The sequence below is a fragment of the Enterobacter sp. ZOR0014 genome (genome assembly GCF_000798855.1).
Lineage (GTDB): Bacteria > Pseudomonadota > Gammaproteobacteria > Enterobacterales > Enterobacteriaceae > Enterobacter > Enterobacter kobei.
On sequence record NZ_JTLF01000364.1, the window covers coordinates 1 to 43,621 of the forward strand.

A 43,621-nucleotide genomic window follows, 5' to 3' on the forward strand; every position below is an offset into this window, starting at 1 on the left:
GAACATTGGCCATAATACGAGGGAATGCAAATGATCTCACGCTGGCAATGGATTCTGAAGCAGGTATTTAAAAAGTTATGGTTCAGGGCTGCATTATTCGCAATTGTAGCGATAATGACGGCTCTTTTATCAATTCTGTTTAAATCAATGATCCCTGAGTCGGTATCGGTGAAGGTTGGCGCAGAAGCCGTGGATAACATACTAAATATACTGGCATCGAGTATGCTAGCAGTTACCACATTTTCGCTGAGTATCATGGTCACAGCGTACGGATCAGCTACCACTAATGTGACACCAAGAGCTACACGTTTAGTTGTTGAAGACGTAACCACACAAAATGTACTGGCCACATTCATCGGTTCTTTTCTCTTCAGTCTGGTAGGGATCATTGCTCTTAATATGGGAGCCTACGGAGAAAGGGGGAGAGTCATTTTATTCGTTGTCACACTGGTGGTCATTGGTTTAATTCTCATCACATTGCTTCGTTGGATACAGCATTTGACCTCTCTGGGAAGGGTTGGAGAGACGACTGCAAAGGTTGAGCAGGCGGCGATCGAAGCATTTGTTGAAAGAGCAAAACGCCCATATCTGGGCGGATATCCATGGCTTGAGAACAATGAACAACCAAACGGAACGGTTGCAGTTTATCCGGAGATGATTGGCTATGTTGAATATATTGATATGGTGAAACTCGGCAAGCTGTTGTCTGAGGATCCTCGACATGTTTATCTTGTGGCGCAACCGGGCAGTTTCATTCATCCGTCGATGCCAGTTTTGTATCTGAGTCAGGGGCAGGGGCCATCAATCAGAACCGATTTGCTCGAGACGATCATTGTCTCGGATGTACGTTCCTTTTCTCAGGATCCCCGATTCTGTCTTAGCGTCATGGCTGAAATAGCCTGCAGAGCCCTTTCACCGGCAGTGAACGATCCTGGCACCGCAATTGATGTCATTGGCAGAGGTGTACGGATTCTATCGGCGTATGCGCAGAATAAATCTGACGAAATTGATGTGACATATCCTTCAATACATGTTGCGCCACTTCAGAACAGCGATCTACTTGAAGACTTTTTTTTACCTATTGCCCGTGATGGTGCCAGTATGAGGGAGATTCAGATAAGAGTCCTCAAAGGACTCTCTATGCTGAGCACTGGTTGGCCTGGGATATTTGCTGAGGCCGCGCATACTTTAGCATTTGAAACATTAGAGCATGCAACTCGTGCTGATCATATAGTTTCTGACAGATATCTAATAAAATCAATTTATTATAATTTATTTTATGGCGAAGATTCCAATAAAAAACCATAGCTACGGGGCAAGCGATTCGGTCGTTGGCTAGGTAAGGGCAAAGCATTCGCGTGAGAATGGGCGTCTGCTTTGTGCCAGGAGCGGAAGTTGGAGTGCCAGAGACTCCGTAAAAGTTGATGGTCCGTTTTGAAGGGATACTTATATAGACATGCCTGTCCCTTATATATCATTAATCAGTGCTATTAGATGAATGGCAAGTGATTTTCACTCGCCATTTTATTTTTATTTTTTTAATACCTTTCCGACATTTAATGATTTTGCCAAACCATAAAATATCTGATATTTCATTCCTGTTTTTATTTTTGGTGAAATATTTGCATAACTTCTTTCTCTAAAGCACCAACGTATAAATCTATTATTATCTTCGGTTGTTTCTATATAACATATTACGTTAAGATCAAACAGAAATTGTAGGAAGTCGTTTGCGGTTGTCATGAATTTTGGCTTTGTAGTGGAAATGGAGCCAATGTGAGTTTCAAGTTGTTTATATGCTAAGAGATATTCAGCATAATCGAAAGTGTCTTTTCCTGAGAGGAACTCAAAGAACTTTAAAAAAATCTCATAATGATCACTTCCATAATAAAATGACAAATGATCTTTTATTTCCCCGAGTAAATAGTTAGAGTAATCTCTTTGCATACTAGGATTTTCAAAGTCATCTAAAGTAAATTGATTTTTCCCGCCATCACCGTTGGTGTGTGATTTAATAATCTCGAGCATTCGTAATATATCTCTTGGTCGATAATAGGACCAACGAAGAAAATTAATAAACGATGTGGGGTGGTTATAATCATCACGAACATTGGGTGAGTCCCAAGGGAAATAATGGTCCCAGGCTTGCCCTTTTTCAAGTGCCATTTTTTGCTGAGTCCCAAGCAGATGATCTAGAACCTCAAATAATTGAGAATTACGGTGGTTTACATATTCTGTCCGCCAGTCCAGAAATACTGAATTATCTCTAATTTTTGCATTTTGATTTTGTAATCCTATAGATTCAAAAATATCTGGTCTGATCAAAAGAACTGCTTTCATTCTCCCTTTTCCTCCTTTTATACTTGGGAAGAAATCGTTATTAATCTCCCAGACGGCGTGAGCTAATCCTTTGATACATTCTAGATAGTCATCGTATGGAATTGAGGAAGGTCGAATATCTATACCATCGATAAATAAAATATGGTTTTGAGATAAACGGATTTGGCTAAAGGCCTCTTCAAATTTTTTTTGTATATAAAATAAATTTATCTGAAATCTGCTCTCGGAAAAAGACAAAGATTCTTTTTCTTCACCTTTTAAAGCTGCATGCTTATGAAGTAATTCTGCTGCAATTTTTGATTCCTGAACAAAACTGAGAGCTTGAATTATTTCTGGTGAAAATGCCTTGAGATAATATTCATCTATTGCATCAGTTAGTGATGAGAATTTTGTATAGTTTAGTAACTTTGAAATTGTCCCTTCTTTATCTAATACTTGTTTGGATATTAATAAATACAGAATAACTTTCCATATACCAGAGAAATCAGACAAACTTAAATGCTTTTCGGATTTAAGAGTGATAAATTTTTGGTATTCTGTCTCTCTTATATATTTGGTCGTGGCTAGTGTGTTATTAATGTTATTATTTGAAAGATAAATAGAGTATGCAGTTTTACCAGTACCTTTCTCTCCTACAAGAAACGATATATTCGGCTCGCATAATTCAGATAAGTGATTATCACGTATGAATACTTTATTAAGTAAGTCTTTATTTTCCCTTCTCTTATAATTTTCAGCATCAGCATAACCAAGAGTTAGTTCTTTGATTGGTATCATCGTCACCTCAACTAAAGTAATTGGAAAAAATATGGTTATAAGACATTGGCACTGCCCTGTTACATAACGTTGAGGATATCAACATATGAAATGTAAAGGAACCATTTGTAGATGAATGGACTGAATCGCCGTAGATTAGGTAGTCATCTTTCAGGCTGGCATGTAATGACCAACTTCCGTTCCTCGCTCAAAGCAGACTGTCAGATTTGATTGTGTGTCGCCAGTCATAGCCGTGAGATCAACCCAGGGCTATCACTCATAAACTGCAGCGTTGAATCTTTGTCCGGTAGAGCAATGGCCACAGGCATGTCGACTAATCGAGAACGGCCTTGACAGGATACAGGGAGAGATGATTTATGGCGTGGCAATAATACGGCGTATAAAAAATTTCCAGTGGTAGCAAAAAATGGATGCGGAATGAGAAGGGGGCTGGTGAAAATTTGGGGGCAAATTTGGGGGCAAATTTGCGCTGGGGGCGTGTTTTGGGGCACTAAATCGGCCTTTATTGTCCGATAATGTCCGTATAGGGATTTGGTTAAGTCTTTGAATTATAACTAAGTTATTGTTATTTGGACGGTTGTGATTTTGGCTGTGCAGTCTAACGCTGATTATGTTGCCGTGGGGATAAACATTCAGTAAACCGGGGAAAAGCAACCCCCTTTCCGGGCGGAAAGGGGGGAAGGGGTGTTACTTCAGCTCGTCGACCATGGTAATGGCGCGGCCAATGTAGTTCGCCGGCGTCATGGCTTTCAGGCGCGTTTTCTCTTCTTCTGGCAGTGCCAGACCGTCAATAAACTGTTTCATGCCTTCAGCATCTACACGCTTGCCGCGAGTCAGCTCTTTCAGTTTTTCATACGGCTTTTCAATGCCGTAGCGACGCATTACGGTCTGAATCGGCTCCGCCAGCACTTCCCAGTTGTGATCCAGTTCGTCCAGCAGACGATCGCGATTCACTTCCAGTTTGCTCACGCCTTTCAGGGTGGACTGGTACGCGATCAGCGCGTAGCCAATGCCCACGCCCAGGTTACGCAGTACGGTGGAATCGGTCAGGTCACGCTGCCAGCGGGATACCGGCAGTTTGCTCGCCATATGCTGCAGCACGGCATTCGCCAGGCCCAGGTTGCCTTCGGAGTTTTCGAAGTCAATTGGGTTCACTTTATGCGGCATGGTGGAAGAACCAATTTCACCGGCGATGGTTTTCTGCTTGAAGTGGTTCAGCGCAATGTAGCCCCACACGTCACGATCGAAGTCGATCAGAATGGTGTTGAAGCGCGCGATGCAGTCAAACAGCTCAGCGATATAGTCGTGCGGTTCAATCTGCGTGGTATACGGGTTCCACTGAATACCCAGGGAGGTGACAAACTCTTCGCTGAACTGGTGCCAGTCCACTTCCGGGTAAGCGGCGATGTGGGCATTATAGTTACCGACTGCACCGTTGATTTTGCCAAGAATTTCAACCTGTTCCAGTTGGCGGTACTGGCGCTCCATGCGGTACGCCACGTTCGCCATCTCTTTACCCATGGTGGAAGGGGTGGCTGGCTGGCCGTGAGTACGGGAAAGCAGCGGAATGTCGCGGTATTCCACGGAGAGCGCTTTCACCGCGTCAATGATCTTACGCCAGTAAGGCAGCACAACCTCTTTACGCGCGGTAGAGAGCATCAGCGCGTGAGACAGGTTGTTGATATCTTCAGAGGTACAGGCGAAGTGAATGAACTCTGACACCGCGTGCAGGGCAGGGACGCTTTCCACTTTCTCTTTCAGGAAGTACTCAACCGCTTTCACGTCGTGGTTGGTGGTGCGTTCAATGGTCTTAATGCGCGCGGCATCTTCTTCGCTAAACTCAGCAACGATTTTATCAAGGTAATCGTTTGCCTTTTCGTCAAAAGCAGGAACTTCCTTGATTGCTGCCTGGGCGGCCAGCTTCTGCAGCCAGCGTACTTCAACCTGAACACGGAACTTCAGCAAACCATATTCGCTGAAGATCCCGCGCAGCGCGCTGACTTTATCGCCGTAGCGTCCATCGACAGGGGATACGGCGGTCAGTGAGGATAATTCCATAATTCGCAACTCCGGGAGGTTAACAATGAGCAAGAATTTGTTTTGCCTGAGTGGTCAGGCGATTACGAGAAAACATTAACTGCAGACGGCCACCGCCAACCTGATGCCACAGCACGGCGGCGCGGATCCCTGCCAGCAGGGACGCACGTACTTTTGCCTGCACCTGTGGGCTTTGCAGCACGGCAGGGGATCCGGTGACCTGAATACGTGGGCCCAGCGGGCTGATGACATCAACGTAAATACCGGCCATCGCGCTCAGCAGCGTTTCGGATTGCAGATCAAAATGGTCGAGTTGACGCTGGAGCCCGCCGATACGATCGCCCAGGGTATTGAGCGCGCCTTTCGCCGCGCTCAACTTACGCTCAAGTACCATCAGGCTTAAGGTGTAGCGGGTCAGTTCTGCGTTTAACCCTTGACGACTACTGGCGTTAAGCACGCCAAGCAGGGTTTCAAGACCGAGACGAAGATTGGTTTCACTCCCACCAAATACACCCAGAGTTGAACCGGGGTTAAGGTCGATAACGCTGTTGAGTGAAACGTGCAGGGCATCGGCATCGCAATGACCCTGATGCGCCAGCTGTTGCACCAGACGGGCAGACTGGCAAATTCCTGCCAGCGCCAGGGTGATGTCGTAGTAGTTCTTCGCCACATGGTCTCCTTTATGTGTGCGCTCTGTTAAACAGCGGGCAGCGGCAGGCGCTGTTCAATGATCCCGCCGCCCAGGCAGATTTCGCCGCTGTAGAAGACAGCAGACTGACCCGGGGTGACGGCGGCAACCGGCTCGTCAAAACGCACGTCAATGCGATCGTCATCGAGCGCGGTAACGGTGCAAGGAATATCGGTCTGACGGTAGCGCGTTTTCACCGTGCAGCGCAGCGTGCCTTTCAGCGGCTCGCGATCGACCCAGTGCAGCTGTTGCGCGATAAGGCCAACGGACATCAGACGCGGATGGTCGTGCCCCTGGGCGACAACCAGAATATTGTTTTCGACATCTTTGTCGACCACATACCACGGATCTTCGCTGCCATCTTTGGTTCCACCGATACCCAGACCTTTGCGCTGGCCTAAAGTATGGTACATCAGCCCCTGGTGCTGGCCGATCTCATCGCCATCAACGGTGACAATTTTACCCGGCTGTGCAGGCAGGTAGCGGCCAAGGAAATCACGGAATTTGCGCTCACCGATGAAGCAGATGCCGGTAGAGTCCTTTTTCTTTGCGGTGATCAGGTCCAGCTCTTCCGCGATTTTACGTACCTGCGGCTTTTCCAGCTCGCCAACCGGGAACAGGCTCTGGGCGATCTGTTCGTGGCTCAGGGTATAAAGGAAGTAGCTCTGATCTTTGTTGCCGTCCAGACCGCGCAGCAGTTGGCTTTTGCCATTCACATCTGCACGACGCACGTAGTGGCCGGTCGCAATGTAGTCTGCGCCCAGATCTTCCGCAGCGAATTCCAGGAAGGCTTTAAATTTGATCTCTTTGTTGCACAGAATATCCGGGTTCGGGGTGCGTCCTGCTTTGTACTCTTCCAGGAACAGTTCAAAGACGTTATCCCAGTATTCTGCAGCAAAGTTAACGGTGTGCAGTTCAATGCCGAGCTTATCGCAGACGGCCTGCGCATCGGCGAGATCCGCAGCGGCAGTGCAGTATTCCTCGCCATCATCTTCCTCCCAGTTCTTCATGAACAGGCCCTCCACCTTATAGCCCTGTTGCTGTAACAGGTAGGCGGAAACGGAGGAATCGACACCGCCGGACATGCCGACGATCACTTTTTTCTGGCTGTTATCTGACATGGAATACTCACGACATTGAACTTCAAGGCGGCGTATTCTATCACGCCCCCCCACCATTGGCACCCTCTGTAAACGGCCAGTTAAATGCGCCGATGACTTCCAGCGGTAAGCGGCCAGCAGACTGCCAGCAGCGAATGCTTTCCGCAACCAGCGGCGAGCGCAGGTTTGGCGCGTTAAGGATCTCCTCGGCAGTCACCCACAGGCAGCGGTCGATATCGTCATCCTGCGGCTCTGTGGCGCACATTTCGCTAAGCTCGACGGCAAACAAGAAGCGCAGGAACGGGGTGCTATCGGGCGCAATCCACTGATGCAGTCGGATAAAGTGCTGGGGTTCAGCGTGTATGCCGGTCTCTTCCCACAGCTCGCGTTTTGCTGCCTGCAGTAAGGTCTCATTGGCTTCAAGGTGCCCGGCTGGCTGGTTCCACAGCGCTTTACCGTTAATGCTCTCTTCGACTACAAGGAATTTACCCTGGGCGTGGACCACGCAGGCGACCGTAACATGAGGTTTAAACATAGTGACTCCTTAAGCGGTAACGTCTCGCCATTCACCGTTTGCCAGCGTTTCCAGGGTGTAGCTGCCCATGGCGTAGCGAATCAGACGCAGAGTAGGGAAGCCGACGTGAGCGGTCATGCGCCGAACCTGACGGTTGCGGCCTTCATAAAGGGTGATTTTGAGCCAGCTTGTCGGAATGGATTTGCGTTCGCGGATGGGCGGATTGCGCGGCCATAGCCACTCCGGTTCATTCACGCGTTCAATACCTGCAGGCAGGGTTGGGCCATCGTTCAGCGTTACCCCACGGCGTAATTTCTCCAGCGTTTCTTCGTCCGGTTCGCCTTCGACCTGCACGAAGTAAATTTTGCCCGTGCGTTTTCCCGGCTGTGTGAGCTTTGCCTGCAGAGCGCCGTCGTTGGTTAAAACTAAAAGTCCTTCGCTGTCCCGGTCCAGACGCCCGGCGGCGTAAACGCCCTGAACGGGAATGTAATCCTTCAGCGTGCTGCGTCCGGCCTCATCGGTGAACTGCGGCAAAACATCGTAGGGTTTATTGAACAAAATAACCCGCTTCGGCTGGGTTTCTTGCGGTCTTCTGGCGGCTTGTCGCGAGCTGAATCGCTCAACCCGGTGTTTTGTAAAAGAAGTTTTCTTCATGGTATTTTCAGGCGTTATCAATTGCCGCATTATAGCCTAATAACGAAGACCTTTCATGGCGCAGGACATTCAGGTACTATCGAAGGGCTCATTACAATTTATTAACATAAGATCAGTAACAACCAGAAGCGCTCGAAGGAGAGGTTAATGGAAAGCAAAGTAGTTGTTCCGGCGGAAGGTAAAAAGATCACCCTGCAAAACGGCAAGATTAACGTTCCTCACAATCCGATTATCCCGTTCATTGAAGGTGACGGTATCGGTGTAGACGTTACCCCGGCAATGCTGAAAGTGGTTGATGCCGCTGTTGAGAAAGCCTACAAAGGCGAGCGTAAAATTTCCTGGATGGAAATTTACACCGGTGAGAAATCGACTCAAGTTTATGGCCAGGATGTCTGGCTGCCAGCAGAAACGCTGGACCTGATCCGCGACTACCGCGTTGCTATCAAAGGCCCATTGACCACCCCAGTCGGCGGCGGTATCCGCTCCCTGAACGTGGCACTGCGTCAGGAGCTGGACCTGTACGTCTGTCTGCGTCCGGTGCGTTACTATCAGGGCACCCCAAGCCCGGTTAAGCACCCTGAACTGACCGATATGGTTATCTTCCGCGAAAACTCAGAAGACATCTACGCGGGCATCGAGTGGAAAGCAGACTCTGCAGACGCAGAAAAAGTGATTAAATTCCTGCGCGAAGAGATGGGCGTGAAGAAAATTCGCTTCCCTGAACATTGCGGTATCGGCATCAAGCCGTGCTCCGAAGAAGGGACTAAACGTCTGGTGCGCGCGGCTATCGAATACGCGATCACCAACGACCGTGACTCTGTGACTCTGGTTCACAAAGGCAACATCATGAAGTTCACCGAAGGTGCCTTCAAAGACTGGGGTTACCAGTTGGCGAAAGAAGAGTTCGGCGGTGAGCTGATCGACGGTGGCCCGTGGCAGAAGATCAAGAACCCGAACACCGGCAAAGAGATCATCGTTAAAGATGTGATCGCCGATGCGTTCCTGCAGCAGATCCTGCTGCGTCCTGCTGAATACGACGTGATTGCCTGTATGAACCTGAACGGTGACTACATCTCTGACGCCCTGGCAGCACAGGTTGGCGGTATCGGAATCGCCCCTGGTGCAAACATCGGTGACGAGTGCGCTCTGTTCGAGGCGACCCACGGTACTGCTCCTAAATATGCAGGTCAGGACAAAGTGAACCCAGGCTCTATCATCCTGTCCGCAGAGATGATGCTCCGTCATATGGAATGGTTCGAAGCGGCAGACCTGATCGTGAAAGGTATGGAAGGCGCGATCAACGCCAAAACCGTTACCTATGACTTCGAACGTCTGATGGAAGGCGCTAAACTGCTGAAATGTTCAGAGTTTGGCGACGCGATCATCGCGAACATGTAATCCAGACTCTGGGTTAAACAAGAGCGGGGGCCTGAGGGTTCCCGTTTTTTTTGCCTCTGCCTGCAGGAAATAACACGATGCTAGCCACTGTTCTTATCGCTGTCGTTGCATTTATCCATCTTTACATCCTTGTGCTGGAAATGTTCCTGTGGGACACCAGAACCGGGCATAAGGCGTTTAATCTCAGCCCGGAATTTGCGCGTGAAACCCGCGTGCTGGCCGCGAATCAGGGGCTATACAACGGTTTTCTTGCGGCGGGTTTGCTCTGGAGCCTCTGGCTCGGTGAAGAGGGTGTTCATGTGGCCATCTTCTTCCTGGCCTGCGTGCTGATTGCCGGTCTCTTTGGCGCAGTGACCGCCAGCCGGAAGATTCTGTATGTTCAGGCTTTACCTGCGCTTGCCGCCCTGCTTGCGCTGCTTATCTGAAGCAACGCGTTGGTCAACCGTGCGTCGTCCGATATACTTGTGGCTTCATCCTGAGAGGTTTAGACAGTTATGAATAACGACATCCCATTGAAGTATTATGACATCGTCGAAGAATACGCGACGGAAGCCGCAAAGCCTGTCAGTGAGTCAGAGCAGGACCCACTGGCGCATTATTTCCAGCTGCTGCTCACGCGGTTATCAAATAATGAGGAGATTGATGAGGAAGCTCAGCAAGAGATGGCGCGTGAAGCCGGGGTTCATGCTGAACGTATTGATGATATTGCGAACTTCCTTAATCAGTGGGGAAATGAATAGCCTACCGCGCCAGACCCAGGAGCCGCTTCGCAAGCTCACGGCGGGAAACAGATTTTGAAAAATACCATCCCTGAACCAGAGCCTCAGGATATCGTTCAGCAATAAAGCGGAATTGTATTTCGTTCTCAACGCCTTCGAAAACCAGCGTTTTATTCAGTTTTGCGAGGGCGTCGCTAAAGATCACAAAAATGTTCTGCTTATAATGCTCACTGATGCCATCGACCAGCGACTTGTCGATTTTGATCTCATCATATTCAAGAAGCGAAAGCCTGGCCAGGTTGGAGTTTTGCACACCGAAGTCATCAATGGATATTCTGACACCAAAGGATTTTAACTTCTGACAGAAGCCCTCCAGAATATTCGCGGTGGAAACGGCTTTTTCAGAGAGCTCGACTTTTACCAGAGACAGCGGAATGTTGTTGGCTAAACATCCACGGCGCAAAATGCTGATAAATTGTCCATCTTCAATTTCCGTTCGACCAACATTGAGCGAAACGACCAGCTGATGCTTAAGCACCAGCGGTGCTATGTCCTTAAGGGATTTCTCAAGAATATGGGTATAATATTTTTTATACAAACCAATTTTCTGGATTAATGGAATAAACAATTCCGGCGAGACGTCACCGTGTTTTGCGTCGCGCCATCTCGATAAAACCTCCACGCCCACTATTTTGCTATCCTGAATGCGAATTATGGGCTGGTAGTGAACGCCAATAGTGTTGGTTAAGACGGCTTTAACCAACGTCCGTTCCAGTGAAAAGCGGTCTTCATTGAGTCGAAAGAAAAATAACGTTATCGCAATCCAGATAAAACATAAAATAGCCACGAGAAAGGCAAACACCGCGGGAGATAACGAGGCCAGTCCTGCATGGTGATGCTTCACAATGACGCACAAATCCCAGGAAGTGCTGCACTGTGTGAGGGTGAGGGTAAATAACGTGGAATGTACCCCATCCTGTTCTTTTACCTCATGGGTTGCTGAAAAAAATATTCTGGCAAAGTCTTTGGTGGTTGCGCTGAGTGAGTAATTGTTGGTAACCGGGGTGAATTTATCGTAAGCGTAGCGGGAGGAGAAGATAATAAGATTATTGTAGATGGCCGCATTGCCCGTGAAAAAATCTTTTCTGGAAAATTGCGCGAGCAGGAATCCCCTGGGTGTTTTATGGAGCTCTTCTGGCAGGGGGACAGGGTTAGCGAGTTTTCCCCAAAAAGCGGTACAGATTATTTTTCCCTGCTCTATAAAACCGATGTCTGCAAAATAAAGGCTGTCGAGCTTAATCTGTCTGTAGCGATCAAGGCTGGCTTTGTCGCATCCCTGAGTGGTCAGGCCTTTAAGTGTCTGCGCCACGCTCTGAGACAGGCCTTCTGAATACTGTAAAAGGGTCTGGGAAATCTCACGCAGTTTGCTTTTCTGCTGGCCCATGATAACCGCATTGACCGTATAGAGAGACAGAAAGACCAGAAACGCTGAAACGATAGTAACGGCAACGATCTTTTTCATTTTCCAGATACCTTGTCCGCTCCCTGATTTTTCAAATCTTATCACAGGCTGGGCTTGCTACAACCCCGATAATATGGGTAGTCAGCCTAATCCAGGCGGATGAACTATGCTTAAGTGCAATTCATTTTCCTCTTAACCTGAGCTTTGTTACAGTGACAAGAGTTGTCAGCAAGGGATGTCAGGCGTGATAAGGTGGAAAAGCTCGTGCATGTCAAAAATACTTTTTACACAACAACCATAACCGTCATCATTGTCTCGTTGATCATTTCATTGTCGCTTGCCGTGCAGATTGCAACGTCCCGACAGCAGTCAATCCAGCAGATCAATACCAGCGTTGCCAACCTGAGCCATACCCTGAATGTCTATACAGAAGGCATCATACGCCAAAGTGAAATGTTGATTACCACCGTTTCCGACACCCTTGAAATTTATGGCATGACCCCGCAACAGGCGATCAATATTCAGCGAATGATAAGCAATCAGGATAACCTTCTTACCCAGATTAATAATGTGGTTGTCTATGATGCGCAGGGGGATATCTTCACCGCCTTGCACGAAACTTTAGCAGGTCCCCGTAAAGGCGCGGACCGGTCATTCTTTGTCTATCACAAGGAAAATAAAAGCCAGCAGATATTTATTGGCGAGCCAGTGATAAGCAGAACCAATGGTAAATGGGTTATTACCATAAGCCGACGCCTTGAGACTCACACGGGGGCATTTAACGGCGTCGTGGTGGTGACGCTGGGTATCGAAAACTTTCTGACCCTTTATGGACAGATCAATATCGGACACGCGGCCGTTATTGGCTTAACGACACAAACAGGCGTTTTACTGATTCGCTACCCCTTTAAGAATACCTATATCGGTACGATTTTTTCAGATTCTCCTCTCTTCAGGAAATACCTAAAAGTACAAAATACAGGGATAGCCAGCTCCGTTTCCCGGTTTGATAAAATCGAACGCATTTATGCCTATGAGAAAAACAGCCGCTACGGACTGGTCACGACGGTGGCGGTCAGCGCGGATGAAGCCCTTTCCCCCTGGCGCAAGCAGGCGATTCAGCTTGCCTTACTTATTTTCGTTTTTACCGCGATACTCATCGTGGCGTCTTATTTCCTGTATTCCGACTTATCCAGAAAAACACGGGATAACAAAGCGCTAAAGATTATTGCCTCGGAGGATGCCCTGACCGGGCTTTATAACCGACGTATTTTCGATGAAAAAATTCTCTCCGACATCGCGACGTGTGCGGCAGAGGACGCGCCGATTTCGCTCCTCCTCGTGGATGTGGACTACTTCAAAAAGTACAACGATAACTATGGTCACCCGGAAGGGGACAGGTGTCTGGCATTACTGGGAAACTGCCTCAGGGAAAGCCTCACTCGCGACAACCAGCTTGTGGCGCGATATGGCGGGGAGGAGTTTGCATTGATATTGCCTGAATCGGATATCCAGGAGGCGCTCCGCCTTGCACAGACGATTATTCGCAATGTCTTCTCTCTCCACATTGAACACGCGTTCAGTCCTTTCGGGCGGGTCACGGTGAGTGTAGGCATATCTACTGCGCGTGCTGTCGACATCGCGGGCAGTCAGCAGAATATTATTATTGCCGCGGACCAGGCGCTCTATCAGGCAAAACGCGGAGGCCGTAACCGGCACGCTTTTGTTGGGGTATAACCCAAAAAAAAGCCCACGAAAGCGTGGGCAAGAAATACTGGAAGCAATGTGAGCAATGTCGTACTGAATACCTGAGTATTTCTCTCAACTATTCAGTGTTGAGAAAGATAATCTTTCTCAACAAAAGATGCAACCCCACATTTCCTGGGGAAGGGCATTTTGATGGCAAAATGCGCATCCGGTCAGTGTGAGGCTTATCACAAATTTCCTTTCTCAAATCCTGTGCTATCCTTTTTTGTGTCGTTGATTTAATGACAAAAACCATACAGAGAGGAAAGTTATGGGAATTTTATCCTGGATTATCTTTGGGCTTATTGCGGGTATTCTGGCGAAGTGGATCATGCCGGGCAAAGATGGCGGTGGGTTTATCGTCACCGTAATACTGGGTATTGTCGGCGCGGTAGTCGGCGGCTGGATCAGTACGCTGTTCGGCTTCGGGAAAGTAGATGGCTTTAACTTCGGCAGCTTTGCGGTTGCGGTGATCGGCGCGCTGGTTGTGCTGTTTATCTACAGAAAGATCAAAAGCTAAAACTGAAGCGTTAAAAAAGGCTGCCGGATGGCGGCCTTTTTACATCACGGGTTCACCACCAGCCAAGCTGCGTGCCAGCAAAGGCCACAATGGCGATGATTAACATAATGAGCGTGGTTTTTCTCATTTATGCCCCCGGTGCAGCGTAACCACCGACAAAAAACCACGCCAGAAACACGACCGCCGTTATAAAAATAACGACAGGGAAGAGGATCCCTATTCTCATATCATCACCTTTTTCTTTTTATAACGCCGTAGAGTGTACGGGGTTAATCCATCGCGAGAAAGCGTGTTTTGCTTTTTCCTTTCTTATCCTGATACATCGCCACATCAGCAGCACGTAATGCGCTGTCTGGATCGGTTACGTCTGGGTCCACTTCGATGACGCCGAGGCTGGCTCCCGGATAAATAAGGTTAATGTTACCCAGCCAGTATTCCCCTGCAATGCGGGCGCTGAAGCGCGCTTTAAGCTGATTCATGTGCTCCTCATTGTCGACATGACTCAGAGAGGCCACCAGAAATTCATCGCCGCCCAGCCGACCAATGATATCGTCCTGCTGTTTTTCTGCGGTCAAACGCTTGCCCACTTCAATCAGGAACTGGTCGCCTGCTTCATGCCCATACCGATCGTTAATCAATTTAAAATCGTCCAGGTCGATAAACGCAATGATGGCGTTACGTTTCAGGTGTCGAGCCAGGGAAAACAGAGTAGTCAGATCCTCAAAGATGGCGCGACGGTTGGGCAGGCCGGTAAGGGCATCGGTATAAGAGTGTGCGATGAGCGCCGCGTTGGCTTCCCGAAGCTGGTTCACCAGAGATTCTTTCTGAATGTACTGACCAATCAACCCGGCGAATAATTTTAACATCTGTTCACCGCGCTCGCTGAGCGGCTTTTTAGCCGTGCTGGTGGCGCAAAGCGTACCGTAAAGCGAGCCATCGGCGAGATGAACCGGAATGCTCATGTAAGTGGTAATACCGAGAGCTTTCGCCGCTTCGCACTCCGGCCAGCGCTCGGGGACATCGTTACTGAAGATGGTGTCGCTATCCAGCGCGCGCTTACACAGCGTTTCATCCCAGGGCACGCTCAGCCCCTCCGGGATCGTCATCTGCTTACTGTTTCGGGCATAAAGGATATGCTGCAGCCGCGCCTGGATATCCACCTTCGTCAGGTAAGTCGACTCCATATCGGTGACGATTTCCAGCATCTCCAGCAGCTGACGAACGAGACTTTCAAGGGATTGCTCAGTAACGAGGGTTTCTGAAACACGGGCAAGGATAATATCCGACATGACGTAGAAAGACTCCCAGGCAGAAGACGTCTGCATCTGCATGTTATGCTGAATTATTAGGCTTCAGGCATAGTAAAACATGAATGCAGAAAATTTTATATATGGAGAAAGCGGCGCTGAGCCGTTACCCTTAGGCAAAGATGATGTCACAAGGATCGATGCGATGAGATTTCTGCTTCTGGCGCTGACGCTTCCCCTGGCCGCCTGTACCGCAAAAACAACCCCACCCGATGCGCCCAAACCGCCACAGGCCGTAGGTATGGCGAACCCGGCTTCCGTTTACTGTCTGGAAAAGGGCGGGGAACAGATCCCGATTCAAAGCCCGCAGGGTGTTCGTACCGAGTGCAAGCTGCCGGGTGGTGAAGTGATCGACGAATGGACGCTCTATCGTCGCGATCATCCGCAACCCACCAGGTGACAGAAGGGCAGGTCCTGCGATACACTTCTCTTTAGGATTATTCTTAGCCAGTATCTGGCTACTGTTACCGCGAGAGAAGTATGTTTCAGCTTAAACCGGGCAGCATGGCGATGATCATCGGTGCCCGCACGGCGTCTGGCCGTCGCAATATTGGTAAATCTGTTGAGTTGTTTGGTCTTTGCCAGCCTGGCCTGCGTTTTGTAAACCCGGTTAACGGCGTGATGACGCAATTACCCGCAAGTGCGGATCGTGCGCTTTGGCTGGTCACCGGAGACGTCTACGCCTTTGACAATCAGCACGGCTTTGCGTTTGTTCGCGCCGAACATCTGATGCCGCTCACCCCTGATCAAGCCCCGCAAATGCTGGATGAGCTGACAATCAGCTGATCACAAATGGCGTAGCCAGTCGGCTAAAACCAGGGCGTGATTCTGTTCCGTGTTTTTCGCGCCATAGAGGAGGGTGAGAGTCTGCTTGTGTGCCAGCGCCGCAAGACGCCTTCCCTCGTCCTTATGCTGCGCCAGTTCTTCCTGATAGGCTTTACTGAAAGTCGCAAAATCAATAGCTTCGCTATGATACTCCTGACGTAATGCGTTCGATGGCGCGAGTGTTTTACACCATTCGTCATGGGCGAGGTCCGTTTTTTTAACCCCGCGCGGCCAGAGTCTGTCCACCAGCACCCGATAGCCATCGTCCGGGCTTGCCTGCTCATAGACGCGTTTGCACTGAATCATAATTCCACCCTCCCAATTTAAGGTATTGTGATAATTGCAGAAGATCGGTAGTCTGAGGTTCCTTATGTTATCTGATAATACTCTGGCATAAGGAACCTTTCATGGAACACCTCCCGGTTAAAACGACGCTCCGCATTGCGCTGGTTGGCGATTACAATCCTGATGTTATTGCACACAAGGCGATCCCGCTGGCCATTGACGATGCTGCGGCCGTTCTTGACCTCACCGCCGATTACGACTGGCTTGCTACCCCGGAATTAACCAGTTCTGAGGATCTGGTGGGCTACGATGCCATCTGGCTGGTTCCTGCGAGCCCCTATAAAAACACAGAGGCCGCCTTTATCGCCGCACGCTACGCCCGTGAAAACAGTATTCCGTTCCTGGGGACCTGCGGTGGGTTCCAGCATGCGCTGATTGAGTATGCCCGTAACGTGCTGGGCTGGCACGATGCGGCACATGCTGAGACGGATACCGAAGGCACTATGGTGATTGCGCCGCTGACCTGCTCGCTGGTGGAAATATCCGATGCCATTGAACTGCGCAGCAATACGCTGATCGCCAAAGCCTACGGCAAACCCGAAATTGAAGAGGGATATCACTGCAACTATGGTGTGTCGCCGGAATTTGCTCAGGCGCTGGAGAGCGGTGATATGCGCGTGACGGGCTGGGACGAACAGGGGGAAATCCGTGCGGCGGAGCTGATAACCCACCCGTTCTTTGTGATCACTTTGTTCCAGCACGAGCGTGCTGCGCTGGAAGGACGTCCGGTGGTTCTCGTAAAGGCAATGCTTCGCGCGGCGCGGGGCTAAAACAGGGCAGACCCGATGGTCTGCCTTCGTGTTTAGCGGGGCGCGATTTCCCGGTCGCGCCCGGCAAGTATCCCGCAGACGGCCATGACGATCGCGGCCAGCGCACAGGCGAGAAGGGGGATGCGCCAGTCTCCTACCGAATCGTGTATTTTACCCATCAGCGGCGGTCCGCAGGCAGCGAGCAGGTAGCCGATAGACTGTGCCATACCGGACAATGCCGCCGCCTGATGCGCAGAGCTCGCGCGCAGACCGATAAACGTCAGGCCGAGGATCATCGTTGCCCCGGAGCCAAAGCCAAACACCAGCGTCCACATCACCGCCATATCCGGCATAAACCACAATCCCGCTGCGCTTACCGCGCACATCAGCGCCACTGCACCGGCGATCGTCCGCTGATCTTTCAGCCGATGGAGGATCAGCGGAACGGCAAGTCCCGGCACGGCTGTCGCCAGCTGTAAAAGACCATGCACCGAACCTGCCTGCGCCTCGCTGTAGCCGTGGCTAAGCAGTATCGCCGGCAGCCAGCCGATGATGACGTAATAGATAAGAGAGTTAATCCCCAGAAAGAGCGTCACCTGCCAGGCGAGAGCAGAACGCCAGATTGCGCGGTTATGTAACGCGCCTGCGCCTGTTACCGTCGCAACATGTTTCTGACGCCACTGCGGCAGCCAGAGCAGCAAGGCGAGCAGCGGAAACACCATCAGCATCAGCAGCGCGCCCTGCCAGCCCGCATGACCCTGGGCCAGCGGCACGATTAGCGCCGAGCCTAATGCGGCGGCTGCCCCCATCGTCAGGGAATAGGCACCGGTGAGTTTCGCCACCTGGCCCGGAAAGTCACGTTTAATTAAACCCGGTAACAGCACGTTCCCAAGCGCGATCCCGCAGCCAATCACTGCCGTGCCGATGAAAAGCAGGGCAGCGGAAGGCAGGGAGCGAATGGCTATCCCGGCGCAAATCAGCAACAGGGCGATAAACAGGCTACGCTCCATGCCAATACGTCGGGCCAGACCTGCGGCGAGCGGGGAGATCAGGGCAAAAGCCAACAGGGGCAGGGTGGTCAGCAGACCGGTTTGCGCCGTGCTTAAGCCATAATCAAGGCGAAGGGTATCCAGCAGCGGGGCTGCGCCGGTAAAGGTGACGCGAAGCGTGGTGGCGATCATCAGGATGCCTGCAATCAACAGCGCGCCGTGTTTTCCTGAGGTGCGAATAGCAGTAGTCATTATGTTCTCATACGTTCAAGCGAGCGCACACAATACCGATTTTCCCGGCGGTTGAAATCAGGCTAAAATGACAGTTTATCGCTAAAATCGGACAACATGATGATTGGACTGGGACTGGACGGCTACGATCCTGATAGCCAGCATGATGCGGCCGTCGCCTTTCGCATCCGTGTGGTGGCGGAGGAACAATATATTCCCCTGCATCATCACCGCAAGGGACAGCTGATTCTGGCGCTTGGCGGCGCGATTACCTGTGAAGTGGAAAATGCCATGTTGATGGTACCGCCCCAGTACGCGGTCTGGATCCCCGGGCAGATGCCGCACAGTAACAGGGCCACGCCGGGGGCGCAGCTCTGCTTTTTGTTCATTGAGCCCGGTGCCGCCAGTCTGCCCGACCGCTGTTGTACGCTGAAAATGTCCCCTCTGGTGCGGGAGCTCATTTTATCTCTGGCAGAAAAATCGCAGGCACAGCTTCAGCTTGCGGCCACATGCCGACTGGTCGATGTCCTGTTTGATGAACTGCCGCTCCAGCGTCAGGAGCATTTACAGTTACCCGTCTCGCCCCATCCAAAAATCCGGCTGATGAGCGAGAAGATGGCGGAAGAGCCCGCGGCCTGGCAGACGCTGGCACAATGGGCAAGCCACTTCGCCATGAGCGAACGCAACCTGGCGCGACTGGTGGTAAAAGAGACCGGATTAAGCTTTCGTCGCTGGCGTCACCAGCTGCAACTTATTGTGGCGTTACAGCATTTGATCGGCGGGAAATCGGTACAGCAGGTGGCGCAGTCACTGGGTTATGACTCGACCACCGCGTTTATTACCATGTTTAAGAAGGGGCTGGGTCAGACGCCAGCGCGTTACATGGCCAGCCTGACTACGACTTCCCGATAAACAGGGAGACCAGCCCGGCTGCAATCAGCGGGCCCACCGGCACGCCGCGAAAGAGCGCTACGCCCAGCACCGTGCCCACCAGCAGACCCGCAACCAGCGAAGGCTGGCTGCTCATCAGCGTAACGCCGCGCCCCCCGAGCCATGAGACAAAAACACCTACCGCGATAGCCACCAGCGATTTCCAGTTGACAAACGAGTGCAGCAGCGTTGAGGCGGGAAGCGTACCGCTGGCGATGGGCGCCATCACCCCGATGGTTAAAATGATTATCCCGATGGTGAGGCCTTGCTTTTCTATCCACGGGAAAAAGGTATTTAACGGCGTGACGCGAACGATAATCAGCACCAGAATCGAGATGGCGACGGTGGTGTTATGACTGATAAAACCCAGCGCGGCGAGTGCCAGGAGAATGAGCAGAGTAGGGTCAAACATAGGGAATCCTTGCCAAAATAATCGTCCTGCTTACTGTACGCGGAAAAAGGGCGGAGAACAGTTTTAAAAAGATTTTACCGCTGTCATAACCTTGTCATTTACGCGGTTTAAAACGAAGGCAGATATCGCAAAGGGGTCGCTATCATGAACGATCACATGTTTGTTGAAACGCTGATTATCTCCTCATCGTTTTTCGCCATTGCCGCGATTCTCGTCGCCTCCGTGCTGTTGCTGGAGAGAAAAGGCTGACAGTCAGCCTTCACGATTAGACTTTATGGAAAGTCACCAGCTCAGGACGGGCGATGCGCAGGTAATCCTGGGTATCCATGATCACGGATTTTTTCAGCAGGCCGGCGTTAAACGCGATTTCGTCGAAACGCTCGAACAGCAGCGGGTCGGCGACCAGCGTCAGATCGGGGTGGAAACTAAAAGGCGGAATAGCGCCGAATACGCAGGCGGTAAGGGTACTTACCTCGGCCGGGCTGGCGAGGGAGGCTTTAAGCCCGCCGAAATGGCTGGCAAGCCGGCTCAGGTCGGCCTGCAGATCGGCGGCCAGGATCGCCAGAACATGCTTTTTAACACCGTTTCCCTTCACTTTGCAGACCAGGGCTTTTGCGCCCTGACGCAGATCGGTCCCGCGTATTTCACTTACCGCTTCACATTTCCCGACCGCCTCGTGCTCCATAACCCGAAAACGTGCGCCTTGCCCGGTGAGTAAGGTTATCAGTTGCTGGTGGGTTCCTGTCCCCATAACGTCGTCAGTCATCGCGATTTTCCCGGTGATAATCCAGTATGCAGATGGCTACATTAGCACGAGAAGAACGGCGTCGAAAGAAAACAGCCAGCGCGTTCGCTGGCTGTGAGATTATGCGTTGCTGTTAGCAGACTGCTTGTGGAAGAGCTCCCTGAACACCGGATAAATATCATCCTGGTCACGGATATGTTGCATGGCAAAATTATCAAACATCGATTGCAGATGTTCATATTCCCGCCACAGGGTCTGATGCGCGCGACGGGTAATTTCGATATAGCTGTAGTAACGCACCACCGGCAGAATTTTCTTCGCCAAGATGTCGTGACACAGCGGTGAGTCGTCGGCCCAGTTATCACCATCGGACGCCTGCGCGGCATAGATATTCCATTGCGCCGGGTCGTAACGCTCTTTCACGACTTCATCCATCAGCTTCAGCGCGCTGGAGACGATGGTGCCGCCGGTCTCCTGCGAGTAGAAGAACTCATGCTCGTCGACCTCTTTAGCCTGCGTATGGTGGCGAATATAGACCACTTCCACGTTCTTATAGGTTCTGCTCAGGAACAGGTAGAGCAGGATATAAAAACGCTTCGCCATATCCTTTGTGGCCTGGTCCATGGAGCCGGAGACGTCCATCAGACAGAACATCACTGCCTGGCTGGAGGGCTCTGGGCGTTTTTCATAATTCTTGTAACGCAGGTCGAACGTGTCGATAAACGGAACGCGATCGATCTTCGCTCTTAGCTCGGCAATTTCTTTGCGCAGGCGCTCCTCTTCCAGCAGTTGCGCCGGCTCCGTGTTTTCCACGACCTTCAGGCTACTCTCAAGTTCGCGCAGTTCACGACGTTTGCCTGCCGTCATGGCCGTGCGCCGCGCCAGCGAATTCTGCAACGAACGCACAACGCTGATGTTGGCGGGAACGCCGTTGGCGGTATAGCCCGCGCGATGGGTTTTGTACTCGTTAAGCTGACGATGCTGATTCTTTTTCAGATTCGGCAGCGCCAGGTCCTCAAACAGCAGGTCGAGGTATTCATCTTTTGAAATCTGGAAAACGAACTCATCCTGACCTTCACCGTCCTGGCTGGCCTGTCCCTGACCGCTTCCTGAACCACCGCCGCCGCCCTGAGGACGCTCAATTCTGTCGTTCTGAACGAAGTGGTCATTACCTGGGTGTACGCGATGGCGCAGACCGCCTCGCCCCTGATGAAACATCGGTTCGCTGATGTCATCGGTGGGGATGGAAACAGACTCGCCGCTGTCGACGTCGGTCACCGAGCGTTTGTTGATGGCCTCGGAGATCGACTGTTTAATTTGCGCTTTGTAACGGCGCAAGAAGCGCTGGCGGTTCACCGTGCTCTTGTTTTTGCCGTTAAGACGCCGGTCAATAAACCAGGTCATATACCCCCCGTACTGCATTTGCCAACTTGCGTTTTTGTTGGCCCGGCAGGCGCTAGCGCTGCCGGGCACTTGTTTTAGGACGATTTACGCACGCGCAGATACCATTCGCAGAGCAGGCGAACCTGTTTGCGGGTGTAGCCTTTTTCCATCATACGGTCGACAAAATCGTCGTGTTTTTTCTGCTCATCGGTTGAGGTTTTGGTGTTGAACGAGATAACCGGCAGCAGCTCTTCGGTATTCGAGAACATTTTCTTCTCAATCACGGTGCGCAGTTTCTCGTAGCTGGTCCAGTTCGGATTGCGTCCGTTGTTATGCGCTCTGGCGCGCAGGACGAAGTTCACAATCTCATTACGGAAGTCTTTCGGGTTGCTGATCCCGGCAGGCTTCTCGATTTTTTCCAGTTCCGCGTTCAGGGATTCACGGTCAAACAGCTGGCCGGTATCCGGGTCGCGGTACTCCTGATCCTGGATCCAGAAGTCAGCGTAGGTGACATAACGGTCGAAAATATTCTGTCCGTACTCCGAATAGGATTCCAGGTAGGCTGTCTGGATCTCTTTGCCAATGAACTCGGCGTATTTCGGAATCAGGTAGCCTTTCAGGAACTCAAGATAGCGTTCAGCCTGCTCCTGCGGGAACTGCTCGCGTTCAATCTGCTGCTCCAGCACGTAGAACAAGTGAACCGGGTTGGCCGCCACTTCCGCATGGTCGAAGTTAAAGACGCGGGAGAGGATCTTAAACGCGAAACGGGTGGACAGGCCGTTCATCCCTTCATCGACCCCGGCGTAATCACGATACTCCTGATAGGATTTCGCTTTCGGGTCGGTGTCTTTCAGGCTTTCGCCATCATAGACGCGCATTTTTGAGTAGATGCTGGAGTTTTCCGGCTCTTTCAAACGCGAAAGGATAGAGAAGCGCGACAACGTTTCAAGCGTGCCTGGCGCGCAGGGAGCGTGCACCAGCTCACTGTGGTTGAGCAGTTTCTCGTAAATCTTGATCTCTTCGGAGATCCGCAGGCAATAAGGCACCTTGACGATGTACACGCGGTCAAGGAAAGCCTCATTGTTTTTATTATTACGGAAGGTCACCCATTCGGATTCGTTCGAGTGGGCGAGGATTATCCCGTTAAACGGCAGGGCGGAGATACCTTCCGTCCCGTTATAGTTCCCTTCCTGGGTCGCCGTCAGCAGAGGATGCAGCACTTTAATTGGTGCTTTAAACATCTCCACGAATTCCATAATCCCCTGGTTGGCGCGGCACAGCGCACCGGAATAGCCGTAGGCATCCGGGTCATTTTGTGCGAAGTTTTCCAGCTTACGGATATCAACTTTACCCACCAGCGCCGAGATATCCTGGTTGTTCTCATCACCCGGTTCCGTTTTGGCGATGGCGATCTGCTCAAGGATAGACGGCCACACTTTCACCACGCGGAATTTGGTGATATCGCCCCCAAACTCATGCAGGCGTTTTGCCGCCCACGGCGACATGATGGTGCCGAGGTAGCGGCGCGGAATGCCAAACTCTTTATCCAGAATTTGCGCATCTTCCTGTGGATTAAACAGGCACAGCGGATGGTCGTTCACCGGGCTGCGTTCGCCATTAGCGCTCAACACATAAATCGGCACGCGCTGCATCAGCGACTTCAGGCGTTCAGCCAGCGAGGATTTACCGCCACCGACCGGGCCGAGTAAATAGAGGATCTGTTTCTTCTCTTCCAGACCCTGAGCGGCATGCTTCAGATAGGAGACAATCTGTTCAATGGCATCTTCCATGCCGTAGAACTCTTCGAACGCCGGATATCGGGCGACCACCCGATTCGAAAATAGACGGGAAAGCCGTGGCTCCAGGGCAGTATCAACCATGTTTGGCTCACCAATAGCCATCAATAGCCGTTCTGCCGCATTGGCATAGGCACTGCGATCTTGCCGACAAATGGTAAGAAACTCCTGCAGTGTGAACTCTTCGTCCTTGGCAGCTTCATAGCGCTGGCGATAGTGATCGAATATATTCATGGCATGCCGTCCTTTCGTTTTTTAGCACAGGATAAGAGCCGTTCGTATGAGTAGTGGAGGCTCCCGGAAGAGAATCTCTCGCACCTCACTGCCAGAGCAGCAACCTGTGTGCCAGGTCAGAGGCTAAGAACCGCAGGGCGTTCAGGAAAACTCTTCTTAAAATTAAGCGTAGATGGCATTTGCCAAACTTGCATGCTGAGAAAATCTAATTTCAATGACATATCAATAACTCATCCAAAAATTTCCACCTGGGTTATAAGGCTTAAGCACGTTTTTCATTCAGTGGTCATATAAATGAAAGCGTGCTGTCATCTGAAAAGTGAAAAATAACGGGTTAATCAGACTGATTAGCAGGCAAAAAATTTTGGGTTGTACGGGAATGGCGGTTACACTTCTCCCGCTGATTATTTGACTACAGGAAAGAATGGATTGTGACCAAACTCAAACTTCTGGCATTGGGCATCCTTGCCGCGACCGCAGTTAGCACCGCTCAGGCGGAAAGTCAGTGGACGGTTGGCGCGGGTGTTGGCGTCATTAACAGCCCATACAAACAGTATGATCGTGACGTATATCCTGTTCCCGTTATCACCTATGAAGGCGAGAACGTCTGGTTCCGCGGTCTCGGCGGCGGCTACTATCTCTGGAACGACACGGCCGACAAGCTCTCGATCATGGCCTACTACGATCCAACGCACTTCAAGCCGGGAGACAGCGACAGCCACGCGCTTCGCCAGCTCGATAAGCGCAAAAGTAGCATGATGGCCGGGCTTTCATACGTGCATAACACCGAGTATGGCTTCCTGCGTACTGCTCTGGCAGGTGATACGCTGGACAACAGCAACGGCTTTATCTGGGATCTGGCATGGCTGTACCGTTATACCAACGGCGGGCTCACCCTGACGCCGGGCATCGGTGTGCAGTACAACAGTGAAAACTACAACGACTACTATTACGGCGTCTCTAAAAACGAGTCTCGCCGCAGTGGTCTGAAAAGCTACAGCGCAGATGATGGCTGGGATCCCTACCTGGAGCTGACCGCGAGCTATAACTTCCTTGGCGACTGGAGCGTCTACGGTACTGGCCGTTATGAGCGTCTAAGCGATGAAGTGAAAGATAGCCCGATGGTCGATAAGTCCTGGGCGGGTATCTTCTCTGTGGGTGTGACCTACAAGTTCTGATTGTGCATTAATTCAGTGCAATCATTGCATCAAAACGGGGCGCTTGCGCCCCGTTTGCTTTTTTGTGGTGCAGGGCGATTATCGCTTAACAATACGGATCGTCTGCCCTAAACGAGACGGTTTTTCTTCGCTCGCTTTCTGCGGCGTGGTGACGCAGGCTGTTTCTACACAAACGAATGTTTTGTAACCGTCATCAGGAATATCGGCCATGCTGACAGACAATGCCGGACCTGGGTTCCAGCCCACCACATTGCTGTGATGATGATGAACGACCTCAATGCCGCGATTCAGGGCACCATCGTGGATCACGCTGCAGGCTTCCGGGTGGAGATAGACGCGGTCGGTACGATCGGGGAAAGCCTGAACGCCGTCGCTCAGCTTGCCCTCTTTCGCATTATCAACTTTGTCGATAAAGGTATCGCCGAGGCCGCTCACCTTCACTGCGTTGATGTCACCCACGTTGAAGTAGGTGTGCAGGGCAGACGTGGTTTCGAACTCGCCGTGGGCTTCCAGCTCAATTTCGCAGGTTTTACCCAGCTTGAAACGGGCGTACAGGGTGAAATCATGCGGCCACAGGGCGCGGGTTTCATCATTCGCCTGCAGCTCAAAGGTCAGCACGGCACCGTTGTCATCTTCATTGTGCGCTTTCAGCGTCCACTGCTGGTTACGGGCAAAACCGTGAGACGGCAAACCCTGCTGTGTGGACGGGCCGAACCATGGCCAGCAGATGGGGACGCCGCCACGGATAGCAGCCCCTTTTTTGAACGAGGTGGCGTCGCTCAGCCACAGTCCTTCCTCTTCGCCCTCAGGCTTCCAGGAGAGCAGGTGGGCGCCATTCAGCGCCACGGAGGCTTTCACGCGCGGGTGGTCAACGACGATAACATCAGCGCCGTCAATCTGGCGGCGGGAGAGCACAGGGGTAAGTTGTTCGACTACCGGAAGTGCAAATATTTTATTAATCATTAAGCAATCCTCTGTCTAAAAAACAATAAAAAAGGCGACCGAAGTCGCCTTTTTGGATCAAACACTCATCTCAACTTATTTGGAGATGTGAGCGATCAGGTCCAGTACTTTGTTAGAGTAGCCAGTTTCGTTGTCGTACCAGGAAACCAGTTTCACGAAGTTGTCGTTCAGTGCGATACCAGCTTTAGCATCGAACACGGAAGTGCACACTTCGCCGTTGAAATCAGTAGATACAACGTCGTCTTCGGTGTAACCCAGAACGCCTTTCATTGCGCCTTCGGAAGCAGCTTTGATTGCTTTCTTAATTTCTTCATAAGAAGCAGCTTTTTCCAGACGAACGGTCAGGTCAACAACGGATACGTTAGGCGTTGGAACGCGGAACGCCATACCAGTCAGTTTGCCATTCAGTTCTGGCAGTACTTTACCTACAGCTTTAGCAGCACCGGTAGAGGATGGGATGATGTTCTGAGCCGCGCCACGGCCGCCGCGCCAGTCTTTGTGAGACGGGCCGTCAACGGTTTTCTGAGTAGCGGTGGTAGCGTGAACGGTAGTCATCAGACCTTCGATGATGCCGAAGTTGTCGTTGATAACTTTAGCCAGCGGTGCCAGGCAGTTGGTGGTGCAGGATGCGTTGGAAACGATGTCCTGGCCAGCGTAAGTTTCGAAGTTTGCACCACGAACGAACATTGGGGTGTTGTCTTTAGAAGGACCAGTCAGAACAACTTTCTTCGCGCCTGCAGTGATGTGTTTACGTGCAGTTTCGTCGGTCAGGAAGATACCGGTAGCTTCAGCTACAACATCAACACCGATTTCGTTCCATTTCAGGTTAGCTGGGTCTTTCTCAGCAGTAACGCGGATGGTTTTGCCGTTAACAACCAGGTGGCCGTCTTTCACTTCAACGGTGCCGTCGAAACGACCGTGAGTTGAGTCGTACTTCAGCATGTACGCCATGTATTCAGCGTCCAGGAGATCGTTGATACCAACGATTTCGATGTCAGAACGTTTCTGAGCAGCACGGAAAACAATACGGCCGATACGGCCAAAACCGTTGATACCTACTTTGATAGTCATATATTCCACCAGCTATTTGTTAGTGAATAAAAGGTTGCCTGTAAAATTACAAAAACCTTACGCAGCGTCAAGCGGAATCGTGTCAATCATTGCGACAAATCAATCCTGTGACTAACGTTTGTGCGACTGACTCGCCTCACTTTCCCTTTGAGCTTGCAACCACATGGGGGCTGCGCCCGGAATTTTAAAGTCCTCGCAGGATAAAAATGTGAACATGATCACAATTGCCTGACCGCCTTTTCGCGACACATAAGTTTAGAACAAAAGTGCACGCAAGGGTGTTAATGTTTTGTTAGAATCCGGGTTAAAAGATGTCTGTTTCTACAGCGAGATGTAAGCATATGTCGAACCAACGTAACCCTGACGATTTGAAAAAAAACCTCACAGAAATGCAGTTTTACGTGACGCAGAACCACGGCACGGAACCGCCATTCACCGGGCGTTTACTGCACAACAAGCGAGACGGCGTCTATCACTGTCTGGTCTGTGATGCCCCGCTGTTTAACTCACAAACGAAATTCGATTCCGGCTGCGGCTGGCCGAGCTTTTACGAGCCGGTGAGCGATGAGGCCATCCGCTATCTGACTGACACCTCGCACGGCATGGTGCGCACGGAAATCCGTTGCGGGACCTGCGATGCACATCTGGGGCACGTCTTCCCGGATGGTCCACAGCCAACGGGGGAGCGTTTCTGCGTCAATTCGGCCTCCATGAGCTTCACGGATGATGAAAACGGCGACCAGATCAAGGGTTGAAAAAACGATTCAGCAAATTATTCCTTTGAAAGGGAGAGATCGTGAATATTGATGACATGATTAACGGGATGACCCAGGACGTTTATCAGCGTCTGGTCACCGCCGTTGAGCTGGGAAAATGGCCGGATGGCGTGGCGCTTACCCCTGAGCAAAAAGAGAACAGTTTGCAGCTGGTGATGCTGTGGCAGGCGCGCAACAATACTGATGCGCAGCACATGACGATCGATACCAACGGGCAGATGGTGATGAAGAGCAAGCGAGAGCTGAAAGAAGATTTTGGCATCACGCCGAAGCCAATTGCGACGCTGAAAATGCAATAACCGTGCGGGCTGATGCCTTCATCCAACCCTCTCCCACGGGGAGAGGGCTTGAATGCGTCGCTACTTTTGCGGGATCCCTAATGACTCTGCCAGCTGCTTCGCTAACTGGTTGTTATCGTCCGCTCCATACTCCCAGAACATCGCCCCGGCGAGACCTTTCTGTTTAATGTAGTCCGCTTTGATCGCCACGGAACGTGGGTTCTCATACGAAATCGCAAAGAGCGCCTTGCCGTCAGCTGCTTCCACGGAGAGCCACGGCACTTTCGCCTGGTCGTCCCAGTGCTCGGTAAAACGCTTCTGCGGATCGTTCAGCAGCTTTTTCACGATATCGTTGTACTTCACGTAGGTATCTTTGGACAGGTCATAGCCGAGCGACCTGAACAAGCCGAGCTCCTGCGGTCCAAAGTAGGGCTGGGTGACCGGATTTTTTTGTGCGTCCGGCTTGCTCCAGTCGATACCCGGCTCAACGGCGCGTTTCGGTACGCGACCGTAAAACCCGATCCCGAGGTTCATCTGCTGTGGTTTCAGTCCCGCGGCCAGATAGTTATTTACCACAAAGTCCACGCTGTATTTATCGGCAGCAGCCACCGTCGGCCAGGCGCTGGAATCATAGAGGTTGGCGTTAAAATACTGGGTACCATACGCCATGTCGTAGGTCATCAGGTTGATGTAGTCGAGCAGGGGAGCGATGGCTTTGACATCCACCCAGCTTTTCGGACTTTCCGCATTGGCGCCTACCGCAATGGTCACCAGCTTTTTCTGCCCGAATGCGTCGCGCATCTCTTTCAGCAGCGCGGTGAAGTTGTCCCTGTCGGCTGGCGTGCTGGCAACCAGTCCCCACGCGCCGTTGACCGGGTACTCCCAGTCGAGATCAATCCCGTCCAGACCGTATTTGTCGACAACCTCCTGAGCGGATCGGATAAACACCGCACGACTCTCTTTGGTGGCCGCTGCGCCAGAGAAACCACGCGCACCCCAGCCGCCAACAGAGAGCAGCACTTTAAGGTGCGGGTTTTGTTTACGCAGAGTGGGGATTAAGGCCAGATCGGATGCCACTTTGGGCGAAAGCCAGATCTGATGCAGTTTCGTCGGATCTTTCAGCGCGGCGTTGGTTTCGTCTTTCTCGTCGTTGTAGACCAGACCAAACGAATAGTTCAGGTGGGTGATCTGGCGGACATCCAGTTTATTAATGTCGCCACCCGGTCCGGCGGTGACATCGCCACCCCCGTTGAAATAGCCGACGGACATCAGGGGCGCAGCGGAAGCCAGTGACGCGCAAAGCAAGGGTAATGCTGCCAGCAAGGGCAAACGTTTCATATAATTTCCTCTTTGACTTAATAAAAATAACCACGCCACAGAAAAGGCGTGGCGAAAAAACAACCTGACGAGAATAGCATTGCCGCTTCGCTGAGGATGCGAGGGAGTTCACTTTATGGGGATTGGAGAAGAAATGCCGGGTGGCGCTGCGCTCCAGAGAAAGTAGGCCGGGTAAGGCGAAGCCGCCACCCGGCTTAAAAAACTACGCCTGCGTTTCCAGCCAGTCTGCCAGGGTATACAGCGTCGCGCCTTCGGCAGCCATCTCCATAAACGCCTGAGCACTGTCCTGAGGGTGAATGTTGACCCCGCGGCAGCCGTCGGTGATCACGCTGACGGTGTAGCCTGACTGGAGCGCGTCCAGTACGGTAAACTTCACGCAGTAATCTGTCGCCAGCCCCAGCACAATCAGCTCCGTGATTTCATGGTGGCGTAACCACGCGTCCAGCGCGGTCTTCTGACGATGACCGTTATCAAAAAACGCGCTGTAGCTGTCTATTGTCGGGTTTTCACCCTTATGGAACACCGCGTCGATGGCTTTCTGATTCAGGAGCGGATGCAGCGCCGCGCCTTCCGTTTGCTGCACGCAATGATCCGGCCAGAAGGTTTGCGCCAGCCCGTCGAGTTCACCCTGAGTGAACGGTTCGACGTTGTGCTGGCTGGCAAAACTGCCGTGGTTAGCCGGGTGCCAGTCCTGGCTGGCGACCACCGCTTCACCGCGGGCTTTACACCAGTCAATCAGCGTATTCGCCACGTCAACGGTGCTGTCACCTTCGGCGACGGCCAGCGCGCCGCCGGCGCAGAAATCATTTTGCAAATCGACCAGTAGCAGGGCGCGTTGCGTCATGAGGCCTCCTTATTCGTCCGGGGTCAGTTCACCGCGCAGATTTTGCATCATGGCGTTGCGAATGGACTGAATGTCCAGATCCTGACTCAGTAAATAGTGAAGTTTAGTCAGCGTCGCCTCAACGGTCATATCGAAACCGCTGATGACGCCCGCATGTGCCAGCGCGTTGCCGGTGGCATAGCCACCCATATTCACTTTGCCGGACATACACTGGGTCAGGTTCACCACCACAATTCCGCGTTCGCTGGCTTCCTGAAGCTCTTTCAGAAACTCACCGTTCTGCGGGGCGTTGCCCACGCCGTAGGAGCGCAGGATCAGCGCTTTCACTGGCTGGCGCAGGAAGTTGCGGACCACGTCGGCGGAAATACCCGGGTAAATGGTAACCACACCGATGGGCTGCGGGGTAATCGGATGCACAATCAGCTCGCCAGCGGTATTCGGTGCAGGCGGCGTGCCCAGACGACGGATATGAATCCCCGCTTCCAGCAGCGGCTGCAGGTTCGGTGAGGCGAAGGCGTCAAAACCATCGGCATGGGCTTTCGTCGTGCGGTTGCCGCGATACAGACGGTTGTTGAAGAACAGCGAGACTTCGTTAATCGGGTAATTTGCCGCCACGTACAGGGAGTTCAGCAGGTTGATCTGCCCGTCGGAGCGTAACTCCGCCAGCGGAATTTGCGACCCGGTGACGATAACCGGCTTGCTCAGGTTCTCCAGCATGAAGGAGAGCGCCGAGGCCGTGAACGCCATGGTGTCGGTACCATGCAGGATCACGAAGCCGTCGTACTGGTCGTAATGCGCTTTAATGTCATCCGCGATGTGCTGCCAGTCTTCTGGCGTCATGTCGGAGGAGTCCATCAGCGGCTCGTATTCATGGATGGTAAAGTCAGGCATTTCCGGACGGTGGAACTCAGGCATCAACGCAAGCTGACGCTGAAGGTGGCCGGAGACAGGAATATAGCCATTTTCAGAGCGCTGCATACCGATGGTACCGCCAGTGTAGGCTACATAAATCGATTTCTTCTGCATGGTAGTGAGTTCTTGTTCTTCAAAAGAAAAAAATCCCCTCTTCGCGGGAAGAGGGGACGGTTTTTAACGGACGTTCGCGCAGGTCAGGCAAAACGCGTAACGACTTTGTGGATCGTTAAAGGCCGCGAGCTTATCGCTTTCCGTCTTCATCGCTTTCGCTGCCGTGGCAACCGGCGCAGGCAGGTAAGCCTGCAGCGCCTCCGGCAGCATGGCGCGAACGGAGACAGACATGCTGTCCATCACCATATCGAAGAATGACGGCTCATCCTGATAATACTCAATGTGCCATTGCTTGAGCTTCGCCAGGTCGGCCGCTTTCTTCACGGCGTCGTCAAAGTCACCCAGACTGTCCACAAGTCCGTTGTTCTTCGCGTCCTGACCGGTCCAGACGTGGCCCTGAGCAATCTGGTCAATCTGTTCTGGCGTCTTTTTACGCGAGTCAGCCACCAGCGTAATAAAGCGCTTATACCCGTTCTCAATGCTCAGCTGCATCATCTCCGACACTTCCGGCGGCAGGGATTTTGTTATCGACACATCTGCCAGCGGCGACGTAGAAACACCGTCGGTGTGCACGCCCAGATAATCCAGACTGTTTTCCACAGTGTTAATCACCCCGAAGATGCCGATAGAGCCGGTCAGCGTGCTTGGGTTAGCCACAATGTAGTTGGCTGGCGTGGAGATCCAGTACCCACCTGATGCCGCCATTCCGCCCATGGAGACGACGACCGGTTTGCCCGCAGCGCGGGCCGCGGCCAGCTCAGCGCGGATCACTTCGGAGGCGCTCACGCTGCCGCCCGGGCTGTTTACGCGCAGAACAATGGCTTTCACTTTCGGGTCAAGGCGCGCGTCACGGATTTGCGACGCGGTGGTGTCACCGCCGACATTACCCGGGGTTTCCTGACCGTCCATGATGGCGCCGTTGGCAAACACCACGGCTACGCTGTCACCGCTCTCGTCCGGTTTTTTCGCAGCGTAGTCATACATACTGATCGCGCTGTAGTTTTTGTCCTCTTTGCTCCAGCCAAACTGTTTGGTCAGGGCTTTTTCGATATCTGCACTGGTACCCAGCGCATCAACGAGTTTATTGTCGAGGGCATATTTCGCGGTATCGCCGTCAACCTTACGCAGACCCTCCAGCACGCCACGTGCGCCCGGGAAGACCTGCTCAGCGGTAATTTGACGGTTAGCGGCCACGGTGCCCAGATAGTTCTGCCACAGCTCGCCAATCCAGCGGCTGTCCGCTTCACGGGCAGCAGGGGACATATCGTCGCGAATAAACGGCTCCACGGCTGATTTATAGGTGCCGACGCGGAAGACGTGGGTCGTCACTTTCAGCTTGTCGAGCAGCGATTTGTAGTACAGGCCGTTGGTGGCAAAGCCGTGCAGATCGACCGTCCCCTGCGGAGAGAGCCAGATCTTGTTGGCGAAGCTTGCCAGATAATATTGCCCCTGGCTGTAGCTGTCGCCCACGGCGATCACTGGCTTACCGCTGTCGCGGAATTCACGCAGCGCTTTACCGATGTACTGCATTGAAGGCTGGTCGCCTCCGGCAAAATCTTTCAGATCCAGTACGATCCCGGTGATATTTCGGTCGTCTTTGGCCTGACGGATAGTATCGACAATATCGAACAGGGAGTTTTCCTGCAGGCGGTCGGACGTCGCGCCAAACAGCTGACGGCCAATGACCCCCAGACGGTTGCTGGTGGACGGTTTATCCACGATGACGCCGGTGATATCGAGTAACAGCGCCCCGCGAGTTGAATGCTGCGCCTGATTCGCATTGCTGATATGCATCCAGATGCCTGCGCAAACCAGAACCAGCAGGATGAAGAAGATGTTCATCACCAGGTTGCGGACGAAGTTGAGCAGTCGCCACGTCCATTTAAAGAAACCGGCAAAGATTCGCCAAAGGGTTCGCATGTATTCTCCCTAACCAGAAAATGACTGTTTCCGTCGCCACTGGACGGTAATGTTGGGTTATCGTAATGACCCAACCGCCACTTGTCAGCAGGAATCGCCTGCCAGGCTGTAACAAAATCTGCGGCCGTGTTAATTTTGTGAGTAAATTTCAATAAAGGAGTTAACCAATGGACGCACTTGAACTGCTTGTTAACCGCCGCAGCGCGTCACGTCTGGCCGAACCTGCCCCGGCGGGCGAGCAGCTGGAAAACATTCTGCGTGCCGGGATGCGTGCCCCCGATCACGGCACGCTGCAGCCGTGGCACTTCTTTGTGATTGAAGGTGAAGGCCGCGATCGTTTCAGCCAGCTGCTGGAGCAGGGCGCGGTTGCCGTCGGGCAGGATGAGAAAGGTATCGATAAAGCGCGCAATGCGCCGTTCCGTGCGCCGATGATCATCGCCGTCGTGGCGAAATGTCAGGCTGGCCACAAAGTCCCGGTCTGGGAGCAGGAAATGTCTGCTGGCTGCGCGGTAATGGCGATGCAAATGGCCGCTGTCGCACAGGGGTTTAACGGTATCTGGCGTACCGGTCCGCTGACCGAGAGCCCGGTAGTCCGTGACGGTTTTGGCTGCGGTGAGCACGATAAAATTGTCGGTTTCCTCTACCTCGGTACGCCGCAGCTTAAAGCCTCCAGCACCATCAGCGTGCCGGACACTTCGCCTTTCGTCAGCCGTTTCTGATAACCCACGCTAAACTGTCTGGATTCTGAGCATCTGCCGCAGAATTCAGACAGTCATACTTACCTCTTTATGGAATGAGCGCTACCATAGCGCGATTGAGATGACAGGAGACGTCCATGAGCGAGCAAACCATTCGTTTAACGCAGTACAGCCACGGAGCCGGTTGCGGTTGTAAAATTTCCCCGAAAGTGCTGGAGACCATTCTGCACAGTGAACAGGCGAAGTTTGTCGACCCGAACCTGCTTGTCGGCAATGAAACGCGTGACGATGCTGCAGTTTATGACTTAGGTAACGGCACCAGCATTATCAGCACCACTGACTTCTTTATGCCGATTGTCGATAACCCCTTCGATTTCGGGCGCATTGCGGCCACCAACGCCATCAGTGATATCTTCGCGATGGGCGGTAAGCCGATTATGGCCATCGCCATTCTGGGCTGGCCAATTAATACCCTCGCGCCGGAAATTGCCCGCGACGTCATTGATGGCGGCCGTTTCGCCTGTCAGCAGGCGGGAATTGCGCTGGCCGGTGGTCACTCGATTGACGCGCCTGAACCTATTTTTGGCCTGGCCGTCACGGGCGTGGTGCCGACCGAGCGCGTGAAGCGCAACAGCACCGCGCAGGCGGGCTGCAAGCTGTTCCTCACCAAGCCGCTCGGCATTGGCGTACTCACGACCGCCGAGAAAAAATCCCTGCTGAAGCCGGAACACAAAGGTCTGGCAACGGAAGTGATGTGCCAGATGAACCTTGCGGGCGCGGCATTCGCCAATATCGACGGCGTAAAGGCGATGACCGATGTGACCGGTTTTGGTCTGCTGGGACACCTCTCCGAAGTGTGTCAGGGCGCGGGCGTGCAGGCACAGGTGTGGTATCAGGACGTGCCGAAACTGCCGGGCGTGGAAGAGTACATTGCGCAGGGCGCGGTGCCGGGCGGTACTCAGCGCAACTTTGCCAGCTACGGTCACCTGATGGGCGAGATGCCTGAAGAGTGGCGCAACCTGCTGTGCGATCCACAAACTTCCGGCGGCCTGCTGCTGGCGGTCACACCGGAAGGCGAAGCTGACGTTCAGGCAACGGCTGCCGAGTTTGGCATTACCCTTACGGCGATCGGCGAGCTGGTGACCGCACGCGGTGGCCGACCGATGATTGAGATCCGTTAATTCGATGCGGTTGTTTATTGCCGAAAAGCCGAGCCTGGCGCGCGCCATCGCCGACGTGTTGCCGAAGCCGCACCGCAAGGGCGACGGCTTTATCGAATGCGGTAACGGGCAGGTGGTGACCTGGTGTATTGGTCACCTGCTTGAGCAGGCGCAGCCGGACGTCTACGACAGCCGCTACGCCCGCTGGAACCTAAACGATCTGCCCATCGTGCCGGAAAAATGGCGCCTGCAGCCCCGGCCTTCGGTGACCAAACAGCTGAACGTGATCAAGCGTTTCCTGCACGAAGCCTCTGAAGTGGTTCACGCAGGTGACCCGGACAGGGAAGGGCAACTGCTGGTAGATGAAGTGCTGGACTACCTCGAGCTGGCGCCGGAAAAACGCCAGCAGGTACAGCGCTGCCTGATAAACGACCTCAACCCGCAGGCGGTAGAGCGTGCGATCTCGCGTCTGCGTGCCAACAGCGAGTTTATCCCGCTGTGCGTCTCGGCGCTTGCGCGCGCGCGCGCTGACTGGCTGTACGGGATCAACATGACCCGTGCCTACACCATCCTCGGGCGTAATGCGGGCTATCAGGGGGTACTCTCCGTGGGCCGCGTGCAGACGCCGGTGCTGGGGCTGGTGGTGCGTCGTGATGAAGAGATTGAGAACTTCGTCGCCAAAGATTTCTTTGAAGTGAAAGCGCATATCGTTACGCCTAAGGACGAACGCTTTACCGCCGTCTGGCAGCCGAGCGATGCCTGTGAATCGTACCAGGATGAAGAGGGGCGCTTGCTGCACCGTCCGCTGGCGGAGCATGTGGTTAACCGTATTACCGGTCAGCCTGCCATCGTCACCAGCTATAACGATAAACGGGAATCAGAACCCGCACCGCTGCCATTTTCGCTCTCGGCCTTGCAGATTGAGGCGGCGAAGCGCTTTGGCCTCAGCGCACAAAACGTGCTGGATATCTGCCAGAAGCTCTATGAAACCCACAAGCTGATCACCTATCCGCGTTCGGATAGCCGTTATCTGCCGGAAGAACATTTTGCCGGTCGCCACGCGGTACTGAACGCGATAAGCGTACACGCCGCCGATCTCCTGCCGCAGCCGGTGGTGAACCCGGACACCCATAACCGCTGCTGGGATGATAAAAAGGTGGACGCCCACCATGCAATTATCCCGACGGCACGCGCCAGCCACGTTAACCTGACGGATAACGAAGCGAAGGTCTATAACCTCATCGCCCGTCAGTATCTGATGCAGTTCTGCCCGGACGCGGTGTTCCGCAAATGCGTCATTGAGCTTGAGATTGCCAAAGGTAAGTTTATCGCCAAAGCGCGTTTCCTCGCGGAAGCGGGCTGGCGCACGCTGCTCGGCAACAAAGAGCGTGACGAGGAGAACGACGGTACGCCGCTGCCGGTAGTCGCGAAAGATGACGAGTTATTGTGCGAGAAAGGTGAAGTGGTTGAACGTCAGACCCAGCCGCCACGCCATTTCACCGATGCGACGCTGCTGTCGGCCATGACCGGGATCGCCCGATTTGTGCAGGATAAAGATCTGAAGAAAATCCTGCGCGCCACCGACGGTCTGGGTACGGAAGCGACGCGAGCGGGGATCATCGAACTGTTGTTCAAGCGCGGCTTCCTGGAGAAAAAAGGACGCTATATCCACTCCACGGAGCCGGGCCGGGCGCTCATCCACTCCCTTCCGGAGCTGGCCGCGAGGCCGGACATGACCGCGCACTGGGAATCTGTGCTGACGCAAATCAGTGAAAAGCAGTGCCGCTACCAGGACTTTATGCAGCCGCTGGTGGGGACGCTGTATCAGTTGATCGATCAGGCGCGCAGTACGCCGGTGAAGCGGTTCAGAGGGATGGTTGCGCCGGGTAGCGGTGCGAAGAAGCCCTTTAAAAAGAAAAAGAGCGCGGCAGCTTCTTAAACCGTAGGCCGGGTGGCGGCTTCGCCTTACCCGGCCTACAGGGCGAGAACACAGTGAAAGCTTAAATCACACCCTGCCCAATCATCGCATCCGCCACCTTCACGAATCCGGCTATATTCGCTCCGCGCACGTAGTTAGTTTGCGACGCTTCACCGCCGTACTCCACGCAGGCGTGGTGAATATCCAGCATGATATGGTGCAAACGGGCATCCACTTTCTCCGCCTTCCAGCCAAGACGCGCGGCGTTTTGCGCCATCTCAAGGCCGGAGGTTGCCACGCCGCCCGCATTGGCGGCCTTGCCTGGGGCAAACAGCACGCCCGCTTCGAGGAACAGATCCGTCGCATCGATCGTAGTCGGCATATTCGCCCCTTCGGCCACCGCCTTCACGCCGTTGCCGATCAGCGTGCGCGCGGCGTCCACGTCCAGTTCGTTTTGCGTGGCGCACGGCAGGGCAATATCCACCGGAACACCCCACGGCTGCTTGCCTTCCAGATACGTCAATCCAAATTCCTGGGCATAGTCTGCGAGCCGCCCGTCGCGGCTGGCTTTAATTTCGCACAGGCGCGCCAGTTTTTCTGCCGTAAAGCCCGCTTCATCCACCACCGTGCCACGGGAGTCCGAGGCCGTCACCACGCGGGCGCCAAACTGCATCGCTTTTTCGATAGCGTATTGCGCCACGTTACCGGAGCCGGACACCGCCACGCGCATCCCTTCAAACCCTAACCCGTGACGTTTGAGCATCGCCTCGGTGAAGTAGACCAGACCATATCCGGTCGCCTCCGGGCGAATCAAACTCCCGCCAAACGACAATCCTTTGCCGGTAAAGACGCAGGCGCTGTTGTTGGAAAGCTTTTTCATCATCCCTGCCATAAAGCCCACTTCGCGGGCCCCCACGCCGATATCTCCCGCCGGTACGTCGGTGTCCGGACCAAGGTGGCGCCAGAGCTCGGTCATCAGCGCCTGACAGAAACGCATCACTTCACCTTCGCTTTTCCCCTTAGGATCGAAGTCACTCCCGCCTTTCCCGCCGCCCATCGGCAGGGTGGTGAGCGCGTTTTTAAACGTCTGCTCAAAGCCGAGGAATTTCAGGATCGACAGGTTCACGGAAGGGTGGAAACGCATGCCGCCCTTAAACGGGCCGATGGCGGAGTTAAATTGCACGCGCCAGGCGCGGTTGACCTGGACCTGATTGCGGTCATCCACCCAGGTCACGCGGAACTGGATCACCCGTTCTGGCTCAACCAGACGTTCCAGCAGCGACAGTTGACGATAACGCGGGTTTTCTTCAAGGAAAGGCCACAGGGTGGTCATCACTTCACGAACGGCCTGAGCGAACTCGCTCTGATGCGGGTCGCGCTGCTGAACATGGGCAAGAAAGCTTTCCAGAGAGCGTGTCTGATCCATAGATATAAGAACCCCTTATAGTCATTTATGTATATTGCTTATGCGATTTGTGTTGTTTTTTTGACTATACCACCCGTACTGCTTTGTGAAGCAAGCAGAAATGTAGGGTGAAAGGGAAATTAATGACCCGCGCTGCGTCATAACAAAAAGCGATGATGTGTGAAATTAAAGATTCTGCCCGATTAACCGTTATAGTCATTATCAGGACATAACAGGAAGACAAGTCTATGAATCGTTACGTGATGGCTGCATTTTCGTTGATGTTGACCGCTGGCGCGCAGGCTGACCGCATTCGCCCGGACGTGGAGGTGAATGTCCCGCCGGAGGTCTTTAGCTCCGGCGGCCAGCGTGCGCAACCCTGTAACCAGTGCTGTATCTATCAGGATCAAAATTATTCTGAAGGAGCAGTGGTAAAAGCGGACGGGGTTTTGCTGCAATGCCAGCGTGATGAACGCGCGATCAGCACGAACCCGCTGGTCTGGCGGCGCGTAAAAGAATAAACGCCTCCAGCAGCGGAATATCCGCCGGGGCCAGGTCGTAGCTCAACGCCTCTTCCGGCGTGCACCACGCCAGCGCGCTGTGGTAGTGTGCGGTTAACGCTCCGCTAAAGGCAGGAACATACCAGGCGTGCAGGTGGATTAACCGCTGCGACACTTCGCGCTGGTGGCTTGCCACATACTGCACGGGCTGCGCCTCAATACCCAACTCTTCACGCAGCTCGCGGATTAGCGCCTGAGGCTGGGTTTCACCGGCCTCGACTTTTCCGCCAGCGAATTCCCACATTCCCGGTTGATCGGCGTGAGCAGGGCGCTGCGCCAGTAAAATTTTGTCGTCTTTTTCGATGATGGCCGCAACGACATCGACTGTTTTTAGCATGGTCGTCAATACTTGATAGCGAAAAACGACATATTATCGTGCCCTTTCAAAGAGTCCAGTCATCAGGAGAAACAGGTGAAAGAGTCGTCCACCTGGGTAGAACCCATCCCAACCCTTCCGGCGAGCGTAAAACCGATTGCCGCCATGCAGCGAAAACACTTTGGTGCAGTCCTGAATCCCACGCGCTGGTGGGGGCGCATGCCGCGTCTGTTCTGGCTGGTCGCATTGTTTGTCGGTTTTCTGGAGCGAAGAAACGCGCGCCTGACGCCGCAACTCCGCTCGCTGCTGATGACGCGGGTATCGCAGCTGTGCCACTGTGCTTTTTGCATTGATGCTAACAGCCTGCGTCTGGCCGAGCGCAGCGGGGCGCTGGATAAAGTCCAGGCCGTGAGCGACTGGCCAGACTCTGACCTGTTCAGTGAACAAGAGCGCGCGGCGCTGGCCTATGCTGAGGCGGTCACCGCCACGCCGCCCAGGGTGGATGAAGCAATCAAAACGGCGCTGAAACGCCACTTTACCGATGAGGTTATTACTGAAATGACGGCGCTCATCGCCTTTCAGAATCTCTCCGCCCGCTTTAACGCCGCGCTGGATATCCCGGCGCAGGGGCTGTGCGCCACGTTTAAAGGGAAGCCTGATGCTTGACCGTCACCTGCACCCACGGATAAAACCCGCGCTGAATCGTCTGGTCTCTGCGCTGGATAAGCCGGGCATTACGCCCGACGGACTTACCCTGGCGGGGTTTGCCATCGGCCTGCTGACGTTGCCATTTCTGGCCCTCGGCTGGTACCCGGCAGCACTGGTCGCCATCCTCCTGAACCGCCTGCTGGATGGTCTGGACGGTGCGCTGGCGCGCCGGAGAGGGCTCACGGATGCGGGAGGGTTTCTGGATATCGCGCTCGATTTCCTGTTCTATGCGCTGGTGCCGTTTGGCTTTGCGCTGGCGGCACCTGAGCAGAATACGCTGGCTGCCGCCTGGCTGCTGTTCGCATTTATTGGCACCGGGAGCAGCTTTCTGGCCTTTGCGGCACTGGCGGCGAAGCACAATATCGACAACCCCGGCTATGCGCACAAGTCGTTTTACTACATCGGCGGGTTAACGGAGGGGACGGAGACCATCGTGCTGTTCGTGCTCTGCTGCCTGTTTCCGGCCCATTTTGCCGTGTTCGCGTGGATATTTGGCGCGTTGTGCTGGCTGACCACCACAACGCGCATCTGGAGCGGTTATGTGACGCTAAAGTCACTCAAACCTTAACGCGTACTCTCGGGCCCGCGCTCACCGCGGGAGACCGGGTTCTGCGGGTGACTGCTCCATTCATACCAGCCGCCGTCATAGACGGCGACGTTCTTCCAGCCCATCGCCCGGGCGTACATAAAGGTTTCAGCCGCTCGCCAGCCGGTGCCGCAGTAAAAGGCGACGTGCTGCTCCGGCAGGATATCCCACGTTTTCCACATGGCGGTGATGTCGTCGGCGCTGCGCATGGTGCCGTCCGGGTTGTGGAAATCTTCCATGTGGGTGGCATCGCTTCCCGCGTGGCCCCAGCGGGCGCCGGCAATGTCACCTTTTGGTTTGATGTAGCTGTAGCCGCTGGTTTCGCCGATAAATTCCGGCCACGAACGAATACTGACGAGAGAGGCATCCTGGCGGTGCAGCATACCGCGCGCCTGTTCCATATCCACCATCAGTTGCGGCTGACCAGGGATCGGTGCGCCAAAATCAGGGGCGGGTTTCACTTTCCCTGGCGTACCGCGTTCAACCGGCAGACCCGCATCTGACCACGCCTTCCAGCCGCCATCGAGTATGCGCACATCCTTCACGCCTGCATACAGCATAATCTGCGCCACGCGCGCGGCGGCGTAAACGTCACGACCATACAAAATGACGGTGGTATCGTGACGGATCCCGTGCTTCGCCAGCATCGCTTTCAGCTTGTCGTCGGAGACTTTATTCCACAGCGGCTCGCTTTCCACTTCGTTGGTGTCGATGTATCCCGCGCCGGGAATATGGTTCAGCAGATAAAACTTCGGCGCACCCCAGGCCGCTTCTATGACTTTCCATTCACCCGCGGGCGCGGCTGTCACCGGTTTACCCTGCTGGAGCTGGTGGATCCACTGCGGATAGACCAGCTGTTCAAAGTGCGGCAGACGCTGCAGGCGGTCCGGGGTTTGCAGGGCATCGCTGAGCAGCGAGATAGCGTGATATCCGGCTTTCTCCAGGCGCGCTTTCACCGCAAGGTTGGCGCTATCGTCGCCGTACAGCGCGACAGGCGTCGCAGGCGAAAGCTGATGCTGTTTAGCCCAGCGCGCCAGCTGTTCGTCGCTCATTGCGTCAAGCCAGCTGGCCGCAAGGTTGAGCGCTGCGGGTTCATGCCCGGAAGGACCGCTGAGGGTCTGCGGCCAGCCGTTGTAGAACGCGCTGGCGCGGGTGTCGACAGGCGTACCGTGCTGCGCCTGAAGCTGGGACAGCGTGAGTGAATTGGCCATTTCAGCCGCCTGAGAGGAAAACGAAGCGAGGCCGCAGAGCAGGGCCAGCGCGGTCAGTTGAGAAACACGTTTCATCGAATAACCTGACGTCAGTAAAAGAGGGGGGCATTGTCGTCTCTCCCGAAACGGAAAACATTGCGTTAGCACATTATTGCCAGCGAGAAATCTCAATCACCTCGCCGGCGGGCGGAATATCGTCCTCATCATGGGTGACCAGCACCACCGGAATATTGCGCGCCCGGACGGTGTCAAACACCCAGGCCCGAAACGTCGTGCGTAATGCTTTATCGAGGCGACTGAAGGGCTCATCCAGCAGCAGTGCCTGCGGTTCAGCGAGCAGGGCGCGCAGCAGACTCACCCGGGCGCGCTCACCGCCGGAAAGGGTTGCCGGGTCGCTGGCGTAACGGTCGCCAAGCCCGGCGGAATTCAGCGCCAGCTCGACGGCTTCCCGACGTGCGCGTCCGGCGATCCGCTCAGGCAACGCCAGCAGCAAATTTTGTCCGACGCTGAACGCGTCAAACAGCAGCGCATCCTGAAAGAGAATGCCCAGCCCGCGAGATTCGACGGGAAGGCCGTCGCAGCGACGCTCATCGAGCCACAGCTCGCCCCGTGCCTGAAAATCATCTGACAGCGCGCCGACCATCCAGGAAAAAAGGGTCGATTTTCCGCTGCCGGAGGGACCCATCAGGGTGACGATCTCCCCGCGGGGAACGCAAAAATTGACCTCGCGGAAAAGCGGTTCGATGGTGAGACCCTTTACCTTCAACATTAACGTAATCCCTGACGATAGCGGCCCGCAAGCCGGGAGAAGAGTGAAGCCAGACCGAACACCGTGCCCGTGACCAGCAGTAAACCCAGCGCCCGGTTAGCGAGAACCGGGATGCTGCCCCCGCTGCTGAGCGCGACGGTCTCGGTGGTCAGCGTGGCGAAACGACCTGCGCCCAGCCACAGCGTCGGCATATATTGCGCCATGCTGACTGAAAAACCGGTGGCAAAGGCCAGCAGCGCAGGGCGCACCAGCAGAGGGCATTTCAGCAGGCAGAAGATTTTTGCCCGCCGCCAGCCGAGCGTCCTGACGGTAAGAATAAGCCGGGGATCGAGCCTTTGCCAGGCCGGTTGCAGCACCAGCAGCATCCAGGGGAGTACCCAGAGCAGATGGCTCCAGAGCACGGCGGCATAGTGCCCGTCGAGGCCCAGATGTAACGCAATGGCATATTGCCCCGTGACCAGCGGTAGCGCCGGGAGCGCGAGCGGTAACCACACCCACGGAGCGCCTCGCTGCGGCCCCCATTCCAGCCAGAGAAAAATGACGATCAGGGCGACAAGGCTCGACAGCAGACCGAAAGAAAGGCTGGTACTCACCGGGCCAACATCGTCCCGTTGGGCCAGCATCAACAGCACCGCAGCGCAAAGTATCCCGCACGCGGGCAGAAAGCCGCTGAATACACGCTCTGGCAGGGCGAGATGAGACCTGTGGCGTGCGCCCGTCGGATGTGCAAACGTGCGACGCCACACCTTCCACAGCCCGTAGCCCAGCGCAGCAAGCGCGGCCAGCAGCAGAAGGAGAAGCAGGCACAGCAGCGTCCCTTTTGCCTGCTGCTGTACGTCTCCCTGGCTCAGCCACTGCCAGGCCAGCACGGCCAGCGTCGGCGGGTTACCGGGCCCGAGAACGATCGCCACGTCCACGACGGACAGCGACCACGCCAGCACCGCCAGCATCACCGCGCCGAGTACCGGCGCGATCGCCGGAAGGAGCAGATGTTC

General features: G+C 53.7%; 45 protein-coding genes and 1 pseudogene. 20 read left to right on the forward strand and 26 right to left on the reverse strand.

The annotated features are described in order from the left end of the window. The first annotated feature begins 30 nt into the window (after nucleotides 1-30). Nucleotides 31-1,308 carry a DUF2254 domain-containing protein gene (locus L977_RS20660; RefSeq protein ID WP_047626855.1) on the forward strand — a complete coding sequence of 426 codons (1,278 nt, stop codon included), beginning with the start codon at nucleotides 31-33 and terminating at the stop codon, nucleotides 1,306-1,308. A gap of 222 nt (nucleotides 1,309-1,530) precedes the next feature. On the opposite strand, the gene L977_RS20665 is transcribed toward L977_RS20660, so the two are convergent. From L977_RS20665 to rluE, 6 genes are all read right to left on the reverse strand, one after another. After that, on the reverse strand, nucleotides 1,531-3,117 hold the full coding sequence (locus L977_RS20665) for a P-loop ATPase, Sll1717 family (RefSeq protein ID WP_047626849.1): 1,587 nt from the start codon (nucleotides 3,115-3,117) through the stop codon (nucleotides 1,531-1,533). Nucleotides 3,118-3,804: 687 nt separating this feature from the next. After that, a complete protein-coding gene (purB, locus tag L977_RS20670; protein ID WP_014883421.1) occupies nucleotides 3,805-5,175 on the reverse strand; it encodes an adenylosuccinate lyase in 1,371 nt (456 codons plus the stop codon). Nucleotides 5,176-5,194: 19 nt separating this feature from the next. Continuing rightward, nucleotides 5,195-5,824 (reverse strand): high frequency lysogenization protein HflD, encoded by a 630-nt coding sequence (gene hflD / locus L977_RS20675; protein WP_014883422.1) that lies wholly within the window; start codon nucleotides 5,822-5,824, stop codon nucleotides 5,195-5,197. 26 nt (nucleotides 5,825-5,850) lie between these two features. Further along, the gene (mnmA, locus tag L977_RS20680) at nucleotides 5,851-6,963 is read right to left on the reverse strand and encodes a tRNA 2-thiouridine(34) synthase MnmA (protein WP_014883423.1); all 1,113 of its coding nucleotides are present in this window, start codon (nucleotides 6,961-6,963) and stop codon (nucleotides 5,851-5,853) included. Nucleotides 6,964-7,003: 40 nt separating this feature from the next. Further along, entirely contained in the window at nucleotides 7,004-7,477 is a 474-nt protein-coding gene (locus tag L977_RS20685) for an NUDIX hydrolase (protein WP_014883424.1), read from the reverse strand. Nucleotides 7,478-7,486: 9 nt separating this feature from the next. Then, nucleotides 7,487-8,140 (reverse strand): 23S rRNA pseudouridine(2457) synthase RluE, encoded by a 654-nt coding sequence (gene rluE, locus L977_RS20690; protein WP_014883425.1) that lies wholly within the window; start codon nucleotides 8,138-8,140, stop codon nucleotides 7,487-7,489. A 117-nt stretch (nucleotides 8,141-8,257) separates the two neighbouring features. On the opposite strand from rluE, the gene icd reads away from it, so the two are divergent. The 3 genes from icd (at nucleotide 8,258) to L977_RS20705 (ending at nucleotide 10,248) form a co-directional block, all read left to right on the forward strand. Beyond that, the gene (icd, locus tag L977_RS20695) at nucleotides 8,258-9,508 is read left to right on the forward strand and encodes an NADP-dependent isocitrate dehydrogenase (protein WP_014883426.1); all 1,251 of its coding nucleotides are present in this window, start codon (nucleotides 8,258-8,260) and stop codon (nucleotides 9,506-9,508) included. Between the two features lie 77 nt (nucleotides 9,509-9,585). After that, a complete protein-coding gene (locus tag L977_RS20700) occupies nucleotides 9,586-9,933 on the forward strand; it encodes a DUF1304 domain-containing protein (RefSeq protein ID WP_014883427.1) in 348 nt (115 codons plus the stop codon). Nucleotides 9,934-10,002: 69 nt separating this feature from the next. Then, on the forward strand, nucleotides 10,003-10,248 hold the full coding sequence (locus L977_RS20705) for a DUF2543 family protein (protein ID WP_014883428.1): 246 nt from the start codon (nucleotides 10,003-10,005) through the stop codon (nucleotides 10,246-10,248). A 1-nt stretch (nucleotide 10,249) separates the two neighbouring features. On the opposite strand, the gene L977_RS20710 is transcribed toward L977_RS20705, so the two are convergent. Beyond that, nucleotides 10,250-11,749, reverse strand: coding sequence for an EAL domain-containing protein (locus L977_RS20710; RefSeq protein WP_047626850.1), 1,500 nt, complete (start codon nucleotides 11,747-11,749; stop codon nucleotides 10,250-10,252). A 192-nt stretch (nucleotides 11,750-11,941) separates the two neighbouring features. Here L977_RS20710 and L977_RS20715 point away from each other — a divergent pair, with 192 nt between their 5' ends. Then, nucleotides 11,942-13,426, forward strand: a complete 1,485-nt coding sequence (locus L977_RS20715; protein ID WP_231563652.1) for a sensor domain-containing diguanylate cyclase — start codon at nucleotides 11,942-11,944, stop codon at nucleotides 13,424-13,426. Between the two features lie 280 nt (nucleotides 13,427-13,706). Next, on the forward strand, nucleotides 13,707-13,955 hold the full coding sequence (locus L977_RS20720; protein ID WP_008500746.1) for a GlsB/YeaQ/YmgE family stress response membrane protein: 249 nt from the start codon (nucleotides 13,707-13,709) through the stop codon (nucleotides 13,953-13,955). Nucleotides 13,956-14,082: 127 nt separating this feature from the next. Here L977_RS20720 and L977_RS24600 read toward each other — a convergent pair whose 3' ends face one another. Then, nucleotides 14,083-14,181 carry a YoaK family small membrane protein gene (locus L977_RS24600; protein ID WP_014883431.1) on the reverse strand — a complete coding sequence of 33 codons (99 nt, stop codon included), beginning with the start codon at nucleotides 14,179-14,181 and terminating at the stop codon, nucleotides 14,083-14,085. 43 nt (nucleotides 14,182-14,224) lie between these two features. After that, complete coding sequence (locus L977_RS20730; protein WP_032637908.1) at nucleotides 14,225-15,244, reverse strand: sensor domain-containing diguanylate cyclase; 1,020 nt, start codon at nucleotides 15,242-15,244, stop codon at nucleotides 14,225-14,227. A 163-nt stretch (nucleotides 15,245-15,407) separates the two neighbouring features. Between L977_RS20730 and L977_RS20735 the strand changes: the two genes are divergently transcribed. Together L977_RS20735 and L977_RS20740 are read left to right on the forward strand one after the other, a co-directional pair. After that, the gene (locus tag L977_RS20735; RefSeq protein ID WP_023332730.1) at nucleotides 15,408-15,662 is read left to right on the forward strand and encodes a putative hemolysin; all 255 of its coding nucleotides are present in this window, start codon (nucleotides 15,408-15,410) and stop codon (nucleotides 15,660-15,662) included. An 80-nt stretch (nucleotides 15,663-15,742) separates the two neighbouring features. Beyond that, nucleotides 15,743-16,048 carry a hypothetical protein gene (locus L977_RS20740; protein ID WP_023332731.1) on the forward strand — a complete coding sequence of 102 codons (306 nt, stop codon included), beginning with the start codon at nucleotides 15,743-15,745 and terminating at the stop codon, nucleotides 16,046-16,048. On the opposite strand, the gene L977_RS20745 is transcribed toward L977_RS20740, so the two are convergent. After that, a complete protein-coding gene (locus L977_RS20745) occupies nucleotides 16,049-16,393 on the reverse strand; it encodes a DUF488 domain-containing protein (RefSeq protein WP_032636933.1) in 345 nt (114 codons plus the stop codon). It lies immediately after the preceding gene. A 101-nt stretch (nucleotides 16,394-16,494) separates the two neighbouring features. Between L977_RS20745 and L977_RS20750 the strand changes: the two genes are divergently transcribed. Beyond that, nucleotides 16,495-17,202, forward strand: a complete 708-nt coding sequence (locus L977_RS20750) for a CTP synthase C-terminal region-related (seleno)protein (protein WP_032636932.1) — start codon at nucleotides 16,495-16,497, stop codon at nucleotides 17,200-17,202. Between the two features lie 32 nt (nucleotides 17,203-17,234). Here L977_RS20750 and L977_RS20755 read toward each other — a convergent pair whose 3' ends face one another. Next, nucleotides 17,235-18,422, reverse strand: a complete 1,188-nt coding sequence (locus L977_RS20755) for a CynX/NimT family MFS transporter (RefSeq protein WP_032636931.1) — start codon at nucleotides 18,420-18,422, stop codon at nucleotides 17,235-17,237. A 99-nt stretch (nucleotides 18,423-18,521) separates the two neighbouring features. Between L977_RS20755 and L977_RS20760 the strand changes: the two genes are divergently transcribed. Further along, the gene (locus L977_RS20760; RefSeq protein WP_047626857.1) at nucleotides 18,522-19,313 is read left to right on the forward strand and encodes an AraC family transcriptional regulator; all 792 of its coding nucleotides are present in this window, start codon (nucleotides 18,522-18,524) and stop codon (nucleotides 19,311-19,313) included. On the opposite strand, the gene L977_RS20765 is transcribed toward L977_RS20760, so the two are convergent. Beyond that, nucleotides 19,297-19,743 carry a DUF441 domain-containing protein gene (locus L977_RS20765; RefSeq protein ID WP_023332736.1) on the reverse strand — a complete coding sequence of 149 codons (447 nt, stop codon included), beginning with the start codon at nucleotides 19,741-19,743 and terminating at the stop codon, nucleotides 19,297-19,299. The two genes, L977_RS20760 and L977_RS20765, sit on opposite strands and share 17 nt — an antisense overlap. 144 nt (nucleotides 19,744-19,887) lie before the next feature. Here L977_RS20765 and yoaI point away from each other — a divergent pair, with 144 nt between their 5' ends. After that, entirely contained in the window at nucleotides 19,888-19,992 is a 105-nt protein-coding gene (gene yoaI / locus L977_RS24605) for a small membrane protein YoaI (protein WP_023332737.1), read from the forward strand. Nucleotides 19,993-20,008: 16 nt separating this feature from the next. Here yoaI and L977_RS20770 read toward each other — a convergent pair whose 3' ends face one another. The 3 genes from L977_RS20770 to yeaG all read right to left on the reverse strand — a co-directional run bounded on the left by L977_RS20770 (nucleotide 20,009) and on the right by yeaG (nucleotide 23,901). Then, the gene (locus L977_RS20770; RefSeq protein ID WP_032636930.1) at nucleotides 20,009-20,509 is read right to left on the reverse strand and encodes a YbaK/prolyl-tRNA synthetase associated domain-containing protein; all 501 of its coding nucleotides are present in this window, start codon (nucleotides 20,507-20,509) and stop codon (nucleotides 20,009-20,011) included. Between the two features lie 99 nt (nucleotides 20,510-20,608). After that, nucleotides 20,609-21,892, reverse strand: coding sequence for a YeaH/YhbH family protein (locus tag L977_RS20775; protein WP_014883442.1), 1,284 nt, complete (start codon nucleotides 21,890-21,892; stop codon nucleotides 20,609-20,611). Between the two features lie 74 nt (nucleotides 21,893-21,966). Further along, nucleotides 21,967-23,901: a protein kinase YeaG gene (gene yeaG / locus L977_RS20780; RefSeq protein WP_014883443.1), complete on the reverse strand. Its 1,935-nt coding sequence runs from the start codon at nucleotides 23,899-23,901 to the stop codon at nucleotides 21,967-21,969. 431 nt (nucleotides 23,902-24,332) lie between these two features. Between yeaG and L977_RS20785 the strand changes: the two genes are divergently transcribed. Continuing rightward, nucleotides 24,333-25,079 carry a MipA/OmpV family protein gene (locus L977_RS20785; RefSeq protein WP_014883444.1) on the forward strand — a complete coding sequence of 249 codons (747 nt, stop codon included), beginning with the start codon at nucleotides 24,333-24,335 and terminating at the stop codon, nucleotides 25,077-25,079. A gap of 78 nt (nucleotides 25,080-25,157) precedes the next feature. Here the strand turns inward: L977_RS20785 and L977_RS20790 are convergent, their stop codons facing one another. Together L977_RS20790 and gapA are read right to left on the reverse strand one after the other, a co-directional pair. Continuing rightward, nucleotides 25,158-26,042: a D-hexose-6-phosphate mutarotase gene (locus tag L977_RS20790; RefSeq protein WP_014883445.1), complete on the reverse strand. Its 885-nt coding sequence runs from the start codon at nucleotides 26,040-26,042 to the stop codon at nucleotides 25,158-25,160. A 75-nt stretch (nucleotides 26,043-26,117) separates the two neighbouring features. Further along, nucleotides 26,118-27,113: a glyceraldehyde-3-phosphate dehydrogenase gene (gene gapA / locus L977_RS20795; protein WP_014831506.1), complete on the reverse strand. Its 996-nt coding sequence runs from the start codon at nucleotides 27,111-27,113 to the stop codon at nucleotides 26,118-26,120. Nucleotides 27,114-27,454: 341 nt separating this feature from the next. On the opposite strand from gapA, the gene msrB reads away from it, so the two are divergent. Both msrB and L977_RS20805 read left to right on the forward strand, forming a co-directional pair. Then, the gene (gene msrB / locus L977_RS20800) at nucleotides 27,455-27,868 is read left to right on the forward strand and encodes a peptide-methionine (R)-S-oxide reductase MsrB (protein ID WP_023332742.1); all 414 of its coding nucleotides are present in this window, start codon (nucleotides 27,455-27,457) and stop codon (nucleotides 27,866-27,868) included. A gap of 41 nt (nucleotides 27,869-27,909) precedes the next feature. After that, nucleotides 27,910-28,188, forward strand: coding sequence for a YeaC family protein (locus L977_RS20805; RefSeq protein ID WP_045135041.1), 279 nt, complete (start codon nucleotides 27,910-27,912; stop codon nucleotides 28,186-28,188). A gap of 60 nt (nucleotides 28,189-28,248) precedes the next feature. Here L977_RS20805 and L977_RS20810 read toward each other — a convergent pair whose 3' ends face one another. From L977_RS20810 to sppA, 4 genes are all read right to left on the reverse strand, one after another. Next, complete coding sequence (locus L977_RS20810) at nucleotides 28,249-29,505, reverse strand: glycoside hydrolase family 18 protein (RefSeq protein WP_023337143.1); 1,257 nt, start codon at nucleotides 29,503-29,505, stop codon at nucleotides 28,249-28,251. Between the two features lie 202 nt (nucleotides 29,506-29,707). Beyond that, nucleotides 29,708-30,349 (reverse strand): bifunctional nicotinamidase/pyrazinamidase, encoded by a 642-nt coding sequence (pncA, locus tag L977_RS20815; protein WP_014883449.1) that lies wholly within the window; start codon nucleotides 30,347-30,349, stop codon nucleotides 29,708-29,710. A gap of 9 nt (nucleotides 30,350-30,358) precedes the next feature. Then, on the reverse strand, nucleotides 30,359-31,375 hold the full coding sequence (ansA, locus tag L977_RS20820) for an asparaginase (protein WP_014883450.1): 1,017 nt from the start codon (nucleotides 31,373-31,375) through the stop codon (nucleotides 30,359-30,361). A 63-nt stretch (nucleotides 31,376-31,438) separates the two neighbouring features. Further along, nucleotides 31,439-33,295: a signal peptide peptidase SppA gene (sppA, locus tag L977_RS20825; protein ID WP_023332746.1), complete on the reverse strand. Its 1,857-nt coding sequence runs from the start codon at nucleotides 33,293-33,295 to the stop codon at nucleotides 31,439-31,441. A 167-nt stretch (nucleotides 33,296-33,462) separates the two neighbouring features. Between sppA and L977_RS20830 the strand changes: the two genes are divergently transcribed. The 3 genes from L977_RS20830 (at nucleotide 33,463) to L977_RS20840 (ending at nucleotide 37,092) form a co-directional block, all read left to right on the forward strand. Beyond that, nucleotides 33,463-34,014 (forward strand): NAD(P)H nitroreductase, encoded by a 552-nt coding sequence (locus L977_RS20830; protein WP_014883452.1) that lies wholly within the window; start codon nucleotides 33,463-33,465, stop codon nucleotides 34,012-34,014. A 116-nt stretch (nucleotides 34,015-34,130) separates the two neighbouring features. Further along, the gene (gene selD / locus L977_RS20835; RefSeq protein WP_047626851.1) at nucleotides 34,131-35,174 is read left to right on the forward strand and encodes a selenide, water dikinase SelD; all 1,044 of its coding nucleotides are present in this window, start codon (nucleotides 34,131-34,133) and stop codon (nucleotides 35,172-35,174) included. A 4-nt stretch (nucleotides 35,175-35,178) separates the two neighbouring features. Continuing rightward, nucleotides 35,179-37,092: a DNA topoisomerase III gene (locus tag L977_RS20840; protein ID WP_014883454.1), complete on the forward strand. Its 1,914-nt coding sequence runs from the start codon at nucleotides 35,179-35,181 to the stop codon at nucleotides 37,090-37,092. Nucleotides 37,093-37,153: 61 nt separating this feature from the next. Here the strand turns inward: L977_RS20840 and gdhA are convergent, their stop codons facing one another. Then, nucleotides 37,154-38,497 (reverse strand): NADP-specific glutamate dehydrogenase, encoded by a 1,344-nt coding sequence (gdhA, locus tag L977_RS20845; RefSeq protein WP_014883455.1) that lies wholly within the window; start codon nucleotides 38,495-38,497, stop codon nucleotides 37,154-37,156. A 227-nt stretch (nucleotides 38,498-38,724) separates the two neighbouring features. Here gdhA and L977_RS20850 point away from each other — a divergent pair, with 227 nt between their 5' ends. After that, complete coding sequence (locus L977_RS20850; RefSeq protein ID WP_014883456.1) at nucleotides 38,725-38,997, forward strand: YnjH family protein; 273 nt, start codon at nucleotides 38,725-38,727, stop codon at nucleotides 38,995-38,997. Here the strand turns inward: L977_RS20850 and L977_RS20855 are convergent. Continuing rightward, a complete protein-coding gene (locus L977_RS20855) occupies nucleotides 38,957-39,373 on the reverse strand; it encodes a pyrimidine (deoxy)nucleoside triphosphate diphosphatase (protein WP_023332750.1) in 417 nt (138 codons plus the stop codon). The two genes, L977_RS20850 and L977_RS20855, sit on opposite strands and share 41 nt — an antisense overlap. 75 nt (nucleotides 39,374-39,448) lie before the next feature. Here L977_RS20855 and L977_RS20860 point away from each other — a divergent pair, with 75 nt between their 5' ends. Then, the gene (locus tag L977_RS20860) at nucleotides 39,449-40,018 is read left to right on the forward strand and encodes a carboxymuconolactone decarboxylase family protein (protein WP_014883458.1); all 570 of its coding nucleotides are present in this window, start codon (nucleotides 39,449-39,451) and stop codon (nucleotides 40,016-40,018) included. Continuing rightward, on the forward strand, nucleotides 40,011-40,628 hold the full coding sequence (locus L977_RS20865) for a CDP-alcohol phosphatidyltransferase family protein (protein WP_047626852.1): 618 nt from the start codon (nucleotides 40,011-40,013) through the stop codon (nucleotides 40,626-40,628). Before L977_RS20860 ends, L977_RS20865 begins: the two co-directional genes overlap by 8 nt. Here L977_RS20865 and L977_RS20870 read toward each other — a convergent pair. The 3 genes and pseudogenes from L977_RS20870 to L977_RS24815 all read right to left on the reverse strand — a co-directional run. Beyond that, nucleotides 40,625-41,932 (reverse strand): sulfurtransferase, encoded by a 1,308-nt coding sequence (locus tag L977_RS20870; protein ID WP_014883460.1) that lies wholly within the window; start codon nucleotides 41,930-41,932, stop codon nucleotides 40,625-40,627. The two genes, L977_RS20865 and L977_RS20870, sit on opposite strands and share 4 nt — an antisense overlap. Nucleotides 41,933-42,005: 73 nt before the next feature. Further along, nucleotides 42,006-42,626, reverse strand: a complete 621-nt coding sequence (locus L977_RS20875) for an ATP-binding cassette domain-containing protein (protein ID WP_047626853.1) — start codon at nucleotides 42,624-42,626, stop codon at nucleotides 42,006-42,008. Further along, nucleotides 42,626-43,621, reverse strand: a pseudogene (locus tag L977_RS24815) (thiamine ABC transporter permease); the annotation flags it as partial. The gene L977_RS20875 and the pseudogene L977_RS24815, both read right to left, overlap by 1 nt.

Excerpts from the sequence above, each read along its gene's own strand:
- L977_RS20830 (WP_014883452.1), top strand. The coding sequence starts at position 33,463 with ATGGACGCACTTGAACTGCTTGTTAACCGCCGCAGCGCGTCACGTCTG.
- gapA (WP_014831506.1), bottom strand. The coding sequence starts at position 27,113 with ATGACTATCAAAGTAGGTATCAACGGTTTTGGCCGTATCGGCCGTATT.
- L977_RS20770 (WP_032636930.1), bottom strand. The coding sequence starts at position 20,509 with ATGACTGACGACGTTATGGGGACAGGAACCCACCAGCAACTGATAACC.
- L977_RS20790 (WP_014883445.1), bottom strand. The coding sequence starts at position 26,042 with ATGATTAATAAAATATTTGCACTTCCGGTAGTCGAACAACTTACCCCT.
- L977_RS20665 (WP_047626849.1), bottom strand. The coding sequence starts at position 3,117 with ATGATACCAATCAAAGAACTAACTCTTGGTTATGCTGATGCTGAAAAT.
- L977_RS20730 (WP_032637908.1), bottom strand. The coding sequence starts at position 15,244 with ATGTCGGATATTATCCTTGCCCGTGTTTCAGAAACCCTCGTTACTGAG.
- L977_RS20775 (WP_014883442.1), bottom strand. The coding sequence starts at position 21,892 with ATGACCTGGTTTATTGACCGGCGTCTTAACGGCAAAAACAAGAGCACG.
- L977_RS20760 (WP_047626857.1), top strand. The coding sequence starts at position 18,522 with ATGATTGGACTGGGACTGGACGGCTACGATCCTGATAGCCAGCATGAT.
- L977_RS20840 (WP_014883454.1), top strand. The coding sequence starts at position 35,179 with ATGCGGTTGTTTATTGCCGAAAAGCCGAGCCTGGCGCGCGCCATCGCC.
- L977_RS20710 (WP_047626850.1), bottom strand. The coding sequence starts at position 11,749 with ATGAAAAAGATCGTTGCCGTTACTATCGTTTCAGCGTTTCTGGTCTTT.
- L977_RS20765 (WP_023332736.1), bottom strand. The coding sequence starts at position 19,743 with ATGTTTGACCCTACTCTGCTCATTCTCCTGGCACTCGCCGCGCTGGGT.
- L977_RS20870 (WP_014883460.1), bottom strand. The coding sequence starts at position 41,932 with ATGAAACGTGTTTCTCAACTGACCGCGCTGGCCCTGCTCTGCGGCCTC.
- L977_RS20745 (WP_032636933.1), bottom strand. The coding sequence starts at position 16,393 with ATGATTCAGTGCAAACGCGTCTATGAGCAGGCAAGCCCGGACGATGGC.
- mnmA (WP_014883423.1), bottom strand. The coding sequence starts at position 6,963 with ATGTCAGATAACAGCCAGAAAAAAGTGATCGTCGGCATGTCCGGCGGT.
- L977_RS20875 (WP_047626853.1), bottom strand. The coding sequence starts at position 42,626 with ATGTTGAAGGTAAAGGGTCTCACCATCGAACCGCTTTTCCGCGAGGTC.
- selD (WP_047626851.1), top strand. The coding sequence starts at position 34,131 with ATGAGCGAGCAAACCATTCGTTTAACGCAGTACAGCCACGGAGCCGGT.
- L977_RS20740 (WP_023332731.1), top strand. The coding sequence starts at position 15,743 with ATGTTTCAGCTTAAACCGGGCAGCATGGCGATGATCATCGGTGCCCGC.
- rluE (WP_014883425.1), bottom strand. The coding sequence starts at position 8,140 with ATGCGGCAATTGATAACGCCTGAAAATACCATGAAGAAAACTTCTTTT.
- yoaI (WP_023332737.1), top strand. The coding sequence starts at position 19,888 with ATGAACGATCACATGTTTGTTGAAACGCTGATTATCTCCTCATCGTTT.
- ansA (WP_014883450.1), bottom strand. The coding sequence starts at position 31,375 with ATGCAGAAGAAATCGATTTATGTAGCCTACACTGGCGGTACCATCGGT.
- L977_RS20750 (WP_032636932.1), top strand. The coding sequence starts at position 16,495 with ATGGAACACCTCCCGGTTAAAACGACGCTCCGCATTGCGCTGGTTGGC.
- L977_RS20735 (WP_023332730.1), top strand. The coding sequence starts at position 15,408 with ATGAGATTTCTGCTTCTGGCGCTGACGCTTCCCCTGGCCGCCTGTACC.
- pncA (WP_014883449.1), bottom strand. The coding sequence starts at position 30,349 with ATGACGCAACGCGCCCTGCTACTGGTCGATTTGCAAAATGATTTCTGC.
- gdhA (WP_014883455.1), bottom strand. The coding sequence starts at position 38,497 with ATGGATCAGACACGCTCTCTGGAAAGCTTTCTTGCCCATGTTCAGCAG.
- L977_RS20685 (WP_014883424.1), bottom strand. The coding sequence starts at position 7,477 with ATGTTTAAACCTCATGTTACGGTCGCCTGCGTGGTCCACGCCCAGGGT.
- L977_RS20810 (WP_023337143.1), bottom strand. The coding sequence starts at position 29,505 with ATGAAACGTTTGCCCTTGCTGGCAGCATTACCCTTGCTTTGCGCGTCA.
- L977_RS20700 (WP_014883427.1), top strand. The coding sequence starts at position 9,586 with ATGCTAGCCACTGTTCTTATCGCTGTCGTTGCATTTATCCATCTTTAC.
- L977_RS20705 (WP_014883428.1), top strand. The coding sequence starts at position 10,003 with ATGAATAACGACATCCCATTGAAGTATTATGACATCGTCGAAGAATAC.
- purB (WP_014883421.1), bottom strand. The coding sequence starts at position 5,175 with ATGGAATTATCCTCACTGACCGCCGTATCCCCTGTCGATGGACGCTAC.
- L977_RS20850 (WP_014883456.1), top strand. The coding sequence starts at position 38,725 with ATGAATCGTTACGTGATGGCTGCATTTTCGTTGATGTTGACCGCTGGC.
- icd (WP_014883426.1), top strand. The coding sequence starts at position 8,258 with ATGGAAAGCAAAGTAGTTGTTCCGGCGGAAGGTAAAAAGATCACCCTG.
- L977_RS24600 (WP_014883431.1), bottom strand. The coding sequence starts at position 14,181 with ATGAGAATAGGGATCCTCTTCCCTGTCGTTATTTTTATAACGGCGGTC.
- L977_RS20755 (WP_032636931.1), bottom strand. The coding sequence starts at position 18,422 with ATGACTACTGCTATTCGCACCTCAGGAAAACACGGCGCGCTGTTGATT.
- msrB (WP_023332742.1), top strand. The coding sequence starts at position 27,455 with ATGTCGAACCAACGTAACCCTGACGATTTGAAAAAAAACCTCACAGAA.
- L977_RS20855 (WP_023332750.1), bottom strand. The coding sequence starts at position 39,373 with ATGCTAAAAACAGTCGATGTCGTTGCGGCCATCATCGAAAAAGACGAC.
- L977_RS20720 (WP_008500746.1), top strand. The coding sequence starts at position 13,707 with ATGGGAATTTTATCCTGGATTATCTTTGGGCTTATTGCGGGTATTCTG.
- L977_RS20660 (WP_047626855.1), top strand. The coding sequence starts at position 31 with ATGATCTCACGCTGGCAATGGATTCTGAAGCAGGTATTTAAAAAGTTA.
- L977_RS20865 (WP_047626852.1), top strand. The coding sequence starts at position 40,011 with ATGCTTGACCGTCACCTGCACCCACGGATAAAACCCGCGCTGAATCGT.
- yeaG (WP_014883443.1), bottom strand. The coding sequence starts at position 23,901 with ATGAATATATTCGATCACTATCGCCAGCGCTATGAAGCTGCCAAGGAC.
- sppA (WP_023332746.1), bottom strand. The coding sequence starts at position 33,295 with ATGCGAACCCTTTGGCGAATCTTTGCCGGTTTCTTTAAATGGACGTGG.